The following is a 55,272-nucleotide window of genomic DNA, read 5'->3' as shown; positions in this document are numbered from 1 at the left end:
GATGAGGAGGCGCTGCGAGGCTCGTGGAAGGACACGTTCCGGCGCACCCGCATCCTCCTGTGCTGGATGGTCGCGGCGCAGCTCGTGACCCGTGAGCGGGTAGTGGTCTCGGAGACGCTTGGACGCGTCCTCACGGGGCGCGGCGACGAGCACCACTTTGGCGTCGAGGTGCTGGGCGCCGAGGCAGCCGGTGTGAACTGGTCCCTGAACCCGCCGCTCCACTTCCTCGTGCTGCCCACCGGGGACAGAGATGCGGCGTTCCGCATCCGCGTCTCTCTGGATGGCGAGTTCATCCTCGTGCACGTCGCCACGTTGGGCGGGCAAGGGATCCTTACGGAGGAGTCGGTCTCTGCGCTCGCCTTCGAGGTGCGTCCCACGTCGGAGCGTCTCCAGCCTCAGCGCGGGATCGGGATTGCCGTGGATGGTCTTGAGAGCTCGGTTCGAGGGGCGGACCGAAGCTACGCCGACCTCGCGGGGCTGACGCTCCTCGCGACGCAGATGGCTCGGCAGATCCTCCAGCGTTGCAGCGTGAACCCCAACGTCGAGCGCCGGGAGCAGACCTCTGCTGAAGTGGCGGACGGCGCGCGCCTTGGCATTGAGCTCGGCACCGCGTCTCTGCATGTCAGCGCGGAACAGAAACTGCCGCTGGTGTCGGCACCATGGGCCTTGGCCCTCAATCTGCCGGGGGACGCGGAGGGTATAGACTGGCTTGAAGGCCGCTCGGGCCGAGAGCTGGTCCTTGGTGCTGCCGGTCGCTCGCTGCGGACCACCGGCGACTTGGTGAACGCGGGCGAGCAGATCGACGCAGGGATGGTCGCCTTGGCGGCAGACCGCTTGCTGGGGAGCCTCGCGTCTGAGCTTCATGTGCCGACAGATGCACGGATCGCCTATGCCGTTCCCGATGCCGTCGATGAGTTGTCGCAACGCAGTCTGCGGAGCGCGTTCGGGAGCTCGTTCCATCGTCCGGTTCCAGTGTGGAGGAGCATCGCGGCCGCAATGTCCTGGGCATCGGCGGCAGGTGATCGCGGGGTCCGCGCGGGAGAGTCGGTGGTCGTCGTCGACACCGAGTTCGGCGGCGTCTCGCTGACCGTGCTCACCGCCCGCCACGACAAGAAGCTTGAACAGGCACATCCGACTTCGCGCGGAATCTATTGGGAGCGCAAGCCACCGCTTCCTCCCGACGAGCAGTTGGAGACGCTCGGTTGGCCGCATGTGCTCGGCGCCTACGCGCGGATGCTGGTGGGGCGTGAGCTGAGCTCGCTGGCTCCCGAGGCCCAAGAGCGCGTCGTCGAGGACCTGATTCGTAGTGGCAAGATCGGTGCGCTCGTTGCGTGCGGTGGCTCGGTCTTCGTACAGGTCCCATCGAGCCAGCGAGCGATGCCCGACGTCGTGGAGCTCTTCGAGGACCCTGCGTGGTTCAACCGCGAGGTGGCGCGCTGGATCGAACGACTCGATGCGAGCGTGAAGGGCGCGCTCTCACCACTCGGCAAGGTCCGTGTTGTGCTGATCGGTGGCCCAAGTGCCTACTCGCGGTTCCAAGGGACGGGGCGGCAGACCGGACACATCAAGCACTTCGACCAAGAGAAGAAATTCGGCTTCATCGTTCCCGATGATGGGAGCGCGGATTTGTTCTTCCACATTAACGCTGTGCAGATCCCCGAGGGCGTCGTCCTGCGAAGAGGTCTCTCCGTCGAATTCGACATCGGTAAGGGGAGGAAGGGACTTGAAGCACAGCGCATCACCACGGTTTCCCCCCTCGCAGTGTGGCTGCGTCAGCGAACGGTTGTTACGCCTCACGCGCTTGCCTTCGGCGCGCGTGAATGCTTGCTCCGCCTGGATACCGGCTCGCTCACGTGGTTCGAGTGGCTACCCGAGCTGTCCCTGGAGGTTGTGCGTGACGGGCACTTCGGCGAACTCCCGCTGCTTGAGCGAGGAACGTTCGTCGACCCGTTCCTTGGTGCCGCGAAGGAGTTCACGGTCCCGCAGACCCTCACGCTGGCGCGCGGGCACCGGTGGTTCTCCTTCCCGCTGCTCGTCGGTCGCCAGGGACGCCGCCCGGTCGCTTGGGAGGCGCGCCTCGACTCGCCCGCGTTTCCTCTCGATCACGATGTCCAGGCACGGTTGCGGCTGTCCTACCGGTACGGTCTCAACAACAGCTACGAGCTCGCCGTGGAGCCTGCTTCGCCGAACGACGCCCCGTTTGCCAGGGTGGAGGCCAAGTGGATCAAGGGAGGCGAGGACGCCACGTCGACGCTGACCCGAGAACCTTTGCTTCTTCAGCAGATGCCATGGGACCAAGTGGGGACGGACTCCTTCCTAGAGGCCACCCGATCACTTCACCGCCTCGGTGACGAGAAATACGCGAGGTTCCTCTTCGCCGTGACGCGTGAATGCTGGTCGCAGGGGCGAAGCCTCGCGACCGCTCCGGCCAGCGTTCAGCGCGTCTTTCCAAGCTTCTGCGAGCAGTTGCTGAACGCTCTTCCACCGGAGCTGAACGTCTACGACATGCCGCGCGCTCTCGAAGTCCTGGCTCTGCTCCACGAGGACGCACCACCGAAACTCGTAGCTTGGCTTGTTACCCTCGATAGGCAGGCTGGCGATGACGTGAACACGTACCGGAAGACGTCGAGCACGCTCGCTATGCTCGTTGGCGACGGGGCGGGCGAACGAAACCCGATTCTGCTCCATCTCCTCGACCGACTCCGACAGCATACCGAGGGAGGGTCGTTCAATGCCACGCTAGCTGCCCTCACGATGCGAGCATTGGGCAACGCTGCCTGGAGGCATCCAAGCTTTATCGAAGCTCTGGCTTCGGTGCCCGGCGGTGCAGCGCTCGTCCTCGGGCAATGCCGACGTTCATTGCAGGGACTTCTTGGCCGCATTCCAGTCAATATCTCTTCCTCCGACGAGAGCAAGAAGGTCGCTGGACTCTACGGCACGCCGTTCAGGGACGTCTGTGAGTTGTTGCTCGCGTTCATGGCCGTTGACCCTATGGCCCCCGTGGCCGCCCCGTTGCGTACCGGCTCCCCCTCGGCCGACAGCTTCGCGAAACTGGTTCGACAGCTTGATGCGCGTCTCGCGTCTCTCTGTGCGACGCCGAAATGGCGGGTGCACCTCAACGTCGAGGTACCGTCCCCGCTCCAGCGGATGTCGCCCGTCGCCTTCGCGTTGAACACATACCTAGCTGAAGGCGCGGGCGCGAACTTGGTCCAGGTCGCAGGTGCCGACCTTGGCTAAACGCGGGGGCACGAACCGTACGACGGCCTGCGGGTGTGGCGGGGCGGAGTGCCCCACCCGCACTATCCTCTCCGCCGTCAGCATCCTCGCGAAGCCACAATGTCGTTTAACGCAGGGAGGAAATCTGCGAGATGATGGGGAGACAGGGTTTTGGACGCCGATCACCCCTGAGGTGGACCCCATCGGTGAGGCAGCCGAGGTGGTGGGTTAAGCGAGAGCCCCGCGGAGGCTTTGGCGCGCAAATCGGCGTGATGGCAGAGTTCACGGCGGGCCAGCGGTGATTAGGCGACCTTGCGGGTGAGCGGCATGCCCAAGTTGGTCATGATATTCATGACCTTGCAGCCTGCGGCGGCCTCGACCTTCTGCGCAGGCAGAGTCCGAGCGCGGAGGCCGCGGCCGATCACTTGCTTGTAGCGCATCATCGCCACTTCGCCCAACGAGCGGCGTCCGTAATCAACGGCCCGCTGCCAGCCAAGCCGACCTCGCTCGGCGATCAGGTGGATGTGGCGGTCGCGCTGCGTGGGAGCGCTTGCAGCGATGTCGCTCGGCACCGCGGTCGCGCGTAAGCATCTGGTGAGCGCCGCGGTCAGGCCGGTTTCCAGTTCCAGGGCAGCAGTTCGGGCAGGCGGTTCTGCGGCAGGTCGGCGATGCGGGCCAGGACGTCGGCGAGCCACGCCTGGGGATCGACGTCGTTCAGCTTGGCCGTGGTGATCAGGCCATACATGATCGCCGCCCGCTGGCCGCCGCGATCGGAGCCGCAGAACAGCCACGCTTTCCTGCCAAGGGCAATGCCGCGCAGCCCACGTTCGTTGTCGCGCTCCAAGGAAGCCATTCGCAACCTGAAAACTCACGCCACGCTCTGAGAACGTGTTCGTGACGGGTTCACCCTTTCCGGTGCCGAACGGAATACTGCTTTAAGCCGAAAAAGGGTGTTGTGTACGGCGGCCGGTCCGGTAGGGCTGTGAGCGTCGTCAGCAGCCATCAGGTCAGCGATCTATGGGATGCTGCCCTCAGGCGTAGCAGAAATCGTTCATGGACGGGCAGGCAAACACCAGCCGGGGTGGTGGAGAGCGAGAGGCGGGCCGGTTTGGCCGTGACGGGATGAGGGGCTGCGGGAGAGGCCCGCGGCGGCCCGTCGCGGAGACCCGCCATGGCACGTTGCTCCAACCGCCCGGCGTCCGGCAGCGACCGGACCAGCCTGTACGCCGAGATCACCGCCCGCATCATCGCCGACCTGGAGGCCGGTTGCGTGCCCTGGGTGCAGCCCTGGGGCACGGCAGCGGTGAAGGCGCCGCTGGCCCTGCCCACCAACGCCGCCACCGGACGGCGCTACTCCGGGATCAACGTGCTGATCCTGTGGTCCGCCGTCACTGAGCGCGGCTTCTCCGGCCAGAGCTGGCTCACCTTCCGCCAAGCCCGTGCGCTCGGCGGCAGCGTCCGACGGGGCGAGCACGGCACCACGGTGGTCTACGCCCACCGCTTCGTTCCTGCCGACGAGCGCCGCCGGGCCGAGCGTGACGGCGACGAGCCCGGAGCCATCCCCTTCCTCAAGCGCTTCACCGTCTTCAACACCGACCAGTGCGACGGCCTGCCCGAGCCCATCGCCACCACCGCGCCGCCGCCGGCCGAGGGGCTGATCCTGCCGCAGGCCGAGGCGCTGATCGCCGCCACGGGCGCCGACCTGCGGATCGGCGGCGGGCGCGCCTTCTACAGCCCGTCGCTCGATGTCGTCCAGGTGCCGCGTCCGGAGGACTTCGGCGAACCGATCAACTGGCACCGCACCGCCTTCCACGAGCTCGGCCATTGGACCGGCCATCCCTCGCGCCTCGCCCGCGACTTCTCCGGCCGCTTCGCCTCGAGCGCCTACGCGCGTGAGGAGCTGGTGGCGGAGATGGCAGGCGCCTTCGTCTGCGCCGCACTCGGCATCGTGCCCACCGTGCGCCACGCCGACTACATCGGCGCCTGGCTGGCGGTGCTGCGCGAGGACGACCGCGCCATCGTCCGCGCCGCCAGCGCCGCCTCCAAGGCCGCCGAATTCCTGCTCGCCTTCCGTCCGGAGGCGGGTGAACCGGAGGTGACCGCCGAGGAGCAGGGATGAGAGGCAGAGGAGGGCGGGGGATCGGGTGACGGGTGAAGGAGGTCGGGAGAGAGGCTCCCGGCCGCCCGTCGCGGAGACCCCGACCATGGCAAAGCCGAAGATCGTCCTCAATGCCTCGCGCGACATTCCCTTCAACAAGCTGGTGCTGTCCCAGGCCAACGTCCGCACGGTCAAGGCCGGCGTCTCCATCGAGGAGCTCGCCGAGGACATCGCCCGGCGCACCCTGCTGCACTCCCTCGCCGTGCGCCCGGTGCTCGACGCCGAGGGTGCCGAGACCGGCGTCTTCGAGGTGCCGGTCGGCGGCCGCCGCTTCCGGGCGCTGGAGCTGCTGGTCAAGCAGAAGCGCATGAGCCGGACCCAGCCGGTGCCCTGCGTGGTGCGCACCGAGGGGCTGGCCGAGGAGGACTCGCTGGCCGAGAACGTGCAGCGGGCACCGCTGCACCCGCTCGACCAGTTCCATGCCTTCCGGACGCTCCGCGAGGCGGGGCTCGGCGAGGAGGAGATCGCCGCCCGCTTCTTCGTCGCACCCGGCGTGGTCAAGCAGCGCCTCAAGCTGGCCGCGGTGGCGCCGGCCCTGCTGGAGGCCTACGCCGAGGATCGCATGACGCTGGAGCAGTTGATGGCCTTCACCGTCACCGGCGACCACGCGCGCCAGGAGCAGGTGTGGGAGGCGCTGTCGAAGGCCTACAGCCGCGAGCCCTACCAGATCCGCCGCCTGCTCACCGAGGGCGCGGTGCGCGCCTCGGACAAGCGGGCCCTGTTCGTCGGTGTGGAGACCTACGAGGCGGCCGGCGGTGCTGTCATGCGCGACCTCTTCCAGCACGACGACGGTGGCTGGCTGCAGGACCCGGCGCTGCTCGACCGGCTGGTGGAGGAGAAGCTGGAGGCCGAGGCCGCCACCGTGCGCGCCGAGGGCTGGAAGTGGGTGGAGGTGGGGTTGGCCTTCCCCTACGGCCACAGCCGGGGCCTGCGCCGCCTCGCCGGTGAGCCGGTACCGCTGAGCGCGGCGGAACAGGCGACCTACGACGCCCTGCACGCCGAGTACGAGCGGCTGGAAGGGAGCGAGCCCACGGGTGCGGAGGAGCTGGACGCGGTCGCGCGGCGCCTCGTCGAGATCGACGTGGCGCTGCGGGCGTTGGAGGAGCGGCCGGTGGTCTACGAGACGGCGGAGGTGGCGCGGGCCGGGGTGTTCGTCAGCGTCGACGCCGAGGGCCGCCTCCAGGTCGACCGCTGCTACGTGCGGCCGGAGGATGAGCCGCCGGTCGAGCCGGTTGCGCCGGTGGTCGCGGCGGGGAGCGAGGACCCGCCGGCCGCCGCGGTCGACGGCAAGGTCGAAGGCCCCGCGGCGGCCCGCCCGGCCGCCATCGCCGCGGGGGGCAGCGTGTCGGCCCCGGCGCCGTCCGCCGCTCCGCCGACTTCGGAGGACGACGAGGGGCTGCGGCCACTGCCCGAGCGGCTGCTGATCGAACTCAGCGTGCACCGCACGCTGGCCTTGCGCGACGCGCTCGCCGCCGACCCCGACACCGCCTTCCTGGCGGCGCTGCACGCGCTGTGCCTGCGCATCTTCTATCAGCGGCCCGGCGGGTCCTGCGTCGAGCTGGAGGTGAAGAGCGCCGGCTTCGCGGTGCAGCCGCCCGATCTCGCGGCCAGCGCCCCGGCCAAGGCGATCGAGGCTCGCCACCGCTCCTGGGCCGACCAGCTGCCGGGCGCCCCGGCCGCCCTGTGGGACGCCCTGGCCGGGTTCGACGGCGACAGCCGGGCGGCGCTGTTCGCCCATTGCGTCGCGCTGGGCGTCAACGCCGTCCACGAGCCGTGGAACCGGGCGCCGCAGCGCGCCGCCCATGCCGACGCGCTGGCCGCGGCGGTTGGCCTCGACATGGCGGCGGCGGGCTGGACGGCGACGGTGGACAGCTACCTCGGCCGGGTGCCGAAGGCGCGCATCCTCGAGGCGGTGCGCGAGGCCGAGCGCCTGCTGGCCGGCACCGGCTGGCTGCCGGAGCCGCTGCGCCGCCCGCTGGATGTGGCCGCCTCCGGTGAGGCCGACGGTGCCGCTCCGCTGCCGGCCTTCCTGACCGGCGACGCGGCCGACCACACCGCCGCCGCCGCGTGATCGGACACCGCGGAGCGGCTCCGGCCGCTCCGCCCTGGCCCGCATCCTCCAGGAGACCCGCCATGGCCATCCCCGATCCTGTGAAGGCGAACTTCGACACGCTGCTGCGCGCCGCCGCGGCCGGCGATCTGGCGCTGGTGGAGGGCAGCGACGCCCGCACCGGCGAGACCCGCTTCATCCTCTGCGCCGTCGCCCGGAGCGGCGGCGATTTCGTGCTCACGCCGTTCGGGCACCTCGCTGACGGTAATCCCTACGAGGCATACGTCCCGCCGTCCGATCCCGGCGGCGGGGAGAGGACGAGGGCGGCGGGGCCGGGATGAGCCGGAGCGGATCGAGAGAGCGTCCGCCGGCTGCCGGTTCCCCGCTCTCCCGGACCCTGCGCCATGACCCTGACCGCCGATCTCCGAACCGAACCCGTCTGTCCTCCTTCGTCATCAACCGCGGCGGCGGCCTTGCTCGCCGCCGCGGAATGCCTGCTGCCCGAGCTCGAAGGCGGCCGGCCCGTCGACGCCGCCACCCTGCGCGCCGCAATGACCGCGGCGTTCGGCGGCTCCGACGCCGAGGGCGCCTGGAGCTGGAAGCTGGCCTACGACGCCGGCGAGGCGGCGCAGGTGCTGTTTCTGCGCCGCTTCGGCCCGGCCATGCGGGCCGGCGCCGCGTCTCCCGCCGCGTTCCTGGCCATGCTGGAGCGGTTGGCGCTGCTGCTGCCCACCCAGACCCGCCGCTCCGAGGAGAGCCAGGCTCGCCAGCAGTTCTCCACACCGCTGCCGCTGGCCGGCGTGGTGGCTGCTGCCGCGGCGCCCACCGCCGCCGACCGTGTGCTGGAGCCCTCGGCCGGCACCGGCCTGCTCGCCATCTTCGCCGAGCTGGCGGGGGCGGGCCTCGTGCTCAACGAGCTGGCCGGGACCCGCGCCGGCCTGCTGGAGCGCCTGTTCCCGGGGGTTCCGGTGACCCGCTTCGACGCCGCCAACCTCCACGACCACCTCGACCCCGCCGTCCGGCCGACATTGGTGCTGATGAACCCGCCCTTCTCGGCGCTGGCGGCAGTGGACGGCCGGGTCGCCGACACCGCGCTGCGCCACATCGCCTCGGCCCTGGCCCGCCTGGCCGAGGGCGGGCGCCTCGTCGCCGTCACCGGCGCCGGGCTGGTCCCCGGACACGGGCCGTGGCGCGAGGCCTTCGTGCGCCTGCAGGAGCGGGGCCGCGTCGTCTTCTCCGCCGCCGTCGACGGACGGGTCTACGCCCGCCACGGCACCACCGTCGACACCCGCCTCACCGTCATCGACCGCGTCCCCGCCGACGACCCGACTTTGTTCCCGGACTCGCCCGGCACCGCTCCCGATGCCGCGACGCTGCTGGACTGGGTCTTGCGCGGCGTGCCGTCGCGCGCTCTGGTTCCCGTGACGGTGCCGTTGCCGGTGACCGCGCGTCCGGTGGCGGCTCGGCCGATGCGCCGAGCGGCCGCCGTGCCGGTCGTTCCGATGCCGGTGTCTGATCCGGTGGCCGAGCTCGTCTACGAACCGCGGGACTGGGCGCCCGCGGTCGGCGCCCGCCTGACCGCCGCGCTCTACGAGCCCTACGCGCTTCAATCCATCACCATTCCCGGCGCCCGGCTGCACCCGACGCCGCTCGTCCAGTCCGCCGCCATGGCCTCGGTCGCCCCGCCCAAGCCGTGCTACCGGCCGCACCTGCCGCCGGCCCTGGTCCGCGACGGCACCCTCTCCGACGCCCAGCTGGAGAGCGTCATCTACGCCGGCGAGGCCCACGCCGGCCATCTCGCCGGCGCCTGGACCGTCGACGACAGCTTCGACGTCGTCACCGCAGCACCCGAGGGCGCCGAGAACGCGGTGCGCTTCCGCCGCGGCTGGTTCCTCGGCGACGGCACCGGGGCCGGCAAGGGCCGGCAGGTCGCCGGCATCCTGCTCGACAACTGGCTCAAGGGCCGCCGCCGGGCCCTGTGGGTCTCCAAGTCCGACACCCTGATCGAGGACGCCCGGCGCGACTGGGCGGCGCTGGGCCAGGAGCCGCTGCTGGTGACGCCGCTGTCGCGCTTCCGCCCCGGCACGCCGATCACCCTGGAGCGCGGCATCCTCTTCACCACCTACGCCACCCTGCGCGGCGAGGGCGGCGAGGGGGCGGTGCCGCGCGTCCAACAGATCGTCGATTGGCTGGGCGCCGCCTTCGACGGCGTCATCGTCTTCGACGAGGCCCACGCCCTGCGCAACGCCGGCGGCACCCCCGGCTTCGGCCGCGACGGCGGCCCCGCCACTCCGTCCCGCCAGGGCCGGGCCGGCCTGCGCCTCCAGCTCGCGCTGCCCGACGCCCGCGTCCTCTACGTCTCCGCCACCGGCGCCACCACCGTGCACAACCTCGCCTACGCCCAGCGCCTCGGCCTGTGGGGCGGGGCGGACTTCCCCTTCGCCACCCGCGCCGAGTTCGTCCAGGCCATCGAGGCCGGCGGTGTCGCCGCCATGGAGGTGCTGGCCCGCGACCTCAAGGCGCTCGGCCTCTACGCCGCCCGCTCGCTCTCCTTCGAGGGTGTGGCCTACGAGATGGTCGAGCACCGGCTGACGCCGGGGCAGGTCGCGATCTACGACGCCTACGCCGCCGCCTTCCAGGTCATCCACGCCAACCTCACCGCCGCTCTGGAGGCGGCCAACGTCACCGGTCCCGGCGGCACCCTCAACCGCGCCGCCAAGGCCGCCGCCCGCTCCGCCTTCGAGAGCGCCAAGCAGCGGTTCTACAACCACCTGATCACGGCGATGAAGACGCCGACCCTGCTGCGCCACATCGAGCGCGACCTCGCCGCCGGCCACGCCGTGGTGGTGCAGATCGTCTCCACCGGCGAGGCGCTGCTGGAACGCCGCCTCGCCGACATCCCCACCGGCGAGTGGGGCGACCTGGAGATCGACGTGACGCCGCGCGAGCTGGTCCTGGAGTATCTCGCCCACTCCTTCCCGATCCAGCTGCACGAGCCCTATACGGACGCCGACGGCATCCTGTCGTCGCGGCCGGTATGGCTAGACGGCCAGCCCGTGCCCTGCCGCGAGGCGGTGGAGCGGCGCGACCGCATGATCGCCCGGCTGGCGGCGCTGGAGCCGGTGCCCGGCGCGCTCGACCGGATCGTCCAGCGCTTCGGCACCGCCCTGGTCGCCGAGGTCACCGGCCGCTCGCGCCGCATCGTGCGCACGCAAGACCCCGGCGGGACCGAACGGCTGGCGGTGGAGACCCGCCCCGCCTCGGCCAACCTCGCCGAGACCCAGGCGTTCATGGACGACGAGAAGCGCATCCTGGTGTTCTCCGACGCCGGCGGCACCGGCCGCAGCTACCACGCCGACCTCGGTGCGAAGAACCAGCGGCTGCGGGTGCATTACCTGCTGGAGGCGGGGTGGAAGGCCGACACCGCCATCCAGGGGCTGGGCCGCTCCAACCGCACCAACCAGGCGCAGCCGCCGCTGTTCCGCCCGGTCGCCACCGACGTGCGGGCGGAGAAGCGCTTCCTCTCCACCATCGCCCGGCGCCTCGACACCCTGGGCGCCATCACCCGCGGCCAGCGCCAGACCGGCGGGCAGGGGCTGTTCCGCGCCGACGACAACCTGGAATCCGTCTACGCCCGCGCCGCCCTGCGCCAGCTCTACGGGTTGCTGCACGCCGGTACGGTCGAGGGCTGCTCCCTGGAGGCGTTCGAGGCGGCGACCGGGCTCGCCCTGATCGACCGCGACGGCGGCTTGCGCGACGAGCTGCCGCCGATCACCACCTTCCTCAACCGCCTGCTGGCCCTGACCATCGATTTGCAGAACACGCTGTTCGCCGTGTTCGAGCAGCTGCTCGCCGCCAAGATCGAGGGGGCCATCGCGTCCGGCACCTACGACCGCGGTGTGGAGACGCTGGTGGCGGAGAGCTTCACCGTCACGGAGCGGCGTACGCTCCACACCCATCCGGCAACGGGGGCGGAGACCCGGCTGTTCACCCTCGCCCGGCGCGACCGCAACCGGCCCATGGCCGTGGCCGAGGCGCTGGAGCGCAGGGCCGGGCCGCAGGCGCGGCTGCTGGTCAACGCCCGGTCCGGCCGGGCGGCGGTGGCGGTGCCGGCCGCCGGGCTGATGCTCGACGACGGCACGGTGCAGCGCCGGGCGCGGCTGCTGCGGCCGATGGAGCGCCTGACGGTGATGCTCGACGACCTGGACCGCAGCCAATGGCGCCCGGCCGAAGCGGACGCCTTCGCCGCCGCCTGGGAGGCCGAGGTCGCCACGGTGCCGGAGTTCACCACCGCCACCCTGCATGTGGTGACCGGGCTGCTGCTGCCGGTGTGGCGGCGCCTGCCCGACAGCGACCTGCGGGTGGTGCGGTTGCAGACCGACGACGGCGAACGCATCATCGGCCGGGTGGTGGCGCCACACGCCCTGCCCGAGGTGGTGGCCAACTTCGGCGGCGGGACGGCCCCGGTGCCGACGGCCGAGGAGTCCTGGGCGATGCTGCTGGAGGGTCGCACCGTCCTGCACCTGGGCGACGGGCTGCGGCTGCGCCGGGTGACGGTGATGGGCGCCCACCGCGTCGAGCTGACCGGCTTCACCGAGGGCATGGTGGAGCGCCTGACGGCGCTGGGGCTGATGTCCGAGATCATCGCCTGGACGCTGCGGCTGTTCGTGCCGGTGGGCGAGGGCGGGCCCGCGGTGTTCGCGGCTTTGCTGGCCCGCCACCCGCTGCTGCGCGCCACCGAGCGCGCCACCGACCGCATCGTCGAGCGGTCGGGGCGGTGAGCGGCCCGCGCCATGGCCGCGGCGTCGGAGATGGCGCGCCGCCTCGCGCGGGAGGCCGAGGCGGTGTGCCGCCATTACCTGCCGCACGGGCGGCGGGAAGGGCGCTACTGGCGGATCGGCGACGTGCTCGGCACGCCGGGGCGCAGCCTCTACGTCCGCCTGGAGGGCGCCGCCACCGGCCGCTGGGCCGACGCCGCCACCGGCGAGCACGGCGACCTGCTCGACCTCATCGGCCGCAACCGGGGTCTCTGCCGGCTGCCCGCCGCGCTCGACGAGGCGCGCCACTTCCTCGCATTGCCACGGCTCGTGCCGGAGCCCCCGCGGGCACCGCCGGGCCCGGACGGCGCGGAGGCCGCCCGCCGCCTGTTCGCCCGCTCCCGCCCGATCGCCGGCACGCTGGCCGAGGCGTATTTGCGCAACCGCGGACTTGCGGATGTCCGGAACGCCGGCTCCCTGCGCTTCCACCCCCGCTGCTGCTACCGCGACGGCGAGCGGTTCGCCCACGGGCCGGCGCTGGTGGCGGCGGTCACCCGGCCGGATGGCGGCGTCACCGGCGTCCTGCGCACTTGGCTTGATCCGGCGGGCGGAGCCAAGGCGGTGATGCCGGCGCCGCGCCGGGCGCTGGGTCTCCTGCTGGGCAACGGCGTCCGCTTCGGTGTGGCCCGGGACGTTCTGGCGGCGGGCGAGGGGATCGAGACCGTGCTGGCGCTGCGCACCGCCCTGCCGGGCCTGCCCGCGATCGCCGCGCTGTCGGCCGGCCACCTCGCCGCCCTGGGCCTGCCCCCGACGCTGCGGCGCCTCTACGTCGCCCGCGACAACGATCCGGCCGGACACCGGGCGGCGGAACGCCTGCGCCAACGTGCCGGCGCCCTGGGCATCGAGGCGCTGCTCCTGACGCCGCTGGCCGGAGACGTCAACGACGACCTGCTGGCGCACGGGGCGGCGGCGGTGCGGGAGCGTCTGCGGGCGCAGCTCGCACCGGAGGACGCCGCGTGCTTTTGGACGGGGGACAGACGGTTGCGGGATGTGTGAGCGTTGGTGGGTCGGGCGCCGGCCAGATTGAGCCAGTGCCGTATCCGCGGGCGTGATGCCGCGGCCACGGCCTTCCGGCGGGCGATCGGGCGGCGGACGGGTCGGCGCCGCAACGGCGGGGCGCGGCTTTCTTCCCCGGCCGGCGGAGCCGGCCTTCCTCGCGGGACAAGAAAGCCTCCCCCCGCCGTCCTCCGCTGGCGCTGCGGCCCCGAGGGGTGCGGAGCCGGCGCGTCCGCCGCGGGGGCGATCGCCACGAAGGCCGCGATGGGCGCGGCCGATCCTCCAGCGGAAAGGTCCCCGCCGATGCTCACCGACCGCGACGCCGCCGAGCCCCGCCACGCCTCCTCCACCGACCATGCCCTGACCGAACTGCAGCTCTACGGCCACCGGCCCTTCGAGGACGATCCCGACCCCCGGCCGCTGCCCGACGAGACCGCCATCCGCGGCGCCTTGGCCGACATCTTCGACTCCCTGGTGGTCTGCCTCAAGGACACCCGCCTGGAGCCCGACCTCGCCGACCTGCTGTGGTCTGCGGTCAACCTGTTCCACCGCGCCATCGACCGGGTGCAGCGCGAGCTCGACGACAACGAGGACGCCCAGAAGCGCAGCCAGCGCGAGCAGGACGGCTCGGAGATCCGCTCGGTCGAGCTGGAGCGGCTGCTGGCCGAGGGGCTGACGCTGCTGGAGCGCCGCGCCGCCATGGAGGCCTTCCGCGACCATGCCGCCGACCTGTTCGAGGCCCACACCGGGTCCGGCTGGCGGCCGCGCGCCGGCTCGCTGGTGAGCCGCCGCACCCTGACGGCGTCGCTGATCGACAGCCGCGACTTCCTCGCCGCCAAGCGACGCGCCGAGACCGAGCCGCTGTTGCCGGCCGGCCCCCGCATCGCCTTCACCGGCGGCGTGGAGTGCAACGACCATCATCGCATTTGGGCGGTGCTCGACAGGGTGCGCGCCAAGCACCCCGACATGGTGCTGCTGCACGGCGGCAGCCCGAAGGGCGCCGAGCGCATCGCCGCCTGCTGGGCGGAAAGGCGCAAGGTGACGCAGGTGCTGTTCCGCCCCGACTGGGCCCGCCACGCCAAGGCGGCGCCGTTCAAGCGCAACGACCGGCTGCTGGAGGCCATGCCGATCGGGATCGTCGCGTTTCCGGGATCAGGGATCGCCGAGAACCTCGCCGACAAGGCGCGGCGCCTCGGCATCCCGGTGTGGCGATTCGGGGAGGACGGGGCCTGAGCGCCGCCGTTCCGGCGATCCGCATCGGCGGATCGCCGGCTTTCCGGAAATCCGTTATCTTGGACAGGCGGATCGGCGGCTATGCGCCAGGAGCCGCCATGGTCGACGGCCCGACCACCCTGATCCAGCATGGATCGGCCCATCCGACGTGGAAGCGGTGCCGCCGCCGTCGGCCACGACGCGAGCATTGCAACGCGAGGCGGCGGGCTTGTGGTCCTCTCCGAGAATGTCCTTGTCGCACTCGAAGCGGTCGCCGTCCACCTTCAGAGTGACTGGCGGCGCCAGCTTGCAGGTCGTGTCCTCACGCGGTACCGAAAGCGACCGGCGAGGGTCCCCGGACAGGCAGACGGACGACCGGAGCATTCAGCCCTCGACGCCGAGCGTCCGGTGCTTGACCTTCACCCACTTCTTGCCCTTCTCCAGAACGTCGACCGACCCTATGTGGTCGACCACGCCGATCTTGGCGGCAGTCCTGGAAGCCACCTCGTGGATGGCGGTCCAGTCGATCTTGACGATGCCGACCTCTGCCGCGGCGGCTCCGAATGCCAGGAGGAAAAGGACCGCGGCCATACTGGCGAGACGGTTCAGCAGCCGTCACTGGCCTGGGCAGAAACTTCGCGGCGGGCGGCCGCCCATGCGAGAAGGCTTTCCGCATCGTCGCCAGACGCCTCCTGCGAATACGCCTCAAGATAGAGGGCGAAGTGTGTGAGGAGTTCGTGAACCAGCACGGCAAGGTCCATCCTTTCCGGGGCAAGCTCACACAGGAGCGTCGAGACAGTGCCGTGTAGGACGCGGGAACGAGCCCCCACTAGCATCTTGACGAACTGTTCCACGGAAGTCGGCGACCGGCTGGAAATCTGGTCCTTCGGGCCTAGGCCGCTGATCGCGTGGATGGCCTGCACCATCCTCTGCTTGCTCAGGGAGGTGCTGCCGGTGCTCAGCAACGCCTCGACGGCCGTTTCGAGTTTGGCCACGGCGAGGCTGTCGAGCGGTTCCGCCAATCCTTCGTGGAACCAGTAGACTGCGTCGCACCACGCCTGTCGGAGGTTCGGGATTGGACCCTCGCCGGTGAGAAAGCCTTCGAGGCATCTGCCCGCGGCGTCGAGGACCGGCCTCCCCCTCTTGACCACCGCCGCCATGTAGGGACCGAGAAGGCAACGCCCGGCCTCAAGGTTCTGGATGCCTGTCACCAGCCCGCCGTTCTCCTGCACGAGGTTCCCGCGCCACGGTGGGGAAGTGCGCCCGCTGATCCGCGCCATGAGCCGGCATTGGTCCAGTTCGACGACCAGCTGCAACGCTCCAATGGCGATGTCGACGGCGAGATCGGCCAGTTCGGCTGAACGGGTTCGCTCACATCCGTCGACATCCACGACCGCAATCCAGGTGGCGTAGCGCTCCTTCATGGCGTTTTCCAACTGCTCCATCGCGAAATCGTCGATGAAGTTGCCCTGAGGCACACCGAGGGGGTGCGAGCCGAAGTTTACCAGGTGGACGAAGGTGACCGGTCCGACCGAGATGGCATCCGAAGGGGACGGGGAGATCGCGCAGGGGACGTAGTGGCGCCGAGGGATCGCCTCCTTTCGGAACCATCCGTCGACGACCTTCTCCAAGGCGGCCGCATGCTCCTCCCCGATTTCTTCCGCCTTGGTTCCCTCGAACCCGAGGGCGACGATGCTTGCGATCTTCCGGACGAACTCTGCGGCGCCCACACCTCTGCGATACTTCGGGGCCTTCTTGCGGAGCCTTTCGGCCAACGCGGCGACCTTTTGCATGCCTTCCCGGTCAAATCCGATGACCGCCCTGTCGGCGTCCCTGATCATCGCGTGCGAAAAGCTCTCGAAGAGTTGGGCGGCCTCAGGCGGCGCGCCCGAGGAGGAGTCGCCGGGATGGGGGCGCAGGATGATGGCCGCCACCGCTTGGCGAAGAAGATTGGTCGTCACGGCCGGGCTCCGTTGCTCGGCGGCCTAACCGCCGCTTCATGATATTTACAACTTTGCCACTATGATCTGTGGTCGACAATCATCATTCAAACGACAAGTAGGGCCGCAAGCGGGTCAGGATGAGTCGGGAAACCCAGGGCGGTTCACGGTCCGGGGGTATGCAGTCCATCTCCGCTCAACCGTTCCCCCGTCCGATGCTGCCACGGCAGGTGGGAGCAGTACATGAACTTCATCCGGACCGAGGCCATGTGATCGGGCAACCGCCCGTTTCCGGCAAGGTCGCACCCGATGTTCCGTCGCGGCGCCCTGAGCCGCGTCGTCTCCGGCTGAACGCCTCCCAGCTCGACCACCACGGCCTTTGCCTGCTGGCGACCCTGACGCCGGATGCGGCTGCCACGGCAGCCCGACCTCGATCCCGCAACGGCCGGTAGCCGGCCTTCTTCCCCGCCGTGCTCGGCCAGGGCCTGCGCGCGGCTTCCTCGCGAGGCAAGAAGCCCGGACCCCGGCCGTCCTTCGCTTCGCTGCGGCCCTCGCGGGTGCGGGCCGGTCGCCCGGCGCCCTGGTGATCGCCATCAAGGCCGCGGTGGTCGCGGCCGAACCCAGCTGCGGAGACGACCATGGCACAGATCGGCACCTTCACCCGCAACGACGACGGCTCCTTCGCCGGCACCATCCGGACGCTCACCCTCAACATCAAGGCCCGTTTCGTCCCGGCCGGACGGGACGGCGAGAAGGCTCCCGACCTGCGCGCCCTGTGCAACGGCATCGAGATCGGCGCGGGCTGGCGCAAGACCGCCAAGGACACCGGCCGCACCTACCATTCCGTCAAGCTGGACGATCCCAGCTTCCCCGCTCCCATCTACGCCAGCCTGGTCGAGATGGACGGCGGCTACGCCCTGATCTGGTCCCGCTGAGGCCGCACGCTGGTGGCGGTGCTCCTCCCCGGGGGCACCGCCACCAACGCCGCGCCACCGACGAACTCACCGGACCCGCGACGCGCCCGGTCCCCCGAAGGTGCGTCGGTCTCTTCGGACTTCCCAGCCTACCATGCCGGAGCGGCCCGCCTCGAGGACGAGCGGTCCCCCCGAAATGCGGCGCATTTCGGCTCCCCCGCTCGCCGGCCCGCCGGTCGCCTGCGGCGATCCTCGACCCGGACCGCCCCGGCATCGGGATGCCCCCTCGTCTTCAAGCCAGAGGAGGGGCCGATGCTCACCATCCACGATCAGATCCGCGAACTGCGGGCCGAACTGGCGTCCTGCGTCCTGACGCGGCGCGAACGGCTCCAGGCCGAAGCCGACCTCGCCCGGCTCCTTACCCGGCAGGCCGTGGCGGATCGTGCCCCCGTGGCGACCGTCGAGCCGGTCCCGCCCGCCTGAGGCGGTGCCATGCCGCGTTCACCGCCGATCCGGCCTTCCACTTTCCGGAAAGGCGGGCAACCGCCGATCCGGATCTCCGGTTCCCCGCCAATCCGGACGTCCGGATCGCCATGGCCGCGCCGGCGCATTCCCGCCACGTCCCGTATTCGACCGGCATATGCCGAAAATCCTCGGGCCGCGCTCCGGAAACCGTTTGCATCGCCAACCCTTCACCCCCAAAGCATGAGTGGCGGCCGGCGTGCGGCATACCCAGGTATTATCTCACCCCGGATCACGGTCGGAACCGGGCGGAGCGGCCAGGTCGGAGAGGTAGGGATGACCGGGAGGAAGGGCCAGCAGATCGCCGGGAAGCACCCGAAGCGCTTGCGCCAGGCGGCCGATCATCACCACCGTCGCCTTGTGCTCGGCGCGCTCGATCTGGCCGACGTAGCTGCGGTCGATCCCGGAGCGCAGCGCCAGCCCTTCCTGGCTGATGCCCCGTTCGCGCCGCAGGCGCCGGATGTTCGCGGCGAGTATGTCGGGCAGATCCTCCATCGCCAGGATGGAGCCCCATTGCGGGGGAAGTCTCCACGGGATAGATCTACCATTCCGCCACCGCGCCGCCGGGGCGGAGCCATCGCCATCGCCGTTTCCGAAACCGGGCCCGGGGGAGGGCATCCATGAAGACGCCGCGCATCGACGCACCGGTGTTCGACGAGGCGCCCAGCGCCGCGACGCTCACCGACTACGACCGCCTGCACCTGGTCACCTACCTGCGCCTGCTCGACGCCGCGGCGGACGGCGCCGACCCCGACGAGGTCGCCCGCCTCGTCCTGCGCATCGACCCGGACGCGGAGCCCGAGCGCGCCCGGCGCGCCCACGCCAGCCATCTCGCCCGCGCCCGCTGGATGAGCGAGAACGGCTACCGCCACCTGCTCCGCTCCGCCTGATCCGATCCCGCCGGTCTTGTCACCCCCGGCCTGACGCCCGGCGCCTGCCGCGGCGTCCGGGCTTGGCGCGTCCGCGCCGTGGGGGGCCGGGGGACTCCGGCCCCGCCGCTCTTTCCCCTCCCCGGCGCCTCGCCGCGTCCGCGAACCTCCCGCCATCGCGCGCCGCCGCCCCAGGTGGTGCGCTCCGGCTCACGGAGGCTCGCCCATGCACGACACCGCCGGCGGTTTGCCGCCCCGCTTTCTGCGCACGCCCGAGGCCGCGCGCCTGCTCGGCCTGTCCGGCCGCACCCTGGAGAAGCACCGCGTCTACGGCACCGGGCCGCGCTACCGCAAGATCGGCGGCCGCGTCGTCTACGCCGTCGACGACCTGAAGGCCTGGGCCGACCAGGGCCTGCGCACCTCCACCTCCGATCCGGGCACCGGCGGCGTCCGGCCGGCCCGGCCGGTGCGGCGCTGAGGTCCGGACGATGGACGGCATCCACGACCGCGCCGGCGGGCGCGTGCAACTCGACCTGTTCGTGGCGCTGCCCGGCGATCTGGCGGTGCGCGACCAGCAGGACCTGATGGCCCACCCCTTCTTCTCGCTGGCCAAGGGCAAGCGCACGGTGCCCATCGACTATGGCGCCGGTGCCGTGCGCATCCGGGTGGAGGGCACGGTCGAGCACGGCATCGCCACCATCTGGGACGCCGACGTGCTGATCTGGGCGGCCAGCCAGCTGGTGGAGGCGCGCGACGCCGGGCTGCGCACGGCGCGCCAGCTGGCGACCACACCGCACCAGATCCTCACCTTCACCGGCCGCGGCACCTCGGCGCGCGACTACCAGCGCCTGCGCGCGGCGCTGGACCGGCTGCAGGCGACCACGGTGGTCACCAACCTGCGCCAGAGCAACGAGCGGCGGCGCCACCGCTTCTCCTGGATCAACGAGTGGAAGGAGCGCGCCGACGCCGCCGGCCGGCCGCTCGGGCTGGAACTGGTGCTGCCGGACTGGTTCTACCGCGGCGTGCTCGACGACGCCTTCGTGCTGACCATCGAGCGCGATTACTTCGCCCTGACCGGCGGCATCGAGCGCTGGCTCTACCGGCTGGCCCGCAAGCACGCCGGGCGCCAGCCCGCGGGGTGGGCCTTCGACTTCCGTCACCTCCACGCCAAGTCGGGCAGCCTGGCGCGCTTCGCCAACTTCGCCATCGACCTGCGCGCCGTCGCCCGGCGCCAGCGCCTGCCGGGCTACCGCGTGGCCGTCGAGCGGCGGCCCGGCGGGGCGGAGTGGCTGCGCCTCGTGCCGCTGGAGAGTTGTCCACACAAACGGGGGACAAACCGGTGAAACCGCTCGTGCCATCGGGTGCGGCGGACTCGTGCCATCGGGTGCACGCGCACCCGCCAACCCCTTGCCCGGCAACGCGGATCGGCGCCCTTAACGTTTCTAACAGAGACTCTAACGAGTCTTTGTTGGTGGGGTTCGGGAATCGCGGGCAAGCCCTGTCTGCGGTCCGGAGGGTGGCGCGATGATCGTCGCCTTCCTGAACCAGAAGGGCGGGGTCGGCAAGACGACGCTGGCCCTCCACCTCGCCGGTGAACTGACCCGGCTCGGGCATCGCGTGCTGCTGGTCGACGCCGATCCCCAGGGCTCGGCGCTGGACTGGGCGGAGCAGCGCAACCGCGAGGGGCTGCCGCGTCTGTTCGCCATGATCGGGCTGGCGCGCGAGACCCTGCACCGGGAGATGCCGGACCTCGCCTCCGGGGTCGACCATGTGGTGATCGACGGGCCGCCGCGGGTGACGGCGCTGGCACGCTCGGCGCTGCTGGCGGCCGAGCGGGTGCTGATCCCGGTGCAGCCCAGCCCTTTCGACGCCTGGGCCTCGGCCGAGCTGCTGCGCCTGCTCGACGAGGCGCGCGGCTGGCGGCCCAGCCTGTCTGCGCGATTCCTGCTGAACCGCTGCATCGCCCGCACCCGGCTGCTGCGCGACGCGCGGCGCGAACTGGCCGGGGTGGTGCCGCCGGCCATGGCGGCGTCGGTCGGCCAGCGCGTCGCCTTCGCCCGCTGTGTGCGCTCCGGCCGTCTCGCCTTCGAGGTCGAGCCGGCCTCCACCGCGGCCCGCGAGATCGCCGCACTGGCGGCGGAGTTGCTGGAGACCGGACCATGAGCGGAAAGCGCATCGGCTTCGGTGCCCGCCCCCGCGCTCCCGACGCCTGGGTGCGCCGGGGTGACGGCGGGCCGGCCAAGGCGGAGGTCTACACCGCGCGCCTGACGGTGGACATCACGCCGGAACTGCGGGGGCGCATCCGGATCGCCGCCTTCCGCCGCGGGATCACCATGGCGGAGCTGCTCCGCGAGTTGCTGGAGGCCCGCTTCCCCGCGGAGGAGCGGCCATGATCGCCGCCCTGGTCAACCTGACGCCGGGGGTGGGTCGCACCACGCTGGCGGTCAACCTGGCCGGCGAACTGGCGCTGCAGGGTCGGCGGGTGGTGCTGCTCGACACCGACGGCGCCTCCGGGGCGCTGGAGTGGGCCACCACGCGACGGCGAAACGGCGAGCCCGCCCTGTTCGACACCGTGGCCATCGCCAGCCCCCAACTGCGCCATGGCCTCCAGTGCCTGGACTCGGCGTTCGAGCACGTCGTGATCGACACCCCGGCCCGGTCCCCGGCGGCGGTGCGCGCGGCCCTGCTGGCGGCCGACACCGCGTTGGTGCCGACTGCACCGGACCGGCCGTCGCTCGGATGCTGCGCCGCCACCCTGGAACTGGTGATCCGGGCGCAGGTTGCGGAACCGGCAATGGGTGCCACCGTGGTTTTGACCCGCGCCCCCACCGGCCTCGTGGTGGAGCCCGGCGACGCATTGTGCCTGCTGGGCCTCCGCCTGCCGGTGTCGGCGGCGGTGGTTCGCCAACGGCTGGCCTTCGCCACCAGCCGGAGCACGGGGCTTCTGGTGGCGGAACTCGACACGGCCGGGCGGGCCGAGGCCGACGTCCGCCGCGTCGCCGTGGAGGTCTTCGGCTCCGGACCGGTGCCCGTCGGGGGCTGAACGGGCCGGGCGGCGACCCGGTTTTCGTCCGGAGCGAAGCCGATCGCACAGCGGCGTGCAAATACAGGAAAATGGACAAAGCGTCCAGGTTTCGGCGCCCCATCGTGGCGGGTTTGGGAAGACGAAAAATCAACGGTCAGCAAGATAAAGGGGCGGTTCGCCGTCGTTCTTAGCCGTTGATTTCGTTGATCATTTCCTGTGTACGGTCCGTCACTGGCGAACATGGGCGAACATGCCGCTCCGGACGGCATCATCCGATTGGAAACTGGTTCCTGATGCCGGCTGGTCTCATGGTTGCTGCGGTGTCCACAAGCGGTTCGCCTCGGCGGGCCGGCATTCCCTTGGGAGCGAGCGGAGCATGCGCTGGCGTGGATCGATCTTCGACGGCATCGCGGCCGACGATGGCTTCAAGGCCCGCATGAAGGCGCTGGCCGACCGTGGCCGCACCCTGGCCCGCGGCTTCGTCCGCCGCTCCGAGTGCCGGGTGCGGGTGCACGCCGCGGCCGCCGCGCACGGCGCCTACGCCCGGCCGGTCAACGTCAAGATGCTCTACCACGACCGCGCCCGCGGCGCCTTCCCCAACTCGGTGGCGGTGCTCGCCAACTACCTGGCCAAGGAGGGGCCGCTGTTCGACCGCGAGCAGTTCGGCGTCGACAAGGACGCCATCGCCGCCGCCTGGTCTGACGACCGCCGGGTCTTCCACGTCATCGTCAGCCCCAACGACGGCCACCGCATCGACGACATGGTGACCTACGGGCGCGACGTCATGGCGGCCTGGGAGGGTCGGGTCGGCCGGCTGGAGTGGGTGGCCTCCATCGAGACCAAGCCCGACATGGCGCACCCGCAGGGCAACAAGCACCTGCACGTGATGATCCGCGGCGTGCAGGACGAGCGCGACCTGTTCTTCGAGCGCGACGTGGTCACCCACTGGTTGCGCCACGACGCGGTGGAGGTCACCACCCGCACGCTGGGCTGGATGGACGAGCGCGAGCGCCAGGCCTACGAGCGCCAGCTCGACGCGATGGCGCGCCGGCGCGAGGAGCGCGCCCGCGCCCGTGACGACCTCCCGGAGCTGGGAGGGCGCGAGCTGTGACCGCCCACATTGCCCGCTTCGCCGCGCCGCTGCTGCTCTGGCTCGCCGCCGTGCTGGTGATCACCGAGTTCCTCGGCTGGCTCTTCGCGTGGCCTGTGGCCTTCGGCGGCCTGCGTGTCGGCTCCGCCGCCCTGTACTGGCCGGGCCAGTTCCTCGGCTGGCGCGGGATCGTGGCACCTGGGCATCGCTGGACCGTCGACACCGCCGCCGGCCTGTCGCTGCTGCTCGCCGCAGTGCCGGTCTGGCGGCTGTGGCGCGTCCGCTCCGCCCATTCGATGGCCCGCTTCGGCGCCGCCCGCTGGGCCGGCCGTGCCGACGTGCGGCGCAGCGGACTTCAGTGAGGGCCACGCCATGATCTCCGACTCCGCCATCTATCTCGGCGCCTACGGCTCCCGGCCGCTGCGCGAGCGCACCATGCAGCCGGTGCTGATGATCGGCCCGACCGGCTCGGGGAAAACCACCACCGGTGTGGTGCCGACGCTGTTCGAGGGCTGGCGCGAGAGCGCAGTGGTGTGGGACTTCAAGGGCTCGCTGGTGCGCGACACCGGCGCGGCCCGCGAGCGCCACGGCGACGTCATCGTCCTCGACCTCGCCCGCGCCGGGGGCCCGCGCTACAACCCGCTGATGGCCGTGCGCCCGGCGCCCTGCCTCGTGCCGGACTGCCAGCACGCCGCCCGCATCCTCACCGAGGGCGAGAAGGAGGGGCACTGGCGCAACGCCGCCTTCTCCTACTTCACCGGCGTCTTCGTCTATCTCCTGACCTGCGCCCCCGACAGCGAGAAATCGCTGGCCGGGGCGCGGCGCCACATCCTGCTCGGCGACGAGGGCCTCAAGCGGATGCTGCGCGACGGCGTCCATCCCACCGCCCGGCGCGCCGCCCAGGAGCTGTGGGACAAGAGCGTGGCCGCCGTCGACGGCGGCCGCGACGACCCGCAGGCGGCCAAGGGTGCCCGCGACGGCGGTCCCGTCGACAAGAGCCTGCACTACCGCAAATCCGTCTACGTCACCTGCTCGGTGCTGCTGGCCGAGTTCGAGGATGCCGTGCTGGAGGCGCAGACCGCCGCCAGCGACTTTTCGATCTCCGACCTCGTCGCCGGGGACCGGCCGGTCACCCTCTACATGGTCGCCCGGCCGCTCGACGCCCGGCGCCTGCGCCGGGTCTTCAAGCTGATCCTGACGCAGATGATCGACTTCCTCACCGTCGAGCGCGACCGCGCCGACGACGGACGGGCGCGGCGCTGGCGCCTCCTGGTGGCGCTCGACGAGTTCCTTCAGTTCCGCATGGCCGAGGCGGCGGAGTGGATCCGCTACGTGCGTGAATACGGTGTGCGCCTGCTCCTCCTGGCGCAGAGCCTGTCGGAGGTGGAGGAGCAGTACGGCAAGGGCCTCACCGCCAACTGCCGCCTCGTGGTGTTCCGCCCCAACTCCTCGGACGAGGCCGAGCGCATCAGCCGCATGGTCGGCGAGGCGATCGAGGAGGTGCCGACGCGCTCCACCTCCAAGGGGCTGTTCGACCTCTTCCCCACGGTGAGCCGGGGCGTGCGCGTCGACCGCCGGCCGGTGATGCCGATGCACGCCGCGCTGGAGATGGACGGCAACGACCTGATCGTCTTCGGCTACGGCAAGCCGATCCGCGGCACCCGCCTGCATCCCTATTCCGACGCCACCTGGAAGGGCCTCTACGGCCCGCCGGCCGGGACCTGGACGCCCAAGGCCGACGCCAACCGCTGGTTCGGCGAGCACCTGCCCGAGGAGGAACCGCCGACACCGCCGACCCGCCGGCCGCGCCGGCGCACCATCGTTTGAGCGGGGAGGCTGAACCATGAGCGACCATGACGCCCCCCGGCTCCACCACATCTCGGCCCGCATCCCGGCGGAGCTCGCCCGCCAGATCGAAACCGTGCAGGAGCGCCACCGCCTGCGCCATTTCAGCGAGGCCGTCACCCTGGTGGTCGACCGCGGCCTGTCGGCGCTGGCCCGCGCCCGTGTCGAGGAGGAGCAGATCGAGGCCACCATCTTCCGCATCGAGGACATGGTGCTGACCCAGCTCGCCCTGCTGAACGTCGCCCACGACCTCGACCCCGAGGCCGTCGCCGAGACCAAGGCGGCCATCCTGGCGGAGTGGGAGCGCCGCGGCCGCAAGCGCGGAGAGGCGTCATGACAACCGACGCGGAACCCGCCCGCCGCGAGATGCTGCTGGCCGCCCTGCGCCGGCTGATGGACGAGTTGTTCGGCGACCTGCTGCGCCGGCCGGACGTGGCCAACGTGCTCGTGCTGCCGCCGCTGCACGGGCAAAGCCGGTGCCGGGTCCTGGTCAAGGACGGCCCGGTGCCGGCCTTCGTCCGGGACGCCGATCCCGAGCAGGTGCGCCGCTTCCTGGCCCACGTCGCCGGCTTCCAGCGCAAGGAGCTGCGCCGCGACCGTCCGACCCTGGACGTCACCCTGCCGGAGACCGGCGAGCGCATCCACGCCGACGTCGAGCCGGTCACCACCGGCCCGGCCTGCTCGATCCGCAAGCCCTACCGCGGCCGCATCACGCTCGACGACTGGACGGCCTCCGGGGCCGCCACGCCGGTGCAGGCGGCCATCCTCCGCCGCCTGATCGCCGAGCGCCGCACGCTGGTGATCGCCGGCGACGTCGACACCGGCAAGACGACGCTGCTGCGCGCCTGCCTGGAGGAGCCCCCCTTCCGCGACGGCCTGCCGGCGGTGCTTCAGGACCCGTATGAGTTCGAGCCGCCGTGCCCCTTCGCCTATTCCATGGTCGCCGACCCCTGGGCCGACCCGCCGGTCACCCTGGAGGCGCTGGTGGCCGGCGCATTGCGCGTGCCGATGACGCACCTGGTGCTGGGCGAGGTGCGCCGGGCCGAGGCGCGCCAGATGGTGGTGGGCTGGACCACCGGTCATCCCGGCCTGTGCACCGTCCACGCCGGCTCGGCCTGGGATGCGCTCGACCGCATCGCCCAGATGGTGGGCCTGGGCGGTGTGGCCATGGACGCGCTGCAGATGCGGTGGATCGCCAGAGCCGTGCACGCGGTCGTCCACCTCGCCCGCGACCCCCGGGGGCGGCGCTTCGTCAACGAGATCGTGCGGGTCGAGGGCTACGACCCCGCCTGCGGCTTCGTGCTCCGGCCGCTCTTCGTGGCCGCTGATGAGGGAGAGCAACATGCAGACCTTTCGTAACGCGCGCCGGGCGCTTGCCCTGGCGCTGGTCCTGGCGTGGACGGCCGAGCCGGCCCACGCCCAGGTGATCGCCAACCTCGGGGCGGAGCTTCTGTCCTGGCAGGCGGTGTTCGACGCCAACTTCGTGCCGATCGCCGTCACCGCCGGTCTGCTGCTGGCGCTGATCGCCGCCATGTTCTCGCGCATCGCCGGGGTCGTGGTGTTCGTCTTCACGGTCGCCGGGGCCGCCGCCTACGGCATGCGCGACGGCATCATCGCGCTGGCGGGGGTGTGACCATGGATGCCCCGCCGCTGCCGGAGGGATGGGAGAAGCCGGTGCGCCGCACCTCGGTGCGTCCCACCAAGATGCCGCTTGGCGTGCCCATGGAGCTGCTGGCCATCGCCGTCTGGCTGGCCGCGGAGCTGTGGCTGGCGCTGGGCGCCATTCCCCAGGCGGTGGCGGGGTTCCTGCTGGTCTTCCTCGCCGCCCGGGCGCTCACCCGCCGCGATCCCTGGTGGCTGGAGATCGTCCGCCAGAACAGCTCGGCCTGGCTGCTGCGGGCGGTGCGCACCCGCGGCCGCTCGCTGCGTCTCTCCGCCTACCGTGCCCCGAGGTGAGGCCATGCTCGACCTGACCGCCTTCGACGATGGCTTCGACGCGCTCTCCCGCCACCTGCCGTGGGACTGTTTCGTCTGGCCCGGCGTGGTGCTGCTGGAGGAGGACGGTGCGCTCATGGCCGTCGTCGAGTACGGCGGGCGCGACCAGGAGGGCCAGGACCCGGCCGAGCTCCAGCAGACCGTGCTCGCCGCCGGCAACGTGCTGTTCCCCTTCACCGGCGGCTGGACCTTCCATTTCGAGATGCAGCGCCAACCCGCGGCCGGCTATCCCCGCTCCACCGGGGCGCACCCGGTCCCGGAGCTCATCGACGCCGAGCGCCGCGCCCGCCTCGACGACGCCGGCCGGCAGCTGCGCACCCGCACCTTCGTGGCGGTGACCCACACGCCGACGCGCCGGCGCACCCGGTCGGTCGCCGGCTGGTTCACCCGCAATCCGCCCGAGCGCGCCCGGCCCGACGTCATGCGCGACCACGTCGAGCCCTTCCGCCAGCTGGTGCTGCAGTTCGCCGCCCTCCTCGGTCGCGCCGTGGGACGGGCCCGCATGCTGGACGACGATGGTGTGCAGACCCTGTTGCACGCCTGCGTCTCGCCGATCCACCAGCCCTTCGTCGCCGCTCCGGACCTGCCGGGATTCCCGATCAAGGCCAACCTGGTGGACGTCGGCTTGGTGCCCGGCTCGTTCCCCGCCTGGAGCAACGGCGGAGCGGCGTGGCACGTCCGCGTCGTAGGCATCGGCGGTTACCCCAGCTCCAGCCACCCTGGCCTGCTCAACGCCCTGGACCGGTTGCCCTTTCCGTTGCGCTGGTCGGTGCGCTTCGAGGCGATGGACCACGTGCAGGCCCGCGGCGTCTTCGCCGCCCTGTGGCGCAAGCACGACGACACCTCCTACGACTGGCGCTCGGTGCTGCTGCGGGCCGTCGGCGGCTACACCGCGCTGCGCCACGATCCCGTCGGCGTCATGGAGGCGCTGGAGGCCGAAGCCGCGCGCCTGGAGGCCGAGCAGGCGGGCACCAGCTCGGGCTGGATGACGCCGACCGCGGTGCTGTGGGGGGCGAGCGTCGCCGAGGTCGAGGAGCGTCGCGACGAACTGGTGAAGACGCTGCGCACCCTGGGCTTCACGGTCATCGAGGAGACCTGGGGAGCCGAGCGGGCGTGGTACGGCACGCTGCCCGGCCATGTCCGCCCCAACCCGCGCAAGGTGCCGCTGACCCAGGTCCAGCTCGCCGACTTCCTGATCCTCTCCTCCGCCTGGGGCGGGCCGGCGATCAACCCGCACCTCCGGTGCGATCCGCTGATGCAGCTGGAAGCCGACGGCGGCACGCCGCTGATGCTCGACCTGCACCAGGGGCCGGACGGGGCGGCGCTGGTGATCGGCCCGCCGCGCACCGGGAAGTCCACGGTGCTGGCGCTGATGGGCCACCAGTTCCTCGCCCGCGTGCCCGGCGGCCGGGTGGTGTGGATCGACGTCGACGCCACCGAGAGCACCTCGCTGGTCGCCACTTGGTCGGTCGGCGGGGCGTTCCTCTCCATGGGGGCCGGTGACGGCGCCCTCCAGGATCTGGCCCTGCAGCCGCTTGCCGATGTCGACACGCCCGGCGGCTTCGCCTGGGGCCACGGCTTCGTCATGGACCTGCTGCGCCGCCAGGGCGTGCTGGCTCCGGGCAACCTGTCGGCGGCGGAGGCCGGAGACGCGGTGGACGCCGCCTTGCGCCTGCTGGCGGTGTCGCCGCCGGCGGAGCGCACGCTCTCGCACCTCGCCCACCTCGTGCAGGACAACGCCGTCCGCGTGGCGCTGGAGCCCTATTGTCGCGGCGGCCCCTATGGCGACCTGGTGGACGCCGCGCACGACCGCTTCCCCGGCTCGTGCTGGACCACGGTGGACATCGGCGCGCTGATCGACCGCGGCCCCGGAGCGGTGCCGGTGATCGACGCCCTGTTCCGCCGCTTCTACCGCCTGTTCGAGGACGGCCGGCCGACGCTGTTCCTGGTGGACGAGGCGTTCAAGGCGCTCAAGCACCAGCCGGCCGAACTCGACGAGCTGCGCCGCCGCGGGCCGAAGAAGAACGTCGCCCTGGTGCTCGCCACCCACCAGCTCGACGACATCGCGGGCTCGGCCATCGCCGCCATGCTGAAGACCATCCAGGTGCTGGTGCTGCTGGCCGACGCCAACGCCGCCAAGCGGCCGCTCTACCGGGAGTGGGGGCTGAACGCCACCCAGGCGGGGCAGGTCGCCCGCGCCATGCCGCGGCGCGACGTCTTCTTCAAGACGCCCGAGGGCAGCCGGCTGGCCCAGCTCAACCTCGACCCCGTGGCGCTCGCCGTCTGCGGCAGCGGCGGGGCCGCTGCCAAGCGCCGCGCCTTCGAGCTGATGACCGAGGTCGGGCCCGACCGCTTCCCAGTGGAGTGGCTGCGCCGGAACGGCCTGCACGAGGCGGCCAGTGCTCTGGAAACGGAAGGAGACACTCCATGAACACGCGTTGGATGCGCACGACCACGGCGGTGGCCGTGGCGTTGACCGTCGCCGTCGCTTCGCCTCCGCCGGCCCACGCCTTTCTCGGCGGCCTGCTCAACAGCTTCTTCGGCGGTGGCGGTGGGGCCGGCTGCTTCTCCGAGGACGGCGACGGCCTGTTCGGCTCCGCCCTCTCGGCGGTGGCCGGCGTCGTCGACGCGGCCACCGATGCCGCGACGGGATCGCAGGCCGGCGGCTGCCCGATCGTCGAGAGCCGGCCGCTGGTGGTGGAGGAGATGGTCCACACCCAGGAGCTGGAGCTGATCGCCCAGACCGCGCACATGATCAGCCAGATCGAGAACCTCGTGACCATGCGCCGGCTGGCCGACCTCGACACCCGCGTCGAGATCGCCACCCGCCTCTCCAGCGCCCGCCAGGCCGCCGCCATGGTGGAGCGCGTGCTGTGGAGCCTGCCCGCCGTCGACGCCCAGTTCGCCGCCCTCTACCCCGACGCCCTGCCGGAGGGAATGACCGCCGAGGCGCTCGCCGCGCATCAGGCGGAGCAGGCCGGGCTCGCCCGCGCCGCCAGTCGGGCCAGCAAGCTGGTTTCCGCCGACGTGATGACCGGGGTGGAGGACTACCCGGCCCGCGCCCGGAACCTCATGGCGGCGCTGAAGGCCTGCGAGGGCCAGACCTGTGCGCTCGACGCCGGCGCCCAGGCGACGCTGCTGTCGGCGGAGGTCGCCGGCCAGTTCCTGATGATGCAGGCCGCCCACGACCGTGCCGTCGAAACCCAGCTCGACTACGAGCAGGCTGCCGTCGAGCGCGCCCGCCAGCACACGCTGATCGCCTGGCGCGGCCTCGACACCTACGGCGCACCGGGGAGCTGAGCCATGACGCTGCGGCAGATCCTCATGGCGCTGATGGTCATGCTGCTGCTGAGCATCGCCGCCGCCTCCGCCCTGGTCCTCTACGCCCGCTCCGACGCCGGCCGCAGCGCCCTGGAACGCCTGGAGCGGTCGCCGGACTGGCGCGGCATCGGCGACTACCGTCCCCCGAGGTGAGCCCATGGACGTCAGCGCCCTGTCAATCGCCCTGCAGCAGCTGACGGCGGCGGCGGTCACTGGCCTCGGCGCCCTGGGGCCGGACGCCCACGCTGCCCTGCGCCTGCTGATGATGCTGTCCTACACGCTGGCGCTGCTGCTCTGGCTGTTCGAGGGCAAGGCGGCGGTGCACGGGCCCTTCTTGCGCATGCTGCTGAAGTTCGCCGCCATCGGCCAGCTGGTGGAGTGGTTTCCCGCGGGATCGGCGGCGCTGATGCGTGCCGCCGCCGACCAGGGCGCCAGCCTCGTGCCGGGCGGCGGCTTCTCCCTCGACGACCCCGGCTACATCGCCCACCTCGGCATCCAGGCCGTGATCCCGCTGATGCTGCGGGTCAAGGAGATGCTCGGGCCCATCGACTTCTTCCTCAACTTCGTCGAGATCGTGCTGTTCCTGCTGTCGGCCCTGGTGGTGATGGTCAGCTTCTGCATCCTGGCAATCCAGGTGTTCCTCGCCTTCCTGGAATACCGCCTGCTGTCGCTGGCCGCCTATCTGGCGATCCCCTTCGCCGTGCTCGGCCCCACCAGCTTCGTCGCCGAGCGCGCCATCGGCTACATCGCAGCCACCGCGCTCAAGCTCCTGGTGCTCGGCTGCATCATCGCGCTGTGCGGCACCACCCTGATCGGACTGACCTTCGACGGCACGCCGACCTTGGCCCAGGCCTTCGGCGTGGCCGTGCTGTCGGCGGCCATCTTCGTGCTCGCCATCAAGGCGCCGCGCGCCGCCGCCGGTCTGGTGAACGGCGGACCCGTCATGGACGGCATGACGGCACTGGCCGCCCTGTGGACCGCCGGCTGGCTCGGCGCGCGCACCGTGGCCGGGGCTGCCGCGGCCACCGCCGGCGGGCCGGCCAGCCTCGCCGTGGGAGCCTCCGCGCTGTGGAGTGGCCTGCGCCACGCCGCGCGGGGAAGCACAGCCGCGGTCGCCACCGGCGGGGGCGGCACCAGCGGCAGCGATCCCGCACAAGGCGGTGCCGGCCGGCGCTATCCCGCCGGCACCTACGGCGGGAGCCGGGGCGGCAATGCCAACGCCAGGGGCTGGGACCAGCCGATGACCGCCGCCCAGCGGTCCGAGCTCGACCGCCTCGCCGCCGGGCGCCCCTACGACCCCTCTCTGACGCGCGGGCAAGCCAGCCGCCTGATCCAGCGCTGGGGCGGCGAGGACTCCTGGTTCCGCGGCCCCGACTCCCCCCGCAGCGGAAAGGACGATCGATGAAGGAGCGCGTCGTCAACACCTACGACCCGCCGGATGCGGCCGTGCCCGACAGTGCGAAGTACCTCGCCGCCATGACCTACCGCGCCAGCCGCGAGGCCAAGGCACTGCGCCTGAAGCGCTGGTACCTCGGCCTGGTGGTGCTCAGCCTCTCCTGGGGCTCCCTGATGACCTGGGACAACCTGCGCATCGCAGGCCGGCTCGTCGAGATCGCCCGCACCAAGCCGGTCTACCGGGTCGAGCAGGCGCTCGACGGCCACCAGAGCCTCGTCCTGCTCGACACCGTGCTCACCCCCTCCAAGGGGGCGCGCATCGAGGCGGTGCGCTGGTTCGTGCGCTGGCAGCGCCGCATCGGCATCGATCCCGTGACGCTGGCCCGCGACCGTGCCGCCGCTCGTGCCCGGCTCACCGGCGGGGCCGAGCGCAAGTGGGACGCCCTGCTGGCCGCCGACCTCGACCCGGCCGAGGGCTGGACCCGCGACGTCGCCGACGTCCGCGTCCAGGAGCGCGAGAGCGATCCCAACACCGGCCTCTCCTCCTTCCACGTCGTCTGGACCGAGACCGTGTACCGCGCCTTCAAGCCGCGCTCGAAGGCGCTGATGAGCACCGCCGTGGTGACCGCCGACGGGCCGCCCCGCGAGGGCGCGCTGGACGGCGTCTCCATCACCGGCTTCTCCGAGCCGAGCGGCACCCCGCTCGCCCTGCGGCCTTCCCCCGACGCCACGGAGTCCAATCCATGAGAGTATCGCTGCTCGTCCTGCCGCTGCTCGCCGCCTGTACCACCGCCGAGGGGCCCGGCACCCCGGTGGCCGGCGCACCGCCGCCGCGGACCTACACCATGGCCGACCTGCGCATCCCGCCGACCCGCATGGAGACGGTGCCGCGCGAGAAGCTCACCCCGCGGCCGTCGCGGGCGCAGACGCGGGCCTGGGTGGGGCAGGCCAACGAGGCGGCGCTGGAGCTGCCGACGCTGACCTGCTTCAAGGGCAAGAGCTGCGAGTACTGGTACCAGCCCGACCAGCAGTACCTGGTCTACATGGCCGAGGGGAACCAGACCCTGGTGTGCCTCAAGCCGGGCGAGGTGGTCCGCGACATCGTGGCTCCCGGTGCCCAGGTGTGGATACCCCACCATCCCTACAGCTTCGGCAAGGGGCCGGCGCGCACCGAGTGCATCGCCTTCATGCCGCGCCGCGCCGGGCTCAACCACCAGATCTCCCTCTTCACCAACGAGCGGAAATACGACCTCAACGTCGAGACCCACAAGCGCACGCACCACGTCGAGGTGCGCTGGCGCTACCCCGAGGATTGGCTGGCCGCCCTCAACGGGCCCCGTCCAGTGGTTTCCAGCGCCGCGCGCGACCGCACCACCGAACTGGCCTACCGCGACCGCCGCTGCACCTACACGCTCGACGGCGACACGCCGGAGTGGCGGCCGGTGCCGACGGCGGACGGCCAGCCGCCGGTGTGCGACGACGGCGAGGTCACGGTGATCAACTTCACCCCCGGCGCGCTCGGCGCTTACGGCGCCCCGGTGCTGTGGCGCATCGCGGAGGACGGCACGCGAATGCCGGTGCAGTACGGCACCATGAACGCCACCTACCGCGTCGCCGGCGTCCACGACCACCTGCTGCTGGCGCTGGGTGCGCGCGCGGTGCACATCCGGAGGACCCGGCCGTGAGCCCCGGCCTCGACGTTCCGCCGCCGGCCGACCCGCTGGCCCGTCACCGGGTGGTGACCGCGGGGCCGCACGTGCTGCGCATCGTCCTGGTGGCGGCCGCGGTGATCGGCCTCGGCGTGGCCGGCTACATGCTGGGCCGCAGCCAGGACGCTGCCACGCCGCACGCCCTTGGCACCCTCGACATGGCGCGGCGCGAGCCGTCCCTGCCGACCTACGAGGACATGGCGCCGAAGCCGCCGCCGGAACCGCCGCCGCAGCCTCGCTTCGCGGCGCCCGCACAGTCGCCAACGCCGGCACCGGCCCCGCCGCGCACCCACGCCGCGCCGCGTGAGGACAATCTCCGCAAGAAGGCCATGGAGACCGGTGTCGGTGGCTGGAGCCGCAAGGAGGCGGAGCCCGGCGGGGAGGGCGCCACCACGGGTGGTTCGGACTTTGCCGACGCCGGGTCGGACTGTTTCGTGCCGCCGGGCACACCGATCCCGGCGACCACCGTCAACCGGGTGGTGACCGAGCGTGGCGGCATCGTCACGGCGCGGGTGACGCGCGATGTCTGGGACGCCGCCTTTGCCTGCCTCGCCGTGCCGGCGGGCTCCATCGTGACGCTCGACGTCGGCGCCACCGTGAGCCGGGGTCAGAAGCGCATCGAGGTCGCCAACCCGGTGATCACCCGGCCCTGGCCGCGCAACGACATGGTGCGCGTCGCCGCCGTCGGCGCAGATGCCACCGGTGCGGCCGGGCTGGCGGGCTCGGTGCGCGTCCCCTGGGTGCAGACCGGCCTGCTGATCGCCGCCGCCACGGCGGTGGACGTCGGGGTGGCCGCCCTGACCGGGGGCGGCAGCCTCATCGGCGGCATTCTCGGCCACACCATGGACCGGCCCCTCGACAAGGCCGCCAAAGACCTCCTCGACCGCGCCCCCGCCATCACGCTGGAAGCCGGCGAGCCGATGCTGCTGCTGTTGCGCGGCGGCCTGCGTGCCAACGACTTCCGCTCGTGAGCCGGTCCTACGACGCCACGTCCGACGCCGTATGCCGCACGCTTGAAGCGCAGGGCGCGGTGTTCCTGTCGTCGGAACGGGGGACCGGGGCATGGTCATGGAGTTCGAAAGCCGAGCGGCCGGCGCTCCCTGAAAGGCCGTTTCCGCGAATACCCTGAAAGTTTGGTGCGACCCCTCCGGATGCGTCGTTGCCCCCGGCGAGGGCATGCGCATCTTGGTCACCAGCGTTGCCCGCACGCTGAACGTCCCGGAGACATTATGCCCGTCGTCCTGCCCGAACGCGAACCCGTGCTCGCCGACGCACCGCCGCAGGCGGACGGGGTGACGGACTATGACCGCGCGCATCTCGTAACCTACCTCCGCCTCCTCGACGCCGAGGCGGATGGCGCCGACCCCACCGAGGTCGCCCGCATTGTGCTGGGCCTCGATCCGGGGAGCGAGCCCGACCGGACGCTGCGCATCCACGCCGCCCACCTCGCCCGTGCCCGTTGGCTGTCACGCTCCGGCCACAGACACCTTCTCCGGATGGGCGATTGATCGCCGACAATACGATTCCGGGGAAGTACACCGCCGTTTTCGGCGCGTACGCCGTTCGTGTGTTCGCAAATTGTAGGTATGCGGTTCATCTTCTGGAGTCAGACAACCGGACGCTGCGCACGGGCGGCAAAGCCATGACGGCGAAGAACGATTGGCGCGATCCAGCCGCGTACCAGTACGCGCTATCTCTCCCCGCCTCGTGCTGGGCCTGGGAGTTCCTGCGGCGCAATCCCGACTACCAGGCGCACGTCGAGGCCGCTCGGCTGGCGGGCCGTCCGTCCGACGACGACGGAAGCGGCGATTGGGGGTTGCACTGTCCTGGAGGACCCGGACAAAAGCGGCGCTGACACGCTCGTCTTCTGGCGGCCCGAATTGCTGCCCGGCCTGGTGCGGCTGTCGCCGGCACCGGAGATGGCCAATCCCACCTTGCCGCGATTCGATCCGTGGTGGGGGGTGTCGCGCCAGGCGATCCTGGAAACCGGCAGCGGCTTCCACGTGGCGCTCGCCAAGGGGCCGCACGAACGCCGCTTCTGGATCGAGGGGAGGGAACTCCCATCGCCGGGAACGCCGCTGCGGGCGCTCATCGCGCTCGACGGCGATTTGGACGTGCAGTGTGCCGCGCTCAAGCGCTTCCACCGCTCCGTCGTCGGCCCGGGCCAACCACCGGACCTGACGCCTTACCAGATCCGCATGCTCGGCCGCGCACTCCAGGTGCTCGACGGGCATCTCGACGGCGCTTCGATCCGCGAGATGGCCATTGCCCTGCTCGGGGCCGACCGTATGAAGGACGAATGGTTCCGCGGCAGCCCCTTGCGCGATCAGGTGCGCTATCTCGTCCGGCGCGGCCTTGCACTCATGCAGGGCGGGTATCGCGACCTGCTATCCGGGTGGGTTCAGCAGACCTCCACGGGGCGGCGGTAGCGGTCCTTCCCGCGTGTCCGTCGGCTGCCCACACAGTTGCTAGCCAGTTGCTAGCCCACTGCGCCGGGCCCCAGAACGGGCGAAGGCCAGCAACCCGTTGAGGTTACTGGCCTTCATGGTGGGCGCGACAGGGATTGAACCTGTGACCCCTACGATGTCAACGTAGTGCTCTCCCGCTGAGCTACGCGCCCGTCCGGTGGGCCTTGGTGGCGGCCCGTCCGGCGTGGGCGTGGGATTTAGCACCAACCGCAGACCCGTGCAACCCAATGTTTTCGCTTCGCGGCGATTTTTTCCGGACCGGGCCTGCGGGGCGGCCGGGGTGGTGGCGCGGATGGGGGATCCCCTCCGGATCGGCGGGGCGGCCGGGCGGGGCGGCCTGTTGTCGGCGAGGCCGATCGGCGGTTCCGGCGACGGTGCCGCGTGACAGCGCCCGCCGGGTGGACTACATCACTGAGGCTATGGACGCGCACTTCGACGCCCCCGCCGGACTGGACCGGCCCTTCGACATCCGGCGGCCGGCCGAGCAGACCCTGCCGCTCGTCGTCGCCTCGCCGCACAGCGGACGCGACTATCCGCCGGCGTTCCTCGCCGCGTCCCGGCTCGACGACCGCACCCTGCGCAAGTCCGAAGACGCCTTCGTCGACGAGATCTTCGCCGCCGCCCCCACGCTCGGCGCGCCGCTGCTGCGTGCGCTCTTCCCGCGCGCCTTCCTCGACGCCAATCGCGAGGCCTACGAGCTCGACCCCGAGATGTTCGAGGACAGCCTGCCGCGCTTCGTCAACACCCGCTCGCCGCGCGTCGCCGCCGGCCTCGGCACCATCGCCCGCGTGGTCGCCAACGGCGAGGAGATCTACCGCGAGAAGCTGCGCTTCGCCGACGCCACCGAGCGCGTCCAGCGCTTCCACACCCCCTACCACGACGCCCTGCGCGGCCTCGTCGACGCCACCGTCGACCGCTTCGGCCACGCCGTCCTGCTCGACTGCCACTCCATGCCGTCGGCCGGCTCCACCGCCGGCGGCGAGCGCGAGCGCGAGGGACGGCGGGTCGACATCGTGCTCGGCGACTGCTTCGGCAGCGCCTGCGCCGCCGCCGTCACCGACGCCGCCGACCGCGTGCTGCGCGCCAAGGGCTACACCATCACCCGCAACGCCCCCTACGCCGGTGGCTACACCACGCGCCACTACGGCCGGCCGCGGCGCGGCGTCCACGCCCTGCAGATCGAGATCAACCGCGACCTCTACATGGAGGAGGCCACCCTGGAGCGTCTGCCGTTCCTCAAGGTCCTGGCCCAGCACATGGAGGAACTGGTGGGCGTGCTCGGCCGCCTCGACAAGGACGCCCTGCGCGGCCATTGAACCGCGGGCACGGCATCCCCGCGACGCACGGGAGGCCGCCGCTGCGGGCGCTCCCGGCCCGGTCCCGGTCCCGCCGGCACCAGGATGGGCCTGTGAGCTTGTCGGCGCCCTCATCCCGGCCGGTGCGGCTCTTCTCGACCGACGATCGAGGGATCGACGGTGGAGGGACGGAATAAAAAAAGGCCGGAGCAGAAGCTCCGGCCCGAGTCTAGGGAGGAAACGCCCAAGAAGTGCGTTACGCCATCGGCCGCATCGCGGACGCGACCGATGTCGCAATGCACAATATGAGGCCGAGCCCATCGAGGTTCAAGGGGAAAATGAGAAACTCCCGTTTTGCAAGGGGTTGGACTGCACGGGCGTGGTAGGCCCCTGCCAATCCGTCATAGAGTGCGCTGCACTGCACAAAGAGCGGAACAGGCTTCCGGCGGGGTGTCCGGGGTAAGACATAGTCCAAAAGCCCGAGCCTCCAAGACCGTTCCTGTCTTGCCGTCGATTCGCCGGGGTGCCGCGCCGACTTGCGGCATTTTCGCGGCATTGAGGGTTGCCAGGGCGGGGCGCGGATGTTAGGGAACCTGCGCCTGAAGTTCGCCGTTTGTGCATAGTGCCGGCCGCGACGCGCTGCCGACCGCGCCGTGGTCGCGGCTTCGCGGCCCGCCGGAATCGGGAGACCGCGCTGTGAGCAGACTGGTCGTCGTGTCCAACCGTGTCGCGCCCATCGACGAGGGCAAGCAGGCGGCCGGGGGCTTGGCCGTGGCCGTTCTGGCCGCCCTCAAGAAGACGGGCGGCATCTGGTTCGGGTGGAGCGGGACCGTCGTCGACGACGAGTCCCAGGGCGAGCCGCGCCGCACCGACGTCGGCCGCCTCACCTACGCCACCGTCGACCTCGGCCGGAAGGACTTCGAAGAGTACTACAACGGCTTCGCCAACCAGACCCTGTGGCCGCTGTTCCACTACCGTATCGGCCTGTTCACCGTGAACCGCAACACCCGCGACGCCTACCAGCGGGTCAACGGCCTGTTCGCCGACCGGCTGGCGCCGCTGCTGCGGCCCGACGACATGGTGTGGGTGCACGACTACCACCTCATCCCCTTCGGCGAGAAGCTGCGCCAGAAGGGCTTCCAGCAGCGCATCGGCTTCTTCCTGCACACGCCGTTCCCGGCGCCGGAGGTGTTCACCGTCCTGCCCAACCACCGCGAGCTGATCCGCGAGCTGTGCGCCTACGACCTGCTGGGCTTCCACACCGAGGTCGACCTGCGCTGCTTCGTCAACTACATCCGCTTCGAGGCGCACGGCGAGGTGGAGGAGCGCGGCCCCGAGGAGGGCTGCCTGATCCGCGCCTTCGGCCGCACCCTGCTGGCCCGCGCCTTCCCCATCTCCATCGACACCGGGCACCTCGTCGCCCTGGCCGAGACCAACGCCCGCACGCGCCATTCCGAGCGGCTGCGCGAGAGCCTGGTCGGCCGGCGCCTGATCATCGGCGTCGACCGGCTCGACTACTCCAAGGGGCTGCCGCACCGCTTCGAGGCGTTCCAGCAACTGCTGGAGACCTACCCGGAGCACCGCAACCGCGTCTCCTTCCTGCAGATCGCCCCGCCGAGCCGGGAGGACGTGCCGGAGTACATCGCCATCCGCCGCGAGCTGTCGGAGCTGGCCGGCCGCATCAACGGCCAGTACGCCGAGTTCGACTGGGTGCCGATCCGCTACCTCAACAAGAGCTTCGGGCCGCGCGTCCTGTCCGGCTTCTACCGCCAGGCCCACGTCGGCCTGGTCACGCCCCTGCGCGACGGCATGAACCTGGTCGCCAAGGAGTACGTCGCCTGCCAGAATCCGGAGGACCCCGGCGTCCTCGTGCTGTCGGAGTTCGCCGGTGCGGCGCGCGAGCTGAAGGAGGCACTGCTCGTCAACCCCTTCGACAGCGAGGGGGTGGCCGACGAGCTGCAGCGCGCGCTGACCATGCCGCTGGAGGAGCGGCGCGAACGCCACGCCGCGATGATGCAGACCCTGCGCCGCAACGACATCACCCGCTGGCGCGAGACCTACGTGGACGCCCTGACCCGAGCCCCCTACCCATGAGCGACACCGCATCGATCCTGGTCGCCGACATCGGCGGCACCAACGCGCGCTTCGGCCTGATGGACGGCAACACGGTGCGCCACTCGCGCGTGCTGAGCTGCGCCGACCATCCCTCGCCGGCCGCCGCCGCCGAGGCCTATCTCGACGCCGTCGGGGCGGCCTCGGGCGCCGCCCGGCCGCGCTCCGCCGCCTTCTGCATCGCCGGCCCGGTGACCGGCGACCGCGTCGCCCTGACCAACCTGCCCTGGGCCTTCTCGGTCGCCGCCGTGCGCGCCGGGCTGGGCTTGGAGCGGCTGGAGGTCATCAACGACTTCACCGCCGTCGCCCTGTCGGTGCGCCGGCTGGGGCCGGCCGACCGCCTGCAGGTGGGCGAGGGCGCCCCCGAGGCGGGGGCGGTGGTCGGCGTGCTGGGGCCGGGCAGCGGCCTCGGCGTGTCGGGGCTGGTGCCGGCCGCCGGCGGCGCCTGGACGGCGCTGTCGGGCGAGGGCGGCCACGTCACCATGGCGCCGGTCGGCGACCGCGAGGGGGCGGTGCTGGCGCAGCTGCGCAAGCGCTTCGACCACGTCTCGGCCGAGCGGGTGCTGTCGGGCCCGGGGATCGTCAACCTGTACGAGGCGCTGAGCCTGCTCGACGGCCGCGAGCCGCCGCCGCTGACCCCGGCGGAGGTGACGGCGGCGGCGCTCGACGGCTCCAACGCCCACTGCGTGGAGGCGGTGGAGATGTTCTGCGCCATGCTCGGCACCGTCGCCGGCAACCTGGCGCTGACCCTGGGCGCGCGCGGCGGCGTCTTCATCGCCGGCGGCATCGTGCCGCGGCTGGGGTCGTTCTTCGTCCACTCGCGCTTCCGCAAGCGGTTCGCCGCCAAGGGCCGCATGCACGACTTCCTGGAGCCGATCCCGACCTACGTCGTCACCCACCCGCTGCCCGCCTTCCTCGGCCTCGCCGAGGCGCTGGCGGATTGACCGGTCTGCCTTCCCGGCGCAAGCGGGGGAGGGCCGGGGTGGGGGCGGAGAGCCTCAGCGGGCCAGCCGCGCCACCGCCGTCCGGAGGTCGGCGATCAGCGTCGGCAGCTCCTTGGACTGACCGCGCAGGATGAAGCTGGGGTGGTAGGTCGCCACCACCTCGGCTCCCGGCACCAGGCGGCAGGGCAGGGGCTGGCCGCGCAGCCGGGTGATGCCGTTCTCGCCGGTCAGCGCCCACAGCGGCGTACGCCCGAGCGCCACCAGGACCGACGGAGCGTACGCCTGCAGGGTCCGCTCGAGGTGATCGAGATCGGCGGCGAAGCGGTCGATCACCCAGTCCGAGGTGCCGAAGGGCCCCCAGCGTTCCTCGACGCCATGCCCCTCCTTGCGCGCCCGGGCGCGCGACGAGAAGAAATGGCCCACCTTGTTGCCCGGCGGCTGGCGGCGGAAGACGTTGGCGACCAGGCAGCGCTCGCGCTCGATGCCGGCGGCGTGCAGCGCCTCGTTCAGCAGCTTGCCGCTGCGCCCGGCGAAGGGGATGCCCTGGCGCACCTCCTCGGCGCCCGGGGCCTCGCCGACGATGGCGAGGCGGGGCCCCGCGGCGGGACGGGCGGGCTGCTGGTAGTCGACGAAGGGCCAGTCGTTCATGGCGGGGATCTCGATGTCGCCGGAGGTCTCTCTTGCGGTGAACGGGCGGCCGCGGCCGCGGGTCCATGCCCGCGCGGTATAGCCAAGACGGCGCTCCGCCTCAATCGGGCTATCGCCTTCGGCCGACGGGGCTTGCCGGAGGAATGACGCGCCCCCAGCATTTCTGCCAAGTCAACGATTCGGGAGGAGGAGACGATGGCGGCAGAGCAGCAGGGAGCGGCGTGCGATCTGGCCAAGGGCAAGTGCGAGCCCTGCCGCGGCGGCATCCCGCCGATGGACCGCGCCATGGCGGCGAGCTACCTGGTCCAGGTCCCGGGCTGGAGCATCGCCGACAATCCCGACCATCTCGTGCGCACCTTCACGTTCGCCGATTTCCGTTCGGCCCAGGACTTCGCCATGCGCGTCGGCAACCTGTGCGAGGAGGAGGGGCACCACGCCGAGATCATCCACGGTTGGGGCTATTGCACCGTCAAGTTCTGGACCCACAAGATCGGCGGCCTGCACGAGAACGATTTCATCATGGCGGCCAAGGTGGACGGTCTCGACGGCGCTCCGTACGTGCCGGCGTCCGCCTCGATGGGCGACGTCTCGCCGACGGCGCGCGATGGCGGATAAGGACACGGCTCTCCCGTCGCAGGGACGGTAATACGGTCGTACGGGGCTAACGTTCCGCGGCTGTCCGGAATCCCTTGTACCTATCCTGCGCAACAAAGGAACGGTGGCCGTGCCATAATGTTGCTCCTTTCCAACCGGCCCGCCACCGTGCGCGGCCGAGCGAGGGGGAGCAATGGCCATGCGAAGAGCCGAAGGCAAAGGGAAGGAAGAGCGGGCGGCGGCCGTGCTGCGCCGCCACGATGTGACCGTCGGGGGGCGGACCGGGCCGGTGCTGGTGTTCGGGCACGGGTTCGGCAGCGATCAGCGGATCTGGAGGACGGTGCGCGCCTGGGCCGACCGGCGCTTCCGCACGCTGGCCTTCGACGCGGCGGGGTCCGGCTCGGCGGCGGGGCTCGAGTACGACCGTGTGCGCTACGCCACGCCGGACGGCTTCGCCGACGACCTGCTCGGCGTGCTGGACGCCGCCGGCGTCGAGCGCTGCGTGTACGTCGGACACGAGCTCGGCGCCATGGCCGGCATGCTGGCCGCGCTCAAGGCGCCGGAGCGGTTCGAGCGGCTGGTGCTGCTGTCGGCCGGCGCCTGTCTGCTGCGCCGCCCCGACAACCGTGCCGGCCTCGACCCGCTGGCGGTGCGCAGCGCGCTCGGCCTGATGTCGATCAACTTCGCCCGCTGGATCCGCGAGTACGCGGCCCTGGCGGTGGGCGGCGAGCCGGGCTCGCCGGCGGTGGCCGAGGTGGCGGCGAGCCTCGCCGCGATGCGCCCCGACGTCGCCTTCGAGCAGGCGGCGACCCTGTTCCAGGCGGACCTGCGCGGCTGGATCGACGACCTGGCGGTGCCCGCCGTCCTCGTCCACGCCGCCGACGATCCGCTGGTGCCGGTGGCGGCGGCGCGCGGGCTTCACGCGGTGTGGCCGGCCTCGACGCTGGAACTGCTGCCGGCGGGCGGGCACATGCCGCACCTGATGGCGGTCGACGGCGTCATCGGCGTCCTCGACCACCGCCTCAAGGGGGTGACGACGGCGTAGCGCGCGGATGTCGCTTGCCGGCGGCGGCGGAATCCCTATCCTGGCCCGTCGCCAGCCCCACGCCCCGGTGCGCCATGATCGACGCTCTCGCCGCAGCTCCCCTGGCCCAGGGCATCGGGCTGCTGGGCACGCTGTGCGGCATGGCCTGGCCGGCCTTCCGCACGCGCGCCGGCATGCTGCTGGCCCAACTCGCCACCAACCTGTTCTTCATGGCCCACCTAGCCCTGCTCGGCGCCTTCACCGGGGCGCTGATGAACGCGCTGTCGGCGGCGCAGGTGGGCGCCGCCATCCCGCTGGGCACGCGGCCGGGGTTCCGCATCGTCTATCTCGCCGTCCTGCCGGTGATCGCCGCCGGGCTGGTGCTGACCTGGCAGGGCATCCCCTCGGCCTTCGCGGCGCTCGGCCTGGCGCTCGTGTCGCTCAGCCGCTACCAGACCGACGTCCGCCTGTTCCGGCTGTTCATGGTGGCGGCGCTGCCCTGCTGGTTCGGCCACAACCTGCTGGTCGGCTCGATCCCCGGCATGATGTCCGACGTCGTCGGCATGGCGATCAACGGCGCCATGCTGCTGCGCCTGGCCCGCCATCCCCGCCGGGCGGCGGTCGGTGCTTGACTGCGGCGCCTGACTGCGGCGCCTGACCGCTGCGCTTGACCGGGGCGGCCACCGCGGTGTTGGATCCCGGCGAGCCCGGGCGCCCGCACGCGCCCGGCGGGGGGAGATGCCATGGTCACCGAGCTGCCCGGGCTGCGTCCGCAGGACGCGGCGACGATCCGCGCCCATCCGCTGTTCCAGCGCCTGCCCGACCGTGCGCTGGCGGCGCTGGTGGGCACCGCCCAGGTGCGCGCCGTGCCGCGCGGCACCACCCTGTTCGTCCAGGACGAGACGGCCGACCGCTTCTACGTGCTGCTGCAGGGCTGGGTGAAGCTGTACCGCCTCACCCGCGACGGGGCGGAGGCGGTGGTCAACGTGGTGGCGGCCGGCGAGACCTTCGCCGAGGCGGCCATGTTCGCCAGCGGCCGGTTCCCCGTCTGCGCCGAGGCGGTGGTCGATTCCCGCGTCCTCACCCTGACCGCCGAGGGCTTCGCCCGCTGCCTGCGCGAGGACGACCAGATCGCCTTCGCCATGCTGGGCTCGCTGTCGCTGCGCCTGCGCCATCTGGTGCAGCAGATCGAGCAGCTCCAGGTGCAGCCGACGCCGCAGCGGGTGGGCAGCTTCCTCCTGCGCTTCTGCCCGGAAGGGCCGGGCTCGGCGGTGTTCATGCTGCCCTTCGACAAGGCGCTGATCGCGCGGCGCCTCGGCATGCAGCCGGAGACCTTCTCGCGGGCGCTGGCCAAGCTGCGCACCATCGGCGTCGAGGCGCACGGCGGCACCATCTCGGTGGCCGACCTGGACGAGCTGCGCCGCTTCTGCCACGCCGACGAGGAGGTGGCCGAGACGGACTGAGGCGCCTCACACGGGCGCGGTGTCGGCCTCGGTGTCGTCGTCGAACAGCGGGGCGGTGGCGATGCCGGCTTCGGGGGCCGCCAGCATGGTGCGGTAGACGCCGAGCAGCCGTTCGGCATGGCGCGCCGGGGTCGAGGGGTTGCGCCAGTAGCGTTCCCAGGCCGCGGCGCCGACCCGCGCGGCGACGGTGTCGTCGCCCAGCGCGCGCAGCGCGCCGGCCAGGGATTCCACGTCGCCGGCCTGCGTGAGGAAGCCGTCGATGCCGTCGTCGATGACGTCGGCCAAGGCGGTGGTGCGGGTGGTCACCAGCGGGATGCCGCGGGCCAGCGCCTCCATCGCCGACAGGCCGAACGGTTCGTACCACAGCGAGGGGAAGGCGATGGCGCGCGCCCGGTCCATCTGCTCCAGCACCCCGGCCCGGGTCTTCGGCCAGGGCAGGAAGGCGGCGTCGGGGTTGATGCGGCGCAGCTCGGATTCGTAGGGGCCGGCGCCGACGAAGGCCAGCTCGACGCCGGCGGCGCGCGCCGCCGCGGCCAGCACGCCCACCCCCTTCTCGCGGGCCAGCAGCCCCATGAAGACGACGCGGCGGTTGCCGGCGACCGGCGCCGGCGGCGCCTGCTCGATGTCGACCGGGTTCGGCACCACCACCGCGCGGGTGTCGGCCGGCAGCATCGGCCGCACGGCGTCGCGCGCGAAGGCGGAGGGGCAGATCAGGGTCAGCGGCCGGCGCCGCGCCGCCAGCGCCCGCTGGGTGGCGGCCTGGCGGGCCACCCGCACCAGCTTGCGCGCCGTCCCCTGGTGGTCGCAACTGGCGGTGGCGCAGGCGGCGGACAGCGGCCGGCGGGCGCAGGCGCGGGCCGTGCCGTGGTCGTAGTAGAGGCCGTTGGGGCAGGCGATGAAATAGTCGTGGAGCGTGAACGCCCAGGGCAGGCCGCTCTGGCCCGCCGCCTTCAGCACCGCCGGACTGAGCGCCCGGGTGTAGTGGTGCAGGTGCACCACCGTGCGCCGCGGCGCGTCGGCCAGCAGCGCCGCCAGGCGGCCCGCCGCCTCGCCGTTCCAGATCCCCTGGGCGGCCGCGCGCAGGGGGTTGCGCTCGGTCCACACGTCGCGCAGCCCCATGGCGTGGACGCGGACGCGCGGATGGTCGAGCAGCGGGCTCGTCGCGCCGACGGCGTGAACGTAGAGCACGTCGTGTCCGCGATCGGCGAGCGCGCGGGCGCTCAGGATGGCGATCTTGGTCGAGGCGCCGTCCACCTCGCCGTAGTCGGACACGATGGCAATGTTCATGCGGCTCGTCCTTCGGATGGGCGCCGGCCGGCGCGACAGGTCGCCGGACACATAAGCGTCGGTCCTCGGGGCCGTGAAGGCGGGGAAGGTGAGTACCTCCACCTCCGCCCGGCGGCCAACACCGATGCCGGCCTTTCCTCCCCGGATGGGACGGCGGCTGAGCGGGTTTGCCCGGGCCGGGCCGCATATGGCCCGGCCCGGGCAAACCTGCGGACTCTATGGTTTTGCGGGTTTTCCGAGCCCGCCCAAAGGTGGCCGGGGTTCGGAAAACCCGCTCAGGTGTTCCGCCTCCTGGTTGTGCGTGCGCTGTTCACACGCCGGAGCCCTGTGATATCGTCCGCCCTCGGGCGCGCCGGCGGCGCGGCCCGCGAGCGACATCGACCGTGCGCCGGCCGGCGGCCGGTCCGCCGGCGGAGGACCGGATGAGCGACGAGTTTCTGTTCGCCGACGAGGAGCCGGGAACGGATGCCGAGCCGGCGCAGGCGCGCGCGCCGGCCGAGCCGGTGGAGCCGTGGCTGATCCTCATCGTCGACGACGACCCGGCGATCCACGCCACCACCAAGATGGTGCTGCGCGGCTTCTCCTTCGAAGGCCGCCCGGCCCAGTTCCTGTCCGCCGCCACCGCCGCCGAGGCGCGCGCCGTCATCGACGCCACGCCGGGCATCGCCGTCGTGCTGCTCGACGTGGTGATGGAATCCGACGACGCCGGGCTGCGGCTAGTCCGCCACATCCGCAACGGCCTCAACAACCGGCGCGTGCGCATCATCCTGCGCACCGGCCAGCCCGGCCAGGCGCCCGAGCGCGACGTCATCCTCAACTACGACATCAACGACTACAAGTCGAAGACCGAGCTGACGGCGCAGAAGCTGTTCACCTCGGTGGTGGCGGCGCTGCGCGGCTACCAGGACATCACCGCCATCGAGCAGCACCGCCAGGGGCTGGAACGCATCCTCAACGCCTCCTCGGTGCTGCTCGACAAGCGCACCATCGCCGACTACGTCCGCGGTGCGGTGGGCCAGATCGACGCCGTCGTGCCGGGTTGCGCCGGCGCCCTGCTGGCCAGCCGGCCGGCCGGCGGCGAGGCGGTGCTGCTGGGCGGCGGCGGGCCGTTCGCCGGGCTGGCGGGGCAGCCGGTGGCGGCCCTGGCGGCCGACACCGCCGGCGTGCTGGCCGAGGCCTTCGACACCCTGCGCCACCGCTACGAGCGCGACCGCTCGGTGCTGGTGTTCCGCTCCACCTCCTGCGACCACGACACGGCGCTCTATTTGCGCCATCCGCGCCCGCTGAGCGAGGACGAGCGGCGGCTCCTGGAGGTGTTCGGGTCGAAGATCGCCGTCGGCTTCGACAACGTCCACCTCTACGAGGAGTTGAGCGCGCTCAACCGCGGCCTGGAGACCCAGGTGGCCGAGCGCACCCGCGCCCTGGTCGCCGCCACCGAGGCCGCGGAGGCGGCGCGCGCCGAGGCGGAGGCGGCCAACCAGGCCAAGTCGCTGTTCCTCGCCACCATGAGCCACGAGATCCGCACGCCGATGAACGGCGTGCAGGGCATGCTGGAGCTGCTGGAGTACACCCCGCTCACCCCCGAGCAGAACGAGCTGGTGGCGGTGGTGCGCGACTCCGCCGGGTCGCTGCTGACCATCATCAACGACATCCTCGACTTCTCGAAGATCGAGGCCGGCCGGCTCGACCTGGAGCGGGTGCCGGTGTCCCTGTCCGCCGTGGTCGAGGGGGTGGCGGACACCCTGGCGCCGGGGGCGCGCAAGAAGGACCTGGCGGTCATCGCCTACGTCGATCCCGACCTGCCCGAGGCGGTGCTGGGCGATCCCGTGCGCCTGCGCCAGGTGCTGTTCAACATCGCCGGCAACGCGGTGAAGTTCACCGACGCCGGGTCGGTCAAGATCCGCGCCGAGCCGATCGCGCTGCGCGACGGCCGGGTGACCGTCGGCATCACCGTCATCGACACCGGCATCGGCATCGCCCGCGACGTCCAGGCCCGGCTGTTCCGCCCCTTCACCCAGGCCGAGGCGTCGACCGCCCGGCGCTTCGGCGGCACCGGCCTCGGCCTGTCGATCTGCCGCCGCATCGCCGAGCTGATGGGCGGCGAGATCGGCGTCGAGAGCGAGCCCGGCAAGGGCGCCACCTTCTGGTTCACCTTCACCGCCGAGGTCGCCCCGCCGGAGGCCGAGGCGCCGCCGCCGCTCGCCGGCCTGTCGGTTCTGCTGGTCGACCCCGAGCCCGACGAGCGCCGCTTCCTCGCGCGCTACCTCGCCGCCGACGGGGCGCGGGTGGACGAGGCGGCGGATGCCGCGGCGGCGCGCGCGGCGTTGGCCGGCGCGGGCCGGGTCGACGTCGTCGTGGTCGCCGAGGAGGCCGGGCTGGAGGCCTTGCGCGCCGACCCGGCGCTGGCGGCGGCCGGCTGGGTGGAGCTGACGCGGCAGGTCCGCACCGGCACCCCCCGCGGTCCGGCGCTGGTGCCGCGGCCGGCCCGCCGCTCCCACCTGGTGCGCGGCGTCCTGGTCGCCGCCGGCCGCCGCGCCGGCGACCCGGAGGACGGTGCGGCCGCCGGGCGGCCATCCGGCACCGTGCCGGGCCGGGCGCCCTCGGTCGCCGAGGCCGTCGCCGGCGGCCGCCTGATCCTGGTGGCGGAGGACCACCCGACCAACCGGCAGGTGATCCAGCGCCAGCTCGCCCTGCTCGGCTACGCGGCGGAGCTGGCCGGCGACGGCCGCGAGGCGCTGGAGCGCTGGCGCAGCGGCCGCTACGCGCTGCTGCTGACCGACTGCCAGATGCCGGAGCTGGACGGCTTCGACCTGACCCGGGCGATCCGCGCGGAGGAGGTGGCGGCCGGCGGCCATCTGCCGATCATCGCCATCACCGCCAACGCCATGGAGGGCGAGGCGCAGCGCTGCCTGGCCGCCGGCATGGACGACAGCGTCGCCAAGCCGGTGGAGCTCGCCCAGCTCCGCCGCATCCTCGAGCGCTTCCTGCCGCACCCGCCCGGTCCGGCCGGCGCCGGTCCCGCCGAAGCGGCGGCCCCGGCCGAGGAGGCGCCGCTCGACCCGCAGGCGCTGGCCAGCCTGTTCGACAACGACACCGGCTTCGTCCGGGAGCTCCTGCAGGAGTTCCTGTCCTCCAACAAGGCCACCCAGGAGCGGCTGCTGGCGGCCCTGGAGCGCAGTGTCTGGGACGAGGTGCGCCAGGCCGCGCACAAGCTGGCGGGATCGTCGCGCACGGTGGGCGCGCGCGATCTGGCGGCGGTCGGCGACGCCATCGAGATGGCGGTGGTCGACAACCGGCTGGACGGTCTGGACGACCTGGTCGTCCGTGCCGGCCGCGAACTCGCCCGCGTCGAGGCGTACATCGGCCGGATGTAGCGCGGCGCTCCCGGCCCCGCCCGTCCGTGGAGCACGGAACGGGCGCGTTTCCCCCGCCCCCGCTCCTCCCCCTTCGATCCTCGCCGGGCAGGCGCCGGCGGCGCCGTGCCCCGACGCCGCCGGCGCGCGATCGCGGCTGCCCTGCGGGGCGGGGGCCGATTGCCGGCAGACATTGTTACAGTTTTATGATACGCCCGCCGCGAACACCGGATCGGGAATTCAGGGTCGGGGAAGAATCATGGTGCTGCGCCTGTTCCGCGCTCTCATGCCGAAAGAGGAGCGGTTCGTCGAACATTTCGCCGCTCACGCCCAGCGGCTGGTCGCCGCCGCGGACGCGCTGGCCGCGTTGATGGCGGCGCCCGCCGGCGAGCAGGCGGCGCGCGCCGCCGAGATCGGCGCCATCGAAAGCGAGGCCGACGCCATCACCCGCGAGACGATCATCGCCCTGCACCGCGCCTTCATCACGCCGTTCGACCGGTCCGACATCCACGCCCTGATCAACGCGCTGGACGACGCCGTCGACCTGATGGAGGAGGTGGCGGAGAACGCCGCCCTCTACGGCGTCGACCGCTTCGACCGCCACATGCAGGCGTTCGGCGGAGAGATCCAGAAGGCGGCGCGGGTGCTGGCCGACGTCATGCCGCTCCTGTCCGACATCACGCGCAACGCCGAGCGCATCACCGGCCTGTGCGACGAGGTGGGCAAGATCGAGAGCCAGGCCGACCGCCTGCTGCGCACCGCCCTGTCGGAGCTGATCGCCGAGCGGCCGGACACCATCGCCTTCCTCGGCCGCAAGGAGGTCTACGACCTGCTGGAGGCGGTGACCGACCGCTGCGCCAACGTCGCCGACGTCATCGAAGGCATCGTGCTGGACAACGTGTAGGGGCAGGCCATATGGATCCGGTCCTTCTCAGCCTGCCGGCGCTGATCGCCATCATCGCCGTCGCCCTGATCTTCGACTTCATCAACGGCCTGCACGACGCCGCCAACTCCATCGCCACCGTGGTCTCGACCCGGGTGCTGTCGCCCAAGCTGGCGGTGGCCTGGGCGGCCTTCTTCAACTTCATCGCCTTCACGGTGTTCGGCCTGCACGTCGCCCGCACCGTCGGCACCGGCATCGTCGATCCGCTGATCGTCGATCCCTTCGTGATCCTGGCGGCGCTGGCCGGGGCCATCCTGTGGAACCTGTTCACCTGGTGGCTGGGCTTCCCGTCGTCGAGCTCGCACGCCCTGATCGGCGGCATCGCCGGGGCCGGCATCGCCAAGGCGGGGACGGCGGCGCTGGTGACGAGCGGCTTCCTCAAGACCGCCGTGGCCATCGTGCTGTCGCCCTTCACCGGCTTCGTCCTGGCGCTGCTCCTCGTCCTGGCGGCGACGTGGGTGTTCCACCGCACCGCCCCGTTCCTCGCCGACCGGCTGTTCCGGCGCCTGCAGCTGCTGTCGGCCGCCCTCTATTCGCTGGGCCACGGCGGCAACGACGCCCAGAAGACCATGGGCATCATCGCCGTCCTGCTGTTCTCCCAGGGGCACCTGGGCGACGAGTTCTACGTGCCGCTCTGGGTGATCCTCTCGGCGCAGGCGGCGATGGGACTGGGCACCCTGATGGGCGGCTGGCGCATCGTCCGCACCATGGGCTCGCGCATCACCGAGCTGAAGCCCTTCCAGGGCTTCTGCGCCGAGAGCGCCGGCGCCATGACCCTGTTCGGCGCGACCTACCTCGGCGTCCCCGTCTCCACCACCCACACGATCACCGGCTCCATCGTCGGCGTCGGCGCCGCGCGCCGGTCGTCCGCCGTGCGCTGGGGGCTGGCGGGGAACATCGTGTGGGCCTGGATCTTCACCATCCCGGCGGCCGGCGGCATCGCCTACGCCGGCTACCTCCTGATCCGGCTGGTCGGCCAGGGCTAGCGATGCCCAAGCGCGCGCCCCGCACCCAGTACGCAGCGTTGCCCTACCGGCTGGTGGACGGGCGGCCGGAGATCCTCCTGGTGACCTCGCGCGAGACGCGGCGCTGGATCGTGCCGAAGGGCTGGGCGGAGAAGGGGGTGGCACCCCACGAGCTCGCCGCCCTTGAGGCCTTCGAGGAGGCGGGTGTGCGCGGGACGGTGCGCAAGCGGCCGCTCGGCGTCTATCGCTACGACAAGCGGCTGACGGAGCGCAAGAGCGTGCCCTGCGAGGTGACGGTCTTCCTGCTGCACGTCACCGAGGAGGCCGAGGACTGGCCGGAGAGGGCGGAGCGCGAGCGGCGCTGGATGACGCCGGGCCAGGCGGCGCTGGCGATCAGCGAGAGCGGGCTGGTGGCGATGCTGCTGGACATGGGACGCTCGCCGCCGTGAGACCGTCCCCGTCCGGGCGCGTCGTGCCGGGGAGCGGGGGTGTCAAAGTGTCACATCGCGGCGGCCGGCGTCTGGCGGCCGTCCCTCTGCCCCTCCGCCCGCCACCGGCCCCGGCCCGCCGTCGCCCGCGGCCGCCGCCGATGATCCGGCCTTCCGGAGGAAAGACGCCGTACCGTGCCCGCCCCGCGGCACGGCGGCATCATTGCGCCGGCGTCCGTCCCGCCGCCGTGCGGCGCCCGAAGAACGGCACGGGGCTGGCCGCGATTTCATGAAGAGTTCTCAGGAAGACTTCGGCGGCGGGAGACAGGGTGCGCCCCCGTTTCTGGATGATCTGTATCTTTCGGGTCAGGCCAGGTGATTTTATCAGCTTCATAGTGATGCCCGTGCACGCCGCCGCGTCGACGGCCGATGCCGGAAGAATGGAGACCCCCAGCCCGGCGCGCACCATACCAACGGCGGTCGACATGTAGTTGGCTTCACAGGCCAGATGGATCTCCAGCTTTTCCCGCTCCAGTGCGCGTTCGACGAGAACGCGAACGCTGCTGTTGCGCGACGTCAGGATCAACGGAAATTCGACGATGTCGCGCAGGGTCGGCGCGTTCCGCCTCGCCAGAGGGTGGTCGTCCGGAAAGAAGACGTACATCGAGTCCGTCAGGAAGTCGGTGGCCTCGATGTCGCGATCCATGCGCAGACGGGGGCCGATGCCGAAGTCCACATCGGACGACTTCACGAGATCCTCGATAGTCTCGGCGACGACATCGGACACGTTGACGACGACCCCGGGGTGATGCCTGCCGAAGGCCTGGATGGCGCGCGGCAGAAGGTTGGCGGCCACCGACGGAAGGGTGGCGATCCTCACCGTGCCGCGCTTCAGGCCGACGAATTCGGACGCCGAATGCATCACCGTCTCGAGATCGACGACGACCCGCTGAAGCGGCTCGAGAAGTTCCTTGGCCGCTCGCGTCAGGACGACCTGCCGCTTGTTGCGGTCGAACAGGCGGATACCGAGCATGTCTTCGAACTGCCGGATCTGAACGGTCAGAGCCGGCTGGGAAATGTTCAGTTCTGCTGCTGCGCGGGTGAAATTCCCGACCCTTGCAACTGCAAGGAAGGCGCGGATGTGGCGGAGGTCCTGTATCATAACCGGATCGGATTAGAGTGATCAGATAAATTCATTTCCATTATCTCAACCCACCCACGCACTATGTCAATGGGCCGACGCAATCGACGAAGGCTATAGGCGCCATCGCGCACCGTCTTCCGGCTAGCCCGGCCTGCCCAAACGGTGGGGTTTCCCCGCTCAGCCGCTTTCCGCCAGAGCCGCCGACGGTTCGGACGCCGGTTCCGGGCCGGCCCGCGTGCGGCCGGCCGGCGGGGGGCGAGCGGTCGGCCGGCCCCGCGCCGAGAGCGAAAAAGAACCTGGAGGTGCCTATGATTGCGTTGTTCGGCCTGCTGACGATCGTCTTCGTCCTGGCGGGTATCCTCAGCAAGAAGCTGTCGCCCATGGCGGCGCTGATCCTCGTGCCGATCGTCGCCGCCCTGCTCGCCGGCTTCTCCGTGGCCGACACCGGCAAGTTCGCCGTCAGCGGCATCAAGACGATCGCCCCGGTGGTCGGCATGTTCGTCTTCGCCATCCTGTTCTTCGGCATCGTCAAGGATGCCGGCACCCTGGACCCGATCATCAACGGCATCCTCAAGGTCGTCGGCGTGCGGCCGTCGCGCATCGTGCTGGGCGCCGCCGTCCTGGCGGCGATCGTCCATCTCGACGGCTCGGGCGCGGTGACCTTCCTGGTGACCGTTCCGGCCATGCTGCCGCTGTTCGAGCGCCTCAACATGGACAAGCGCATCCTCGCCTGCGTCGTCGCCATGGCGGCCGGCACGGCCAACATGCTGCCGTGGGGCGGCCCCACCCTGCGCGCCGCGACCTCGCTCCAGGTGCCGATCGGCGACCTCTTCCTGCCGGTGCTGCCGGCGCAGATCGCCGGCCTCGCCTTCGTCTTCGCCTGCGCCTGGTTCCTCGGCCGCCGCGAGGAGAAGCGGCTGGCGCTCGGCTCCTTCGGCGCCGCCGCGGCCGCCGACCACACCCGGCCGGCGCTGAGCGAGGCCGAGCAGGCGCTGGTCCGTCCCGGCATGTTCCTGGTCAACGTGGCGCTGGTGCTGGTCGTGCTGGGCACCATGATCGCCGAGGTCGCCCAGCCCGTGCTGTGCTTCATGATCGGCACCATCGTCGCGCTGCTGATCAACTACCCCGACCTGAAGATGCAGCGCGAGCGGGTCGACGCCCACGCCAAGGCGGCGCTGATGATGGCGTCCATCCTGCTGGCGGCCGGCGTGTTCACCGGCATCATGAAGGACACCAAGATGCTGGCGGAGATGGCCAGCTTCGTCGCCGGCCATCTGCCCACCGAGTACGCCGGGCACATGCCGGTCGTCCTCGGCGTGCTGGCCATGCCGCTGAGCATGCTGTTCGACCCGGACTCCTTCTACTTCGGCATCCTGCCGGTGCTCGCCGAGGCCGGCAACGCCATGGGCGTCGCGCCCATCGAGATGGGGCAGGCCGCCATCCTCGGCCAGATGACCACCGGCTTCCCGGTCAGCCCGCTGACGCCGGCCACCTTCCTGCTCGTCGGCCTGTGCGGCATCGACCTCGGCGAGCACCAGAAGTTCACCTTCCTCTTCCTGTGGGCCACGTCGATCGTGATGACGGTCGCCTGCGTCGTGTTCGGCGTCTTCTCGCTGTGACCCCGGCGCGTGCGTGGATAGGAGCAGACGATGAAGACCATTCGCATCGGATCCGGCGCCGGCTACTCCGGCGACCGCATCGAGCCGGCCGTCGAGCTGGCTGAGAAGGGCGGCATCCAGTATCTCGTCTTCGAGTGCCTGGCGGAGCGCACCATCGCCATCGCCCAGGGCGCGAAGCTCAAGGACCCGGCCAAGGGCTACGACCCGCTGCTGGAGGAGCGCATGCGGGCCGTGCTGCCGGTCTGCCAGGCCAAGGGCATCAAGGTCATCACCAACATGGGTGCCGCCAACCCGTTGGCGGGTGCGGCCAAGATCAAGGAGGTGGCGCAGTCCCTCGGCCTGGGGGCGCTGAAGATCGCCGCCGTGTCCGGCGACGACGTGCTGGAGACCTTGAAATCCGGCGGCCACCGCATCGCCGAGACGGGCACGCCGGCGGCGGCGATGGGCAACGCCCTGGTGTCGGCCAACGCCTATCTCGGCGCGGCGCCGATCGTCGAGGCGCTGCGCAACGGCGCCGACGTCGTCATCACCGGCCGCGTCGCCGATCCCTCGCTGTTCCTGGCGCCGCAGATCCACGAGTTCGGCTGGGCGATGGACGACTGGGACCGGCTCGGCAAGGGGACGGTGGTCGGCCATCTGCTGGAGTGCGCCGGCCAGATCACCGGCGGCTACTTCGCCGACCCCGGCCCCAAGGACGTCCCCGGCCTGGCGCGGCTGGGCTTTCCGCTGGCCGAGGTGCAGGAGGACGGCAGCGCCGTCATCACCAAGGTCGAGGGGTCGGGCGGCCAGGTGACCACCGCCACCTGCAAGGAGCAGCTGCTCTACGAGATCCACGATCCGACGTCCTACTTCACCCCGGACGTGGTCGCCGACTTCTCGCGGGTGCGCTTCGAGGCGGCGGGCCCGGACCGGGTGCGGGTCAGCGGCGGCGCCGGACGGCCGCGGCCCGACACGCTGAAGGTGTCGGTCGGCTACATCGACAGCTTCGTCGGCGAGGGGCAGATCTCCTACGCCGGACCGGGTGCGGTGGCGCGCGCGCGCCTCGCCCTGGAGATCGTCCGTGAACGGCTCCAGCTGACCGGCGTGAAGACCAGCGAGCTGCGCTTCGACCTGATCGGCGTCGACTCGATCCACGGCGAGCGGCTGGGGACGAAGGACGGGCGCGAACCCTACGAGGTGCGGGTGCGGGTCGCCGGCCGGACCGACTCCATGAAGGAGGCGGTGCGCATCGGCAACGAGGTGGAGACGCTCTACACCAACGGACCGGCCAGCGGCGGCGGCGCCACCAAGTCCGCCAAGGAGATCGTCGCGATGCTGTCGGCACTGCTGCCGCGGACGCTGGTGGCGCCGGCGGTCGACTATGTGGAGGCCTGAACCATGAAACTGCGCGACATCGCCCATTCGCGGACGGGCGACAAGGGCGACATCTCCAACATCTCGGTGATCGCCTTCGACGAGCGGGACTACCCGCTGCTGGAGCGGCACGTCACGCCGGAGCGGGTCAAGGAGCTGTTCGCCGGCATCGTCCATGGCGACGTGGTCCGCTACGCCATTCCCAGCATCGGCGCCCTGAACTTCGTCATGCAGAAGGCGCTGGGCGGCGGGGTGACCCGTTCGCTGGCGATCGACGCCCACGGCAAGTGCCTCGCCTCGGCCCTGCTCGATCTCGACATCGCCGACGGCACCGCCTGAGGGCGCGCGGATCGACAGGGACCCCGAACAAGGATCGACCATGAAGAAAGTGATCGGATTGGGCGACGCCGTCGCGGCGATACCCGACGGTGCCGTCCTGATGATCGGCGGGTTCATGGGGGTGGGCACACCCCCCCGCCTCATCGACGAACTGGTCCGCCAGGGCAAGCGCGACCTGACGGTGATCGCCAACGACACCGCCCGGCCCGGCGTCGGCAT

General features: G+C 71.7%; 53 protein-coding genes, 1 tRNA gene and 2 pseudogenes (1 of these 56 only partly in view). 47 read left to right on the top strand and 9 right to left on the bottom strand.

The genetic code is table 11. From position 1 onward, the window contains the following. Positions 1-3,237: the 3' portion of a DUF2357 domain-containing protein gene (locus ACSBPG_RS27045; protein ID WP_435540349.1), read on the top strand. Its footprint begins 774 nt before the window's first position; 3,237 of the gene's 4,011 nt are visible here — the last part of the coding sequence; its start codon lies beyond the left edge, outside the window; it ends in the stop codon at positions 3,235-3,237. Positions 3,238-3,518: 281 nt separating this feature from the next. Here ACSBPG_RS27045 and ACSBPG_RS27040 read toward each other — a convergent pair. Beyond that, positions 3,519-3,800 (bottom strand): annotated as a pseudogene (locus ACSBPG_RS27040) (IS5/IS1182 family transposase); the annotation flags it as partial. A 23-nt stretch (positions 3,801-3,823) separates the two neighbouring features. Continuing rightward, positions 3,824-4,045, bottom strand: a pseudogene (locus ACSBPG_RS27035) (transposase domain-containing protein); the annotation flags it as partial. A gap of 342 nt (positions 4,046-4,387) precedes the next feature. Between ACSBPG_RS27035 and ACSBPG_RS27030 the strand changes: the two are divergent. The 6 genes from ACSBPG_RS27030 to ACSBPG_RS27005 all read left to right on the top strand — a co-directional run bounded on the left by ACSBPG_RS27030 (position 4,388) and on the right by ACSBPG_RS27005 (position 14,470). After that, positions 4,388-5,335 (top strand): ArdC family protein, encoded by a 948-nt coding sequence (locus tag ACSBPG_RS27030; RefSeq protein WP_435540348.1) that lies wholly within the window; start codon positions 4,388-4,390, stop codon positions 5,333-5,335. 85 nt (positions 5,336-5,420) lie between these two features. Then, a complete protein-coding gene (locus tag ACSBPG_RS27025) occupies positions 5,421-7,445 on the top strand; it encodes a ParB/RepB/Spo0J family partition protein (protein WP_435540347.1) in 2,025 nt (674 codons plus the stop codon). 62 nt (positions 7,446-7,507) lie between these two features. Continuing rightward, positions 7,508-7,765: a DUF6117 family protein gene (locus ACSBPG_RS27020; RefSeq protein WP_435540346.1), complete on the top strand. Its 258-nt coding sequence runs from the start codon at positions 7,508-7,510 to the stop codon at positions 7,763-7,765. A 132-nt stretch (positions 7,766-7,897) separates the two neighbouring features. After that, positions 7,898-12,205, top strand: coding sequence for a strawberry notch-like NTP hydrolase domain-containing protein (locus ACSBPG_RS27015; RefSeq protein WP_435540345.1), 4,308 nt, complete (start codon positions 7,898-7,900; stop codon positions 12,203-12,205). Positions 12,206-12,217: 12 nt separating this feature from the next. Next, on the top strand, positions 12,218-13,237 hold the full coding sequence (locus ACSBPG_RS27010) for a DUF7146 domain-containing protein (RefSeq protein WP_435540344.1): 1,020 nt from the start codon (positions 12,218-12,220) through the stop codon (positions 13,235-13,237). A 303-nt stretch (positions 13,238-13,540) separates the two neighbouring features. After that, entirely contained in the window at positions 13,541-14,470 is a 930-nt protein-coding gene (locus ACSBPG_RS27005; protein ID WP_435540343.1) for a DUF2493 domain-containing protein, read from the top strand. A 363-nt stretch (positions 14,471-14,833) separates the two neighbouring features. Here the strand turns inward: ACSBPG_RS27005 and ACSBPG_RS27000 are convergent, their stop codons facing one another. Continuing rightward, positions 14,834-15,040, bottom strand: coding sequence for a hypothetical protein (locus tag ACSBPG_RS27000; RefSeq protein WP_435540342.1), 207 nt, complete (start codon positions 15,038-15,040; stop codon positions 14,834-14,836). A 14-nt stretch (positions 15,041-15,054) separates the two neighbouring features. Beyond that, positions 15,055-16,410 (bottom strand): hypothetical protein, encoded by a 1,356-nt coding sequence (locus ACSBPG_RS26995; RefSeq protein ID WP_435540341.1) that lies wholly within the window; start codon positions 16,408-16,410, stop codon positions 15,055-15,057. Positions 16,411-17,027: 617 nt separating this feature from the next. Between ACSBPG_RS26995 and ACSBPG_RS26990 the strand changes: the two genes are divergently transcribed. Together ACSBPG_RS26990 and ACSBPG_RS26985 are read left to right on the top strand one after the other, a co-directional pair. Continuing rightward, positions 17,028-17,324 (top strand): DUF736 domain-containing protein, encoded by a 297-nt coding sequence (locus ACSBPG_RS26990; protein ID WP_435540340.1) that lies wholly within the window; start codon positions 17,028-17,030, stop codon positions 17,322-17,324. A 291-nt stretch (positions 17,325-17,615) separates the two neighbouring features. Continuing rightward, a complete protein-coding gene (locus ACSBPG_RS26985) occupies positions 17,616-17,786 on the top strand; it encodes a hypothetical protein (protein ID WP_435540339.1) in 171 nt (56 codons plus the stop codon). A gap of 261 nt (positions 17,787-18,047) precedes the next feature. Here the strand turns inward: ACSBPG_RS26985 and ACSBPG_RS26980 are convergent, their stop codons facing one another. Next, positions 18,048-18,320, bottom strand: a complete 273-nt coding sequence (locus ACSBPG_RS26980; protein ID WP_435540338.1) for a helix-turn-helix domain-containing protein — start codon at positions 18,318-18,320, stop codon at positions 18,048-18,050. Between the two features lie 125 nt (positions 18,321-18,445). Here ACSBPG_RS26980 and ACSBPG_RS26975 point away from each other — a divergent pair, with 125 nt between their 5' ends. The 23 genes from ACSBPG_RS26975 (at position 18,446) to ACSBPG_RS26865 (ending at position 35,503) form a co-directional block, all read left to right on the top strand. Beyond that, positions 18,446-18,715 carry a DNA -binding domain-containing protein gene (locus ACSBPG_RS26975; RefSeq protein ID WP_435540337.1) on the top strand — a complete coding sequence of 90 codons (270 nt, stop codon included), beginning with the start codon at positions 18,446-18,448 and terminating at the stop codon, positions 18,713-18,715. Positions 18,716-18,920: 205 nt separating this feature from the next. Next, positions 18,921-19,172, top strand: a complete 252-nt coding sequence (locus tag ACSBPG_RS26970) for a helix-turn-helix transcriptional regulator (RefSeq protein ID WP_435540336.1) — start codon at positions 18,921-18,923, stop codon at positions 19,170-19,172. Positions 19,173-19,182: 10 nt separating this feature from the next. Next, on the top strand, positions 19,183-20,037 hold the full coding sequence (locus ACSBPG_RS26965) for a replication initiator protein A (protein WP_435540335.1): 855 nt from the start codon (positions 19,183-19,185) through the stop codon (positions 20,035-20,037). 181 nt (positions 20,038-20,218) lie between these two features. Then, a complete protein-coding gene (gene parA, locus ACSBPG_RS26960) occupies positions 20,219-20,857 on the top strand; it encodes a ParA family partition ATPase (RefSeq protein WP_435540334.1) in 639 nt (212 codons plus the stop codon). Further along, positions 20,854-21,087, top strand: coding sequence for a ribbon-helix-helix protein (locus ACSBPG_RS26955; RefSeq protein WP_435540333.1), 234 nt, complete (start codon positions 20,854-20,856; stop codon positions 21,085-21,087). The genes parA and ACSBPG_RS26955 overlap by 4 nt, the downstream gene beginning before the upstream one ends. Next, positions 21,084-21,737, top strand: coding sequence for a chromosome partitioning protein (locus ACSBPG_RS26950; RefSeq protein WP_435540332.1), 654 nt, complete (start codon positions 21,084-21,086; stop codon positions 21,735-21,737). The genes ACSBPG_RS26955 and ACSBPG_RS26950 overlap by 4 nt, the downstream gene beginning before the upstream one ends. Positions 21,738-22,095: 358 nt before the next feature. Next, positions 22,096-22,830: a hypothetical protein gene (locus ACSBPG_RS26945; protein WP_435540331.1), complete on the top strand. Its 735-nt coding sequence runs from the start codon at positions 22,096-22,098 to the stop codon at positions 22,828-22,830. After that, the gene (locus ACSBPG_RS26940; RefSeq protein ID WP_435540330.1) at positions 22,827-23,171 is read left to right on the top strand and encodes a hypothetical protein; all 345 of its coding nucleotides are present in this window, start codon (positions 22,827-22,829) and stop codon (positions 23,169-23,171) included. Before ACSBPG_RS26945 ends, ACSBPG_RS26940 begins: the two co-directional genes overlap by 4 nt. Positions 23,172-23,181: 10 nt before the next feature. Continuing rightward, positions 23,182-24,636, top strand: a complete 1,455-nt coding sequence (locus ACSBPG_RS26935; RefSeq protein WP_435540329.1) for a type IV secretory system conjugative DNA transfer family protein — start codon at positions 23,182-23,184, stop codon at positions 24,634-24,636. 16 nt (positions 24,637-24,652) lie between these two features. Next, on the top strand, positions 24,653-24,991 hold the full coding sequence (locus ACSBPG_RS26930; RefSeq protein WP_435540328.1) for a hypothetical protein: 339 nt from the start codon (positions 24,653-24,655) through the stop codon (positions 24,989-24,991). Continuing rightward, positions 24,988-26,013 (top strand): ATPase, T2SS/T4P/T4SS family, encoded by a 1,026-nt coding sequence (locus tag ACSBPG_RS26925; protein ID WP_435540327.1) that lies wholly within the window; start codon positions 24,988-24,990, stop codon positions 26,011-26,013. The genes ACSBPG_RS26930 and ACSBPG_RS26925 overlap by 4 nt, the downstream gene beginning before the upstream one ends. Further along, positions 25,997-26,287 (top strand): hypothetical protein, encoded by a 291-nt coding sequence (locus ACSBPG_RS26920; protein WP_435540326.1) that lies wholly within the window; start codon positions 25,997-25,999, stop codon positions 26,285-26,287. Before ACSBPG_RS26925 ends, ACSBPG_RS26920 begins: the two co-directional genes overlap by 17 nt. A gap of 2 nt (positions 26,288-26,289) precedes the next feature. After that, on the top strand, positions 26,290-26,610 hold the full coding sequence (locus ACSBPG_RS26915; protein WP_435540325.1) for a VirB3 family type IV secretion system protein: 321 nt from the start codon (positions 26,290-26,292) through the stop codon (positions 26,608-26,610). A gap of 4 nt (positions 26,611-26,614) precedes the next feature. Next, the gene (locus ACSBPG_RS26910) at positions 26,615-29,080 is read left to right on the top strand and encodes a conjugal transfer protein TrbE (RefSeq protein ID WP_435540324.1); all 2,466 of its coding nucleotides are present in this window, start codon (positions 26,615-26,617) and stop codon (positions 29,078-29,080) included. Beyond that, the gene (locus ACSBPG_RS26905; RefSeq protein WP_435540323.1) at positions 29,077-29,949 is read left to right on the top strand and encodes a hypothetical protein; all 873 of its coding nucleotides are present in this window, start codon (positions 29,077-29,079) and stop codon (positions 29,947-29,949) included. The genes ACSBPG_RS26910 and ACSBPG_RS26905 overlap by 4 nt, the downstream gene beginning before the upstream one ends. A gap of 3 nt (positions 29,950-29,952) precedes the next feature. Next, on the top strand, positions 29,953-30,123 hold the full coding sequence (locus ACSBPG_RS26900; protein WP_435540322.1) for a hypothetical protein: 171 nt from the start codon (positions 29,953-29,955) through the stop codon (positions 30,121-30,123). Between the two features lie 4 nt (positions 30,124-30,127). Then, positions 30,128-31,375: a type IV secretion system protein gene (locus tag ACSBPG_RS26895; RefSeq protein WP_435540321.1), complete on the top strand. Its 1,248-nt coding sequence runs from the start codon at positions 30,128-30,130 to the stop codon at positions 31,373-31,375. Further along, positions 31,372-32,112, top strand: coding sequence for a hypothetical protein (locus ACSBPG_RS26890; protein ID WP_435540320.1), 741 nt, complete (start codon positions 31,372-31,374; stop codon positions 32,110-32,112). Before ACSBPG_RS26895 ends, ACSBPG_RS26890 begins: the two co-directional genes overlap by 4 nt. Then, positions 32,109-33,050, top strand: coding sequence for a TrbG/VirB9 family P-type conjugative transfer protein (locus ACSBPG_RS26885; RefSeq protein ID WP_435540319.1), 942 nt, complete (start codon positions 32,109-32,111; stop codon positions 33,048-33,050). Before ACSBPG_RS26890 ends, ACSBPG_RS26885 begins: the two co-directional genes overlap by 4 nt. After that, positions 33,047-34,045 (top strand): TrbI/VirB10 family protein, encoded by a 999-nt coding sequence (locus ACSBPG_RS26880; RefSeq protein ID WP_435540318.1) that lies wholly within the window; start codon positions 33,047-33,049, stop codon positions 34,043-34,045. Before ACSBPG_RS26885 ends, ACSBPG_RS26880 begins: the two co-directional genes overlap by 4 nt. A 258-nt stretch (positions 34,046-34,303) precedes the next feature. Beyond that, positions 34,304-34,582: a DNA -binding domain-containing protein gene (locus tag ACSBPG_RS26875; protein ID WP_435540317.1), complete on the top strand. Its 279-nt coding sequence runs from the start codon at positions 34,304-34,306 to the stop codon at positions 34,580-34,582. Continuing rightward, positions 34,579-34,929: a transcriptional regulator domain-containing protein gene (locus ACSBPG_RS26870; RefSeq protein ID WP_435540316.1), complete on the top strand. Its 351-nt coding sequence runs from the start codon at positions 34,579-34,581 to the stop codon at positions 34,927-34,929. The genes ACSBPG_RS26875 and ACSBPG_RS26870 overlap by 4 nt, the downstream gene beginning before the upstream one ends. Positions 34,930-34,954: 25 nt before the next feature. Then, on the top strand, positions 34,955-35,503 hold the full coding sequence (locus ACSBPG_RS26865) for a DUF2285 domain-containing protein (protein WP_435540315.1): 549 nt from the start codon (positions 34,955-34,957) through the stop codon (positions 35,501-35,503). Positions 35,504-35,619: 116 nt separating this feature from the next. On the opposite strand, the gene ACSBPG_RS26860 is transcribed toward ACSBPG_RS26865, so the two are convergent. Next, positions 35,620-35,694: transfer RNA gene (locus ACSBPG_RS26860), tRNA-Val, on the bottom strand. A 267-nt stretch (positions 35,695-35,961) separates the two neighbouring features. Between ACSBPG_RS26860 and ACSBPG_RS26855 the strand changes: the two genes are divergently transcribed. The 3 genes from ACSBPG_RS26855 to ACSBPG_RS26845 all read left to right on the top strand — a co-directional run bounded on the left by ACSBPG_RS26855 (position 35,962) and on the right by ACSBPG_RS26845 (position 39,893). Beyond that, a complete protein-coding gene (locus tag ACSBPG_RS26855; protein ID WP_435540362.1) occupies positions 35,962-36,858 on the top strand; it encodes an N-formylglutamate amidohydrolase in 897 nt (298 codons plus the stop codon). Between the two features lie 675 nt (positions 36,859-37,533). Then, positions 37,534-38,931 (top strand): alpha,alpha-trehalose-phosphate synthase (UDP-forming), encoded by a 1,398-nt coding sequence (gene otsA / locus ACSBPG_RS26850; protein WP_435540314.1) that lies wholly within the window; start codon positions 37,534-37,536, stop codon positions 38,929-38,931. Continuing rightward, positions 38,928-39,893, top strand: a complete 966-nt coding sequence (locus ACSBPG_RS26845) for a glucokinase (protein ID WP_435540313.1) — start codon at positions 38,928-38,930, stop codon at positions 39,891-39,893. Before otsA ends, ACSBPG_RS26845 begins: the two co-directional genes overlap by 4 nt. Before the next feature lie 54 nt (positions 39,894-39,947). Here ACSBPG_RS26845 and ACSBPG_RS26840 read toward each other — a convergent pair whose 3' ends face one another. Further along, positions 39,948-40,541 (bottom strand): uracil-DNA glycosylase, encoded by a 594-nt coding sequence (locus tag ACSBPG_RS26840; RefSeq protein ID WP_435540312.1) that lies wholly within the window; start codon positions 40,539-40,541, stop codon positions 39,948-39,950. Between the two features lie 195 nt (positions 40,542-40,736). Between ACSBPG_RS26840 and ACSBPG_RS26835 the strand changes: the two genes are divergently transcribed. The 4 genes from ACSBPG_RS26835 (at position 40,737) to ACSBPG_RS26820 (ending at position 43,622) form a co-directional block, all read left to right on the top strand. After that, complete coding sequence (locus ACSBPG_RS26835; RefSeq protein ID WP_435540311.1) at positions 40,737-41,156, top strand: 4a-hydroxytetrahydrobiopterin dehydratase; 420 nt, start codon at positions 40,737-40,739, stop codon at positions 41,154-41,156. Between the two features lie 178 nt (positions 41,157-41,334). Further along, entirely contained in the window at positions 41,335-42,180 is an 846-nt protein-coding gene (locus ACSBPG_RS26830) for an alpha/beta fold hydrolase (protein ID WP_435540310.1), read from the top strand. 74 nt (positions 42,181-42,254) lie between these two features. Further along, the gene (locus ACSBPG_RS26825; protein ID WP_435540309.1) at positions 42,255-42,791 is read left to right on the top strand and encodes a YgjV family protein; all 537 of its coding nucleotides are present in this window, start codon (positions 42,255-42,257) and stop codon (positions 42,789-42,791) included. 111 nt (positions 42,792-42,902) lie between these two features. Beyond that, positions 42,903-43,622, top strand: coding sequence for a Crp/Fnr family transcriptional regulator (locus ACSBPG_RS26820; protein WP_435540308.1), 720 nt, complete (start codon positions 42,903-42,905; stop codon positions 43,620-43,622). 6 nt (positions 43,623-43,628) lie between these two features. On the opposite strand, the gene ACSBPG_RS26815 is transcribed toward ACSBPG_RS26820, so the two are convergent. Then, positions 43,629-44,909, bottom strand: coding sequence for a glycosyltransferase family 4 protein (locus tag ACSBPG_RS26815; protein ID WP_435540307.1), 1,281 nt, complete (start codon positions 44,907-44,909; stop codon positions 43,629-43,631). Positions 44,910-45,331: 422 nt separating this feature from the next. Between ACSBPG_RS26815 and ACSBPG_RS26810 the strand changes: the two genes are divergently transcribed. The 4 genes from ACSBPG_RS26810 (at position 45,332) to ACSBPG_RS26795 (ending at position 50,619) form a co-directional block, all read left to right on the top strand. Next, on the top strand, positions 45,332-48,283 hold the full coding sequence (locus ACSBPG_RS26810) for a response regulator (protein WP_435540306.1): 2,952 nt from the start codon (positions 45,332-45,334) through the stop codon (positions 48,281-48,283). 238 nt (positions 48,284-48,521) lie between these two features. Next, on the top strand, positions 48,522-49,166 hold the full coding sequence (locus tag ACSBPG_RS26805; protein ID WP_435540305.1) for a DUF47 domain-containing protein: 645 nt from the start codon (positions 48,522-48,524) through the stop codon (positions 49,164-49,166). An 11-nt stretch (positions 49,167-49,177) separates the two neighbouring features. Continuing rightward, on the top strand, positions 49,178-50,191 hold the full coding sequence (locus tag ACSBPG_RS26800; RefSeq protein ID WP_435540304.1) for an inorganic phosphate transporter: 1,014 nt from the start codon (positions 49,178-49,180) through the stop codon (positions 50,189-50,191). Between the two features lie 2 nt (positions 50,192-50,193). Beyond that, positions 50,194-50,619 (top strand): NUDIX hydrolase, encoded by a 426-nt coding sequence (locus ACSBPG_RS26795; protein ID WP_435540303.1) that lies wholly within the window; start codon positions 50,194-50,196, stop codon positions 50,617-50,619. A 199-nt stretch (positions 50,620-50,818) separates the two neighbouring features. On the opposite strand, the gene ACSBPG_RS26790 is transcribed toward ACSBPG_RS26795, so the two are convergent. After that, the gene (locus ACSBPG_RS26790; RefSeq protein WP_435540302.1) at positions 50,819-51,760 is read right to left on the bottom strand and encodes a LysR family transcriptional regulator; all 942 of its coding nucleotides are present in this window, start codon (positions 51,758-51,760) and stop codon (positions 50,819-50,821) included. Positions 51,761-52,050: 290 nt separating this feature from the next. Between ACSBPG_RS26790 and ACSBPG_RS26785 the strand changes: the two genes are divergently transcribed. The 4 genes from ACSBPG_RS26785 to ACSBPG_RS26770 form a co-directional block, all read left to right on the top strand. After that, the gene (locus ACSBPG_RS26785) at positions 52,051-53,361 is read left to right on the top strand and encodes a CitMHS family transporter (protein ID WP_435540301.1); all 1,311 of its coding nucleotides are present in this window, start codon (positions 52,051-52,053) and stop codon (positions 53,359-53,361) included. A 30-nt stretch (positions 53,362-53,391) separates the two neighbouring features. Beyond that, positions 53,392-54,735: an acyclic terpene utilization AtuA family protein gene (locus ACSBPG_RS26780; RefSeq protein WP_435540300.1), complete on the top strand. Its 1,344-nt coding sequence runs from the start codon at positions 53,392-53,394 to the stop codon at positions 54,733-54,735. Between the two features lie 3 nt (positions 54,736-54,738). Then, positions 54,739-55,053: an AtuA-related protein gene (locus ACSBPG_RS26775; protein WP_435540299.1), complete on the top strand. Its 315-nt coding sequence runs from the start codon at positions 54,739-54,741 to the stop codon at positions 55,051-55,053. Positions 55,054-55,093: 40 nt separating this feature from the next. Continuing rightward, positions 55,094-55,272: CoA-transferase (locus tag ACSBPG_RS26770; protein ID WP_435540361.1), on the top strand; the 179-nt coding region annotated here is incomplete at its 3' end.

It is taken from the genome of Azospirillum sp. ST 5-10, assembly GCF_051225715.1.
Lineage (GTDB): Bacteria > Pseudomonadota > Alphaproteobacteria > Azospirillales > Azospirillaceae > Azospirillum.
The sequence above is the reverse complement of the archived record's forward strand: the minus strand, read 5'-3'. Positions and strand labels throughout refer to the sequence as shown.

Excerpts from the sequence above, each read along its gene's own strand:
- ACSBPG_RS26815 (WP_435540307.1), bottom strand. The coding sequence starts at position 44,909 with ATGAACATTGCCATCGTGTCCGACTACGGCGAGGTGGACGGCGCCTCG.
- ACSBPG_RS26805 (WP_435540305.1), top strand. The coding sequence starts at position 48,522 with ATGGTGCTGCGCCTGTTCCGCGCTCTCATGCCGAAAGAGGAGCGGTTC.
- ACSBPG_RS27000 (WP_435540342.1), bottom strand. The coding sequence starts at position 15,040 with ATGGCCGCGGTCCTTTTCCTCCTGGCATTCGGAGCCGCCGCGGCAGAG.
- ACSBPG_RS26895 (WP_435540321.1), top strand. The coding sequence starts at position 30,128 with ATGGACGTCAGCGCCCTGTCAATCGCCCTGCAGCAGCTGACGGCGGCG.
- ACSBPG_RS26905 (WP_435540323.1), top strand. The coding sequence starts at position 29,077 with ATGAACACGCGTTGGATGCGCACGACCACGGCGGTGGCCGTGGCGTTG.
- ACSBPG_RS26925 (WP_435540327.1), top strand. The coding sequence starts at position 24,988 with ATGACAACCGACGCGGAACCCGCCCGCCGCGAGATGCTGCTGGCCGCC.
- ACSBPG_RS26900 (WP_435540322.1), top strand. The coding sequence starts at position 29,953 with ATGACGCTGCGGCAGATCCTCATGGCGCTGATGGTCATGCTGCTGCTG.
- ACSBPG_RS26830 (WP_435540310.1), top strand. The coding sequence starts at position 41,335 with ATGCGAAGAGCCGAAGGCAAAGGGAAGGAAGAGCGGGCGGCGGCCGTG.
- parA (WP_435540334.1), top strand. The coding sequence starts at position 20,219 with ATGATCGTCGCCTTCCTGAACCAGAAGGGCGGGGTCGGCAAGACGACG.
- ACSBPG_RS26820 (WP_435540308.1), top strand. The coding sequence starts at position 42,903 with ATGGTCACCGAGCTGCCCGGGCTGCGTCCGCAGGACGCGGCGACGATC.
- ACSBPG_RS26910 (WP_435540324.1), top strand. The coding sequence starts at position 26,615 with ATGCTCGACCTGACCGCCTTCGACGATGGCTTCGACGCGCTCTCCCGC.
- ACSBPG_RS26835 (WP_435540311.1), top strand. The coding sequence starts at position 40,737 with ATGGCGGCAGAGCAGCAGGGAGCGGCGTGCGATCTGGCCAAGGGCAAG.
- ACSBPG_RS26980 (WP_435540338.1), bottom strand. The coding sequence starts at position 18,320 with ATGGAGGATCTGCCCGACATACTCGCCGCGAACATCCGGCGCCTGCGG.
- ACSBPG_RS26855 (WP_435540362.1), top strand. The coding sequence starts at position 35,962 with ATGGACGCGCACTTCGACGCCCCCGCCGGACTGGACCGGCCCTTCGAC.
- ACSBPG_RS26930 (WP_435540328.1), top strand. The coding sequence starts at position 24,653 with ATGAGCGACCATGACGCCCCCCGGCTCCACCACATCTCGGCCCGCATC.
- ACSBPG_RS26775 (WP_435540299.1), top strand. The coding sequence starts at position 54,739 with ATGAAACTGCGCGACATCGCCCATTCGCGGACGGGCGACAAGGGCGAC.
- ACSBPG_RS26955 (WP_435540333.1), top strand. The coding sequence starts at position 20,854 with ATGAGCGGAAAGCGCATCGGCTTCGGTGCCCGCCCCCGCGCTCCCGAC.
- ACSBPG_RS26810 (WP_435540306.1), top strand. The coding sequence starts at position 45,332 with ATGAGCGACGAGTTTCTGTTCGCCGACGAGGAGCCGGGAACGGATGCC.
- ACSBPG_RS27025 (WP_435540347.1), top strand. The coding sequence starts at position 5,421 with ATGGCAAAGCCGAAGATCGTCCTCAATGCCTCGCGCGACATTCCCTTC.
- ACSBPG_RS26970 (WP_435540336.1), top strand. The coding sequence starts at position 18,921 with ATGCACGACACCGCCGGCGGTTTGCCGCCCCGCTTTCTGCGCACGCCC.
- ACSBPG_RS26990 (WP_435540340.1), top strand. The coding sequence starts at position 17,028 with ATGGCACAGATCGGCACCTTCACCCGCAACGACGACGGCTCCTTCGCC.
- ACSBPG_RS26825 (WP_435540309.1), top strand. The coding sequence starts at position 42,255 with ATGATCGACGCTCTCGCCGCAGCTCCCCTGGCCCAGGGCATCGGGCTG.
- ACSBPG_RS26875 (WP_435540317.1), top strand. The coding sequence starts at position 34,304 with ATGCCCGTCGTCCTGCCCGAACGCGAACCCGTGCTCGCCGACGCACCG.
- ACSBPG_RS27030 (WP_435540348.1), top strand. The coding sequence starts at position 4,388 with ATGGCACGTTGCTCCAACCGCCCGGCGTCCGGCAGCGACCGGACCAGC.
- ACSBPG_RS26890 (WP_435540320.1), top strand. The coding sequence starts at position 31,372 with ATGAAGGAGCGCGTCGTCAACACCTACGACCCGCCGGATGCGGCCGTG.
- ACSBPG_RS26790 (WP_435540302.1), bottom strand. The coding sequence starts at position 51,760 with ATGATACAGGACCTCCGCCACATCCGCGCCTTCCTTGCAGTTGCAAGG.
- ACSBPG_RS26780 (WP_435540300.1), top strand. The coding sequence starts at position 53,392 with ATGAAGACCATTCGCATCGGATCCGGCGCCGGCTACTCCGGCGACCGC.
- ACSBPG_RS26965 (WP_435540335.1), top strand. The coding sequence starts at position 19,183 with ATGGACGGCATCCACGACCGCGCCGGCGGGCGCGTGCAACTCGACCTG.
- ACSBPG_RS26935 (WP_435540329.1), top strand. The coding sequence starts at position 23,182 with ATGATCTCCGACTCCGCCATCTATCTCGGCGCCTACGGCTCCCGGCCG.
- ACSBPG_RS27010 (WP_435540344.1), top strand. The coding sequence starts at position 12,218 with ATGGCCGCGGCGTCGGAGATGGCGCGCCGCCTCGCGCGGGAGGCCGAG.
- ACSBPG_RS26840 (WP_435540312.1), bottom strand. The coding sequence starts at position 40,541 with ATGAACGACTGGCCCTTCGTCGACTACCAGCAGCCCGCCCGTCCCGCC.
- ACSBPG_RS26795 (WP_435540303.1), top strand. The coding sequence starts at position 50,194 with ATGCCCAAGCGCGCGCCCCGCACCCAGTACGCAGCGTTGCCCTACCGG.
- ACSBPG_RS26975 (WP_435540337.1), top strand. The coding sequence starts at position 18,446 with ATGAAGACGCCGCGCATCGACGCACCGGTGTTCGACGAGGCGCCCAGC.
- ACSBPG_RS26800 (WP_435540304.1), top strand. The coding sequence starts at position 49,178 with ATGGATCCGGTCCTTCTCAGCCTGCCGGCGCTGATCGCCATCATCGCC.
- ACSBPG_RS26845 (WP_435540313.1), top strand. The coding sequence starts at position 38,928 with ATGAGCGACACCGCATCGATCCTGGTCGCCGACATCGGCGGCACCAAC.
- ACSBPG_RS26785 (WP_435540301.1), top strand. The coding sequence starts at position 52,051 with ATGATTGCGTTGTTCGGCCTGCTGACGATCGTCTTCGTCCTGGCGGGT.
- ACSBPG_RS27020 (WP_435540346.1), top strand. The coding sequence starts at position 7,508 with ATGGCCATCCCCGATCCTGTGAAGGCGAACTTCGACACGCTGCTGCGC.
- ACSBPG_RS26915 (WP_435540325.1), top strand. The coding sequence starts at position 26,290 with ATGGATGCCCCGCCGCTGCCGGAGGGATGGGAGAAGCCGGTGCGCCGC.
- ACSBPG_RS26920 (WP_435540326.1), top strand. The coding sequence starts at position 25,997 with ATGCAGACCTTTCGTAACGCGCGCCGGGCGCTTGCCCTGGCGCTGGTC.
- ACSBPG_RS27005 (WP_435540343.1), top strand. The coding sequence starts at position 13,541 with ATGCTCACCGACCGCGACGCCGCCGAGCCCCGCCACGCCTCCTCCACC.
- ACSBPG_RS26950 (WP_435540332.1), top strand. The coding sequence starts at position 21,084 with ATGATCGCCGCCCTGGTCAACCTGACGCCGGGGGTGGGTCGCACCACG.
- ACSBPG_RS26945 (WP_435540331.1), top strand. The coding sequence starts at position 22,096 with ATGCGCTGGCGTGGATCGATCTTCGACGGCATCGCGGCCGACGATGGC.
- ACSBPG_RS26985 (WP_435540339.1), top strand. The coding sequence starts at position 17,616 with ATGCTCACCATCCACGATCAGATCCGCGAACTGCGGGCCGAACTGGCG.
- ACSBPG_RS26885 (WP_435540319.1), top strand. The coding sequence starts at position 32,109 with ATGAGAGTATCGCTGCTCGTCCTGCCGCTGCTCGCCGCCTGTACCACC.